Origin of the sequence: Streptomyces sp. H27-C3 (genome assembly GCF_030063415.1) — a bacterium.
Taxonomy (GTDB): Bacteria; Actinomycetota; Actinomycetes; order Streptomycetales; family Streptomycetaceae; genus Streptomyces.
On sequence record NZ_JASITA010000015.1, the window covers coordinates 1 to 41281 of the forward strand.

A 41281-nucleotide genomic window follows, 5' to 3' on the forward strand; every position below is an offset into this window, starting at 1 on the left:
GTTTTCTCACGCTCCCGGGAGACGCCCCGACACGGCCCCACCCGGGCACCGTCGGCAAGGCCCCCGGGGGCGCAGGGCGCCGGGGAAAGGCCCCGCGGGCCCGGGGCCGTATCGCGTCGGGGCGTCTCCCGGGAGCGTGAGAAAACCCCGCGGGCCCGGGGCCCGGGGTCCGTACCGCGTCGGGGCGTCTCCGGGAGGGCCCGGGGGGCTGGGGGGCCTGCGGCCGAAGCCCCCGGGCGCCTGCTGGGCGGTGGGGGCTTCTGCGCAGCGGGCGGGGTTACTTTTCCGTCACGCCTGCCGAGTCGAACGTCGCCACCTCGTGCATCGCGCGGGCCGCGCTCTGGACCACCGGGAGCGCCAGCAGAGCGCCCGTGCCTTCTCCGAGGCGGAGGTCCAGGTCGACCAGCGGGCGCAGGCCCAGCTTGTTCAGGGCCGCCACATGGCCCGGCTCCGCGCTGCGGTGCCCGGCGATGCAGGCCGCCAGTGCCTCGGGGGCGATGGCGCGGGCGACCAGGGCCGCCGCTCCCGCGCTGACGCCGTCCAGGATCACCGGCGTACGCAGAGACGCTCCGCCGAGCACGAAGCCGACCAGCGCCGCGTGTTCCAGGCCGCCGACCGCTGCGAGAACGCCGATCGGGTCGGCCGGGTCGGGCTGGTGGAGTTCCAGCGCACGACGTACTACATCGATCTTGCGGGCGTGCATCTCGTCGTTGATGCCCGTGCCGCGGCCGGTGACCTCCGCCGGGTCCAGGCCCGTGTAGACGGAGATCAGAGCCGCCGAGACCGTGGTGTTGGCGATGCCCATCTCGCCCGTGATCAGCGCCTTATTGCCGGCAGCGACCAGATCGCGGGCCGTTTCGATGCCCACCTCGATCGCGGCGAGCACCTCTACGTGGGTGAGGGCCGGTCCCGTGGTGAAGTCGGCCGTTCCCGCGCGCACCTTGCGGGGCAGCAGGCCCGGCGTGGCCGGGAGTTCACCCGCGACGCCGACGTCGACGACACAGACCTCCGCCCCGACCTGGTTCGCGAAGGCGTTGACGACCGCACCGCCGCCGAGGAAGTTGGCGACCATCTGCGAGGTCACCTCCTGCGGCCAGGCGGTGACACCCTGCGCGTGCACCCCGTGGTCACCCGCGAAGATCGCGACGGCCGCGGGCTCCGGGATCGGCGGCGGGCACATCCGGGACAGACCGCTCAGCTGCGCGGAGATGATCTCCAGCATGCCGAGCGCCCCGGCGGGCTTGGTCATCCGCTTCTGGCGCTCCCATGCCTCGCCGAGCGCCTTCGCGTCCAGCGGGCGGATGTGCGCGACGGTCTCCTGGAGCAGATCGTGCGGCTCCTCGCCGGGCAGTGCGCGACGACCGTACGTCTCCTCGTGGACGACCCAGGACAGCGGGCGCTTCTTGGACCACCCGGCCTGCATGAGCTCGGGCTCCTCCGGGAACTCGTCGACGTAGCCCACGCAGAGGTACGCGACGACTTCAAGGTGCTCGGGCAGGCCCAGTGAGCGGACCATCTCGCGTTCGTCGAAGAAGCTGACCCAGCCGACGCCGAGGCCTTCGGCGCGGGCGGCGAGCCACAGGTTCTCGACGGCGAGCGCCGAGGAGTACGGGGCCATCTGCGGCTGGGTGTGCCGGCCTAGGGTGTGGCGGCCGCCGCGGGTGGGGTCGGCGGTGACGACGATGTTCACCGGGGTGTCGAGGATGGCCTCGATCTTCAGTTCCTTGAACTGCTTGGCGCGGCCCTTGGGCAGCGACTTGGCGTACGCGTCGCGCTGGCGCTGCGCCAGTTCGTGCATGGTGCGGCGCGTCTCGGCGGAGCGGATGACCACGAAGTCCCAGGGCTGGGAGTGACCGACGCTCGGCGCGGTGTGCGCGGCTTCGAGGACGCGCAGCAGGACCTCGTGCGGAATGGGGTCGCTGCGGAAGCCGTTGCGGATGTCGCGGCGCTCGCGCATCACGCGCAGCACCGCCTCACGCTCGGCGTCGTTGTAGCCGGGGGCGGGGCCGGGGCCGTCGGGGACAGCGGTGAGAGGGACAGCGGTGAGAGGGACGGCCGCCTCGGGCTCGGGCTCGGGTGCGGTCTCCGGCTCGGGTTCCGGTGCCGGCTCCGTCCCGGGCTCCGCGGGCAGCTGGGCGGCGGGGCCGCCGTCGCGGGGAGCGGGGACGATCGATGCCGCGAGGGGGTCGGCCTGTACCGCCGGTACGGGCTCGGGCAACGGCTCGGCCTCGGGCTGCGCGGCCGGAGCCTCTTCGAGCACCGCCGAAGCGGGCTCGGGCAACGGCTGCGGCTCGGCTTCGGGGATCACGGGATCGGCGGACGGGCTCTCAACCTCGGGTGCATCGAGTGCATCGGCTGGTGCGGCCGCTTCCGCTTCCGGCGCGGTCCACGGCGCCACCGGCTGCGGCTGCTCGGGCTCGGACAGCGGCTCCGGAGTGGATTCCGCCAGGGGCTGCTGCGCAAGTACGGGCTGCGCAAGCAGCGGCTGCTCGGGTGCCAGTTGTTCGGGTGCCAGTTGTTCGGGCATCGTCATGACCGGTGCTGCGGGTGCGTCCTGAGCGATGGGTTCGACCGGCGTCGGAGCGAGTCGGGCTGGAGTCGCAACAGTGCCCTCGGCGGGGGCGAACTGAACGGCGGCCTGGGGCTGGAGCTGTGGCTCCGGCACTGCGGCGACAGCCTCAGTCTCACCCGTGGCTGCAGCCGCAGCCTTGGCCGGTTCAACGGCGAGGTATTCGGGAGCTACCTGTTCAGGGGCGGCCTGCTCCGCAGTGACGGGCTCGGCGGCCATCGGCGCCGGGGCGATCGGCTCGCCCTCCGTCCGCTCGGCCTCGATGTCCAAGGGAACCGGGGGCTCCGCGAAGACCGGCTCGGGGGCGACCGGTGCAACAGGCGCGACGGGTGCGGCCTGTTCCGGCTCTGGCTCTGGCTCTGGCTCTGGCTCTGGCTCCGGCTCCGGCTCTGGCTGGATGCTCACGGCCTCCTCCGCCACCGGCTCGGGCGCGACCTCGGGCGCCGCTGCGGCTGCCGGGTCGGGCGTCGGGGCCACGGCCTGGATCTGGGGGTCCGGAGCCGGGAGATCCGCCGGCGCGGGTACCGGTACCGGCTCGGCCACGGGCTCCGCCGACGGCTCGGGCGCCGGTTCCGGAGCCACAGGCTCCGGAACGACCGTTTCTGCTGGAGCCTCCTGAGCGACCTGGGGCACCTGGGACTGCGGCTGTACTTGAGGCTGCGGCCACGGTGTGGCGACCTGCGACGGGATCACCCCGAGCTGCGGGCCGGGCAGTACGTCGATCTCCTCGCGCGGAATGTCGAGGTACTCGGGGCCGGTGATGGCAGGCCCCGGGTTGCGCAGCGGCACGGGGTGCGCCGGGCTGACACCGGCGGGGCCCCGGTCGGCCAGCGAACGTACGACTCCGGCGGAGGCGTCGGGCACCTGCGGTCCGAGGTGGAGCGGGCGGCGCGGGGGGGGCGGCGTCGCCATGGACGCCGGAGCAGCGGACCGCGCCGAGCTGGACATGGGCTGGGGCATCCGTACACCGCTGAGGTCGACGGAGCCGGAGTCGCGACCACCGGCCTCGTGCGCGCCCTGCGACACCGGGGCCGCCGATGACGATGACGACGTTGGGGTCGCGCCAAACGTGGTCGGCGACCTTGTCGGAGGTGAGGACGGTGATCTGCTCGCGGGTGGTCCCCAGCTCCTCGCAGATGACGAAGGTGCGGTGGACTCCTTCGAGGAGCAGGGCCAGTTCGGCGGGCCCCGCACCCGGCGAGGTGAGCACGGCGACCTTGGAGTACGCCCGGCACACATTGACGGCGCGGCGCAGCGTACGGCGGTGGGCGACGACCGTCTGCGCGTCGTCCCAGGGCATCCCGGCGCGGGCGAACGCGGTGGCCACCGACGAGACGGCGGACACCACTTCGACCTCCAGGCCGTGCTCGGCGGCGCGCAGTGTCCGTACGACGCCGAAGAATCCGGGGTCCCCGTCGGCGAGGACCACGGCGGTGCCCCGGTGCCCGGCGATCCGGCGGGCGGCGAGATCGACGCTGCCGAGGCGGATGCGCTCGGCGCCCGGCGGCACCTCGGGCAGTGCCAGGTGGTGCGCCGCCCCGGCGACGAGGGTCGCTGCGGCCAGGGCGGAGCGGGCCGCCGCGGTGAGGGGCGAACCGTCCCAGCCGATCACCGTGACCCGGTCGGCCATCGTCGTCAGTCTCCTGAACTTGTCGCAGGTCGGGGCAGCCCGGCGCGGCGCCGGGGGCAGGGTGAGAGTACCTGGTACGGACCTGGGCGGGGTCAGTTCCAGTCGGTGTAGGTGCCGTAGCCGCCGGCCTCGGCCATCTGGTCGGTGACGCCGTCCAAGTCCTCCGGGAGCAGGCTCCAGACGATCAGGTCGGTGCGGATGTCCGTCCAGCCGCCGTCCTGGGTCTGCGTTCGCGCTATCCAGGCGTTGCGCAGGACACCCTCGCTGATGCAGCCGATCTTCTGCGCGACCTGCTGCGAGGCCGTGTTGTCCGCGGCGGTGCGCAACTCCAGGCGCTCGAAACGCTGGTCGCGGAAGATCCATTGGGCCATGGCGAGCACCGACTCGGTGGCGTACCCCTCACCGCGCGCCCAGTGAGCCGTCACATAACCGATCTCGGTGGCGCGGGTGCGCCAGTCGGTGTGCTTGAGGTGGACGCTGCCGACGAGCCGCTGGGTGAGGAACTCGGTGACGGCGAGGGCGATGCCGCGGCCCTGGGTCCGCTCGGCAGGAGCGATCCTGCGGACCCAGCGTTCGGCGTCGCGTGTGGTGTACGGGTGGGGCGCCGACGTCCAGGCGGTGACCATCTCGTCGTTCATCATCTCGGTCAGCGCCGGGATGTCCGACTCGTCGAAGGGGCGCAGCACCAGCCGGTCCGTGCTGATGGAGATGTCCGGGAAGGTGGTAGTCATGCTCACTCCATGCCGTGGACCGTCGTAAAGGACGTAAAGGCACAGCATGCAGCATCGCGGCCGGGGCACGCAGGCGCGGGTCGACGCGGGAAGGCCCCGCGCACCCGGTGGGGTGGGCGGGGCCTTCGCTCACAAGGGCCGTACGGGTGTCAGGACTTGACGGCGCCGAAGGCCGGGACGACCTTGCCGTCGTACTTGTCCTCGATGAACTTCTTGACCTCGTCGGAGTTCAGGAGCTTTGCGAGCTTCTGCACGCGTGCGTCCGTCTCGTTGCCCTTCTTGACGGCGAGGAAGTTGGCGTACGGGTTGCCTTCGGCCTTCTCGATCGCCAGGGAGTCCTTGGCCGGGTCGAGGTCGGCCTCGATGGCGTAGTTGCCGTTGATGATCGCGGCGTCGACGTCGTCCAGGGCGCGGGGCAGAGTGGCGGCCTCCAGCTCCTTGAACTCCAGACCCTTCTTGTCCTTGATGTCGGAGAGCTTGGCGTCCGTGCCGGCGCCGTCCTTCAACGTGATCAGGCCGTTCTCGGCGAGCAGCTTGAGCGCGCGGCCCTCATTGGTGGTGTCGTTGGGCACCGCGACGGTCTGGCCGGGCTTGATCTCCTTGAGGTCCTTGGACTTCTTGGAGTAGAGGGCCAGCGGCTCCAGGTGAACGTTGACGACGGGCACGATGGTGGTGCCCTTCTTCTTGTTGAAGTCGTCGAGGTACGGCTTGTGCTGGAAGAAGTTGGCGTCGACCTCGCCGCTCTGGGTCGCGGTGTTCGGCAGGACGTAGTCCGTGAACTCCTTGACCGTGAGCTTCAGGCCGTTCTTCTCCGCCAGGTTGTCCCTGACGTAGTTGAGGATGTCGCCGTGCGGCGTCGGGGACGCGGCGACGACGAGTGCCTTGGACTCGTCCGCCTTGCCCGACTCGGACTTGGCACCCGGGTCGGAGGCGGTGCCGCAGGCGGTGAGGCCCAGGGCGAGGGCGGCGGAGGCGGCGGCAGCCGCAGTGATCTTGAGGTTCTTGCGCACGAAAAGTGCCTCTTTCTGGTCTTGCGGGTGGTAGCCCGGACAAGGAGTGCGGGCTTGTGTGGGGAAGAAAGCTCGGGAGGAAGGTCTAGGAGGCGATGTGGCTGCGGCGGGCGAGGAGCCGTATCGCGCCGTCGCCGATGAGCTGCACGACAGTCACCATCGCGATCAGGATGGCCACGGTGATGAGCATGAGCTGGGTCTCGAAGCGCTGATACCCGTAGGTGACCGCCGTGTTGCCGAGGCCTCCGCCGCCGACCGCGCCCGCCATCGCCGAGTAGCCGACGAGCACGATCACGGTGGTGGTGACGCCGGAGATCAGCGACGGCAGGGACTGCGGCAGCAACGCCTTGAAGACGACGGTCGGCACGGAGCCGCCCATCGACTGCACGGCCTCGACCAGTCCGTGGTCGACCTCTCGGATCGAGGTCTCGACGAGCCGGGCGAAGAACGGGATGGCGCCGATGGCGAGCGGCACGATCATCGCGGACGGACCGATGAAGGTGCCGACGAGAAGCTTCGTGAAGGGGATCAGGGCGATCAGCAGGATGATGAACGGCAGCGACCGGCCGATGTTGACGATCGTGCCGACGACCTTGTTGACCGTGAGGTTCTGGAGCAGCCCGCCCTTGTCCGTGAGGACGAGCAGGATACCCAGCGGGAGTCCGCCGAGGACCGAGACGGCCGTGGCCCACAGCACCATGTAAAGGGTGTCGATGGTGCCCTGCTCCAGCAGTGGCTGCATTTCCGACCAGGTCACTTGGCACCTTCCTTGACCAGCGTGGGGGGCTGCGCCGCTACCTGCGCGGGCGTTTCGGTTCCGGGCGCGTTCTCCTCGACGACCTCGACCTGCAGGCCCTGCTCGCGCAGGAAGCCGACGGGGACGACGTTCTCCTCGTACAGTCCCGGCAGCTCGATGCGCATGCGGCCGATCTGGTTGCCGCCGACGGTGTCCATCGCGGCGCCCAGGATCGAGATGTCGATGTTGTACGTACGGGAGAGCTGGGAGATCACCGGCTGCGTCGCGGCCTCACCGTGGAAGGTGACGTCGATGACGGTCCGGCCGGGGCCGGACGCCTGACCGCCCACCGGGAACAGCTCGTGCGCGAGCTCGGAGCCGGGAGTCGCCAGCAGTTCGCTGACCGTGCCGGACTCGACGATCCGCCCGCGCTTCATCAGCGCGGCCGAGTCGCAGACCGTCTTCACGACGTCCATCTCGTGCGTGATCAGCAGGACGGTCAGGCCGAGCTGCCGGTTGAGGTCGCGCAGGAGCCGCAGGATCGAGCGGGTGGTCTCGGGGTCGAGGGCCGAGGTGGCCTCGTCGGAGAGCAGCACCTTGGGGTCGCCGGCCAGGGCCCGTGCGATGCCGACGCGCTGCTTCTGACCGCCGGAGAGGTGCGCGGGGTAGGCCTTCGCCTTGTCTGCGAGGCCCACCAGGTCGAGCAGTTCCAGGGCCTTGCGGGAGCGCTCCTGGCCGGAGATCCCGATGATCTCCAGGGGCAGTTCGACGTTGTCCTTGACCGTGCGCGAGGACAGCAGGTTGAAGTGCTGGAAGACCATGCCGATGCGGCTGCGGGCGGCGCGCAGTTCCCTGCCCGCTCGCCGGCCGCGGCCGGCGAGTGCGGTGAGGTCCTGACCGTCGACCGTCACGATGCCGGCGGTGGGGCGCTCCAGCAGGTTGACGCAGCGGATGAGCGAGGACTTTCCGGCGCCGCTCTGGCCGATGACTCCGTACACCTCCCCCTCACGAACGTGCAGATCGACGCCGTCCAGGGCGGTGACCTCGCGGCCTCGCGAGGGATAGACCTTGGTGAGGCCCGTAGTGGTGATCACAGGGTTTCCGTCACTGTCGAGTGCGCGGCGAGGTGTCCGCCGGGCACGGGGCATTCGTCTTGGGGGGACGCGGCACGGCCGAGCCGGCGGTGAGTACCGGAGGGCAACACGTGCGCGGGGCAGGCCCGGCTCGGCCGACACATACGTGGCTGGTCGGGCGCGGGGCGGCTGTCGGGTCTCGCTTCGGGGCGCGAGGCTCGGGCAGGGGCCCTCAGAAGGCGCACATTCGACACATACAACGAGCACCGGGCGTCATCGTCGCCTCGGTCGCAAGGGTGCGGCTGCTCATCGTGGTCATGCAACGAGTAAACCAGACGGGAGTACGGACCGATCACTGCTGTCCGAATAGCGGATGCCCACGTCTCACTATCGGGACGGGCCCGGCCTCATCAGTCGGCCGTGACGATCTCCACGCCGTACTCCGTGGCCTGTGCCGACACCGCCGAGAGGTCGGTGACGACCACATCGGCCGTCAGCTCGGAGCGGATGTGCGTTGTGGCCAACGCCACGGTCGTCATGCCCGCCGCGCGGCCGGCCTGGAGCCCGGCCGGGGCGTCCTCGAACACCACGCAGCGGGCCGGGTCCACCCCCAGCCTGCGCGCCGCGAGCAGGAAGGGCTCCGGGTCGGGCTTGCCGCGCGTGACGTCGTCCGCGGCGATCAGCGTCTTGGGGGTGATGCCGACCCGCTCCAGCCGCGCCTCGGCGAGGCGGCGGGTGGCGGAGGTGACGACGGCCCAGCGGTCGGCGGGCAGGCTCGCGAGGAGCTGGGCGGTGCCGGGCAGCGGTACGACGCCGCCGGGGCCGCTCACGTCCTCGACCTCCAGCTGTTCGATACGGGCCACCGCGCCCGGCACGACGTCGGCGGGCAGCAGGTCGGCGGCGATCTCCGCGGCGGGTCGGCCGTGCAGCTCGACGCGGGCGAACTCCTCGGCCGTGATGCCGTACTCCTGCGCCCAGCGGGTCCAGCAGCGGATCACGGACTCCATGGAGGACAGGAGTGTTCCGTCGTTGTCGAACAGGAGGGCCTCGGCCTGGATCTTCATGCTGACCGACCCTACGTCCAGCGGCCTTCGCTTCCGTAATACGCTCGTGGTCATGCTCGACGCCCTGACGGTCACGGTTTCCGTGGCCGCGCTCGCACTCGCCGCGTGGTGCGGTTACGCCGCGTTTCGCGATCAGCCCACCAAGGACTGGCACTTCATCGGCATGGCCGTGGTGTCGGTGCTCGCGCTCGCCCAGCTGGTGATCGGCGTCGTGCTTCTCGCGCGCGGCGAGAAGCCGGACGAGGGCGCGGTGATCTTCGTCTCGTATCTGATCGGGGCGTTCGCGGCGGTGCCCGCCGCGGGCTTCCTCTCGCTGGGCGAGCGGACCCGCTGGGGCTCGGTGACGGTCTCGGCCGGCGCGGTCGTCCTGGCCGTGCTCGAAGTCCGGCTGCACGACATCTGGGGAGGCTGACGATGAGCGGGTCCGTCGCCGAGGAACAGGGCCGGGAGCCGGGTCGCACCAGGCTGGTCAAGGGTCCCGGGCTGCTGCTGGTGTGGCTGTACGGAGTGATGTCCGTCGGCGCAGTGTCCCGCTCGGCCTACCAGATCGCCACGGAATTCGACCGTGCGCCGCTCGCGTACGCGCTGTCCGCCGTGGCGGCGGTGGTCTACGCGTTCATTACGTACACCCTCGTCCGGGGCGGCGAAAGGGCCCGCAGGGCGGCGCTGGTGTGCTGCGCCGCCGAGCTGGTGGGCGTGCTCGTCGTCGGGACCTGGACAGTGGTGGAGCCGTCCGCGTTCCCGGACACCACCGTCTGGTCCATGTTCGGCAGGGGGTACCTCTTCATTCCGGTGCTGCTGCCGGTCACCGGAGTGCTCTGGCTGCGCAGGGCGCGTCGGGACACCTTCTAGGCACTCGCGACGTAGGCCTGGGCCTCGGTCTCCTTCTCCAGCGTGACGAGGGTGAGTCCCGGGCCGAGCCGCTCGGTGGCCACCGGGGCGTAACCGTGGCTGCGGTAGAGCCGCAGGTTGACCTCGCTGCGGTGGCCGGTGAAGAGCTGGAAGCGCTTGGCGGCCGGCTCCCCCGCGAAGTGCACCTCGATGGCGGCGAGCAACCTTCCGCCGAGACCGTGTCTCCGCATCCTGGGGTGGACGATCAGCTTGGCGATGCGCGCCGTGCCCGCTTCGTCGACGCTGCCGCGGACCGAGGCGACCACTTCGTCGCCGAGACGGGCCACCAGGGTGTGGCTGCGGCCGAGTTCGGCGCGCAGGTCGTCGAGTGACTGGGTCAGGGGCTCAATGCCGTAGTCGCCGTAGAGCTCGGCCTCGCTCTGGTAGCACAGGTACTGCAGCTTGAGGATGTGTTCGGCGTCCTGTTCCGTTGCCGCTGAGATGGTCACGCTCATGCCCATGTGTGCATGCCTCCCGCTCGCCTGCTCCGCCGGTTGCTTACCGCTCCTTTCCCCCTGGGCCAGGAGCTGCAACCTCCGCCGCCAGCATTCTGCGCAGGCATCCCAGGCAACGGGAACGCATGGGCCCCAAGCTGCCTTGTGACATTCCCAACTCCCCTGCAATTTCGCGGTAAGTGGGGTCCGCGGGGGACAACATCGCAGCCAACAGCCGCGGACAGCGCCCGGGCAGCCTGCCGACCGCGTCGCGCACGGCGCGGCGCCGCTCGGCGCTCAGCGCCGCGCGTTCCGGGCACGCGGCGTCCGGGGCGGCGGCCGGCGGGGCGGCGTGGGGAAGTTCGCGGCGTGCCCGGCTGCGGGCCAGGCGTGCCTCGGTGCGCACGGCGCGGCGCACCCAGAGCGCCGGGTCGGGCGGCGGGCCGGCCCCGTCGAGCAGTTCGAGCAGGCGCAGCCATACGTCCTGTTCGAGGTCGCCGGGTTCGATTCCGGTCCCGGCGGCCTCCGCCCCCGCCTCGGCGGCCAGCAGGGGGCGCAGGGCGCTGAAGAGGTCGGGCGCGGAGGCGGCCGGGGCGGGCTGTGCGTGGCGTACGGAGTGGGTCATGCCACGCGGGACGTGCCGCTGACGGCCCGCGGTTGCCGCCTGCCAGGACAATCACCCGTCCGTGGCGGCGGCTCCCGCGGCGGCGGTCAGCGTCCGGCGAAGTCGGCGGCCGCGAGCAGCGCGGTGTCCGGGTTGTCGGAGAAGATCCCGTCGATGCCCTGCTCGAAGTACAGCTGGAGGGCGCCGAACGCGTTCCCGTACGCGGCGGGGTCGGTGCCGCGCCTGAAGTCGGCGGGCAGGAAGGTGTTCTCGTTGCGCAGCGTGTACGGGTGCAGGATCAGCCCCTTCGCGTGCGCGTCCCGCACCAGCGTGGTCGGCTTGCCCAGCTTGCCCGCCGCGTCCCTGGGGATGATCAGGTTCAGGGTGGGGCCCAGTCCCTGGGCGAAGCTCGCGATCCACTTCAGGCCCTCGGGCTTGATCAGGTCGTCGACCTTGCGCGGGTCGCCCGCCACGACAAAGTCCCACGGGCGGGTGCCCAAGCCGTCGAGCAGGACGACGCGCGGCGCCGCGACCAGCTTGGCGAGGCGACGCATGCTGGTCGGCTCGAAGGACTGCAGGAAGTTGGGCGAGGACTTCTTGTCACGGCCGTACTTGCGCAGCAGCTTGGCGAGGGGCTCTTCGAGGGGGAGGCCCAGGCCGCGGAAGTAGGTGGGGTGCTTCGTCTCGATGTGCAGCCAGATCCGCCGGCCGCGCGACCGCCCCTCCTTCTCGGCCCAGCGCAGTACCTCCTCGAAGGTGGGAATGGCCCAGCGGCCGTCGTAGAGGGTGTTCTCCTGGCGGACGGCGGGGATCCGCTCCTTGGCGCGCAGCGTCTTGAGCTCGGCGAGCGTGAAGTCCTCGGTGAACCAGCCGGTCAGTGACACCCCGTCCACGGACTTGGTGGCCTTGCGGTCCGCGAACTCGGGGTGGGCGGCGACATCGGTCGTCGCGGTGATGTCGTTCTCGTGCCGGCAGACCAGGTGGCCGTCCTTGGTGGGCACCAGGTCCTGCTCGATGACGTGCGCGCCCATGTCGAGGGCGAGCTGGTACGAGCCGATGGTGTGCTCGGGGCGGTAGCCGCTGGCCCCGCGGTGCGCGACGACGGTCGGTACGGGAAGATCGTGGTACGACCCGTGGTCCTCGCGGCCCCTCTGCCCGGCCTGACGGCCGTCGGCTCTCGCCGTGCCCGCCAGGCCGAGTGTGACGCCGCCCGCGCCGAGCACGGCCGCCCCGAGCACGGTCCGCCGTCCGGGGTTGTTCTGTCCGGCCTGTGTCATGAACGCTCCTCGTGTGATGTCCCGCACCTGTGAAGTCCACGTACTGCCTGGAAACTGCCGAAAGCGAAGGCCTGATGGTAGGCGTCTACGTCTTACGCAGACGAGGATGTGGACGGAACGCAGTGGAAACAGACGTCAACACTGCGTATCCACTTGATGAACCCGATGTGCGATCAGGCGGAGCCCGCGAGTATCGTCCTCACCTGCACAGACTTCACTCACGACCAGCCCGCCCAGCCACGACACCGGAGGAAGCGTTGTCCCGTCACGCGCTCATCAAGGCAGTGCTCGGACCGATCATGCGCCTGATGTTCCGCCCACGCGTGGAAGGCGCACAGAACATTCCTGGGACAGGACCGGTCATCCTCGCCGGCAACCACCTGACGTTCATCGATTCGATGATCATGCCGATCTGCTGTGACCGGCAAGTTTTCTACATCGGCAAGGACGACTACGTCACCGGCAAGGGGTTCAAGGGCAGGCTGATGGCCTGGTTCTTCACCAGCTGCGGAATGATCCCGGTGGACCGTGACGGCGGCCGTGGCGGTGTCGCCGCGCTGATGACCGGCCGCCGGGTCCTCGAAGAGGGCAAGGTCTTCTCCATCTACCCGGAGGGCACCCGCTCCCCCGACGGCCGTCTCTACCGGGGCCGAACGGGCATCGCGCGTCTCACGCTGATGACCGGTGCGCCGGTGGTGCCGTTCGCGATGATCGGCACGGACAAGCTCCAGCCCGGCGGCGCCGGGCTGCCGCGTCCGGGCAAGGTCACGGTCCGCTTCGGTGAGCCGATGGAGTTCTCGCGCTACGAGGGCATGGACCGCGACCGCTATGTGCTGCGCGCGGTGACGGACTCGGTGATGGCCGAGGTCATGCGGCTTTCCGGCCAGGAGTACGTGGACATGTACGCGACGAAGGCGAAGGCCGCCTGACCGGCGCGAGAGTGTGGGTACGGCGGAGGGGCGGGCCACCAGTGGCCCGCCCCTCCGCCGTACCGCTGTGTGCCCGGTACGCCGTCAGTGCTCCACGCCGTCCTCCAGCTTCTGACCGCGGAGCATGAACCACGCGGCGACCGCCGTGGCGAAGAGCAGCGCCGAGCCCACCGCGGCGGCGGTCTGGAAGCCGTCGGTGAAGGCGCTCTGCGCCGACGAGAGCAGCCGCGCGCTCACCTCCGGCGACAGCTCCTTCGCGGACTGCACGGCGCCGCCGAGCGATTCGTGCGCCGCGTCGGCCACCGCGGCGGGGACCCCCGCGGGCACGGTGAAGCCGCGGTAGATGCCGGTCACGATCGAGCCGAGCAGGGCGATGCCGAGCGCCGCGCCCAGTTCGTACGCCGTCTCCGACACGGCCGAGGCGGCGCCCGCCTGCTCCTTGGGAACACTGGAAAGGATGACGTCGGCGGTCACGGTGAAGGCCATGCCCGCGCCCATGCCGCCGAGGAACAGGGCCAGGCCCAGCAGCACGACGCCGGTGTCCGCCGAGACCAGCGTGCACGCCGCCAGGGACAGCGCGAGGGCAAGCAGACCGCCGGATACCGCGCTGCGGACCGAGGCCCGGCGCGCCGTGTAGCCCGCCAGCAGGCCCGCTCCCACCGCGCCTACCGCGGCGGGCAGTTCGATGAGGCCGGCCTTCAGGGGCGAGTGCAGCTGGACGAGTTGCAGGAACTGCGAGAGGAAGAAGACCAGGCCGGACAGGCCGAGGATGGTCAGCAGGTCCGCCAGGACCGCCCCGGAGAACCCGCGGTGATGGAAAAGACGCATGTCGAGCAGGGGCGCGGGCAGCGTGAGCTGGCGTCGTACGAACCAGTAGAGGGCGCCCGCGCCGACACCCGCCGCCGCGAAGACGTACCAGTGGAAGCCGTGCGCCGCCGCCTCCTTGACGGCGTATACGACCCCGGCCATGCCGATGAGGGAGAGGCCGACGCTGGGCAGGTCCCACGGGCCCGGCGCCGGGTTCTTCGACTCGGGAAGCAGCTTGATGCCGACGACCACCAGGACGGCCATCACCGGCAGGTTGATCAGGAAGACCGAGCCCCACCAGAAGTGTTCGAGCAGGAAGCCGCCGACCACGGGGCCGACCGCGGCGCCCGCGGAGGCCGCGGCGCCCCAGATGCCGATGGCGAGGCTGCGCTCCTTGGCGTCGTGGAAGATGTTGCGGATCAGCGCGAGGGTGGACGGCATCAGCGTCGCACCGGCCACGCCGAGCAGCGCGCGGGCGACGATCATCATCTCGGGGCTGGTGGCGTAGGCGTTGAGCACCGAGACCCCGCCGAAGGCGACGGCGCCGACAAGCAGCAGCTTCTTGCGGCCGATCCGGTCGCCGAGGCTGCCCATGGAGACGAGCAGACCGGCGATGACGAACGAGTAGACGTCGCCGATCCACAGCAGCTGGGTGCCGGACGGCTTGAGATCCTCGCTCAGGAAGGGCGTCGCGAGGCCGAGCACGGTCGCGTCGACGGCCACGAGCAGTACCGCGAGAACAAGAACGGCGAGCGCGAGCCAGGGGCCGGGTCCGCGCGCCGCGTCCGGCCGCTTCGCGTGCTGATCAGTACTGGTCATTTCTCCACGCTCCGCCGCGCCCCGCCCAGCAGCAACTCGACGATCATGTACTGGAAGTCCTTGGCGGCGACCCGCCCGTCGTGGACGGACCACGCGCCGGCGCCCACCAGGCCGTACAGCGCCTCGGTCAGCCAGGCCGGGGTGAGGTCGATGCGGAACTCGCCCTGCTCCTGCCCGCGCCGGAAGAGTGCGGAGATTCGGGCGTCGAGCCTGGCCCATCCGTCGTTGACCTGCTCGCCCTCGAAGAGCTGGTTCTCGGTGACGAGGAAGGCGAGGAGGCCGGCGACCGGCTCCACCTCGGCGACGAGCCGTCGCAGCGCGCCCTCGGCCCGGTCATCGCCGAGCCTGGCGGCGTCCATCGCCGACTCCAGCTCCTGGAGTCCGAAGTCCTCCAGCGCCTTGACCAGGGCGTCACGCCCGGCGAAGTGGCGGTGGAGGGTGGCCCTGCCGATGCCCGAGGCCCGGGCGACCTCGTCCATCGTGGCGGTCGCCCTGCGCGAGAGAAGGGCGGCGGCGGTGCGCAGCACCTGTTGGCGGTCGACTGTCATGAGACAACCATAACCACGGTGAGACATGGACGTCTCACCGTGGTTATGGTGGAGGGATCTTTAACTTCAGGGTCGTCAGGGGTCGTCAGGGGTCGTCAGTTCTTGGCGGTGGCCCAGGCGTGCTGGACCGCCAGGTCCTGCTTGACCTCGGCGAGCTGGACGGCGACGGCGGAGGGAGCCGTGCCGCCGCGGCCGTCGCGGGAGGCGAGGGAGCCGGCGACATTGAGGACCGTGCGCACCTCGGGGGTCAGATGCGGGGAGATCTTCGCGAACTGCTCGTCGGTGAGCTCGTCCAGCTCGATGCCCTGCTGCTCGCACTCCTTGACGCACTCGCCCGCGACCTCGTGCGCGACCCGGAACGGGACGCCCTGCCTGACCAACCACTCGGCGATGTCGGTGGCGAGCGAGAAACCGGCTGGTGCCAGCTCCGCCATGCGCTCACGGTTGACGGTGAGCGTGGCCATCATGCCGGTGAAGGCGGGCAGCAGGACTTCGAGGGTGTCGCAGGAGTCGAAGACCGGCTCCTTGTCCTCCTGGAGATCGCGGTTGTACGCGAGCGGCAGCGCCTTCAGCGTCGCCAGCAGGCCGGTGAGGTTGCCGATGAGACGGCCGGACTTGCCGCGCGCCAGCTCCGCGATGTCCGGGTTCTTCTTCTGCGGCATGATCGACGAGCCGGTGGAGAAGGCGTCGTGCAGGGTGACGAAGGAGAACTCCTTCGTGTTCCAGATGATGATCTCTTCCGCGATCCGGGAGAGATTGATGCCGATCATGGCCGTGATGAAGGCGAACTCGGCGACGAAGTCGCGGGAGGCCGTTCCGTCGATCGAGTTGCCGCAGGAGCCGTTCTCGAAGCCCAGGTCGGCGGCGACCGCCTCCGGGTCGAGGCCGAGCGAGGATCCGGCCAGGGCGCCCGAGCCGTAGGGCGACACGGCCGTCCGGTCGTCCCACTGCCGCAGCCGCTCCGCGTCCCGGGACAGCGACTGGACGTGGGCCAGCACATGATGGGAGAAGAGCACCGGCTGGGCGTGCTGGAGGTGCGTACGGCCGGGCATGGCCACGTCGGGGTGCGCCTCGGCGAGGCCGACGAGCGCGTCCTGGAGCTCGGCGACCAGGCCGCCGACGATCCGGGCGTGGTCGCGCAGATACATCCGGAAGAGGGTCGCGACCTGGTCGTTGCGGGACCGGCCGGCGCGCAGCTTGCCGCCGAGGTCAGGGCCGAGGCGTTCGAGCAGCCCGCGCTCCAGGGCGGTGTGCACGTCCTCGTCGGCGATGGTGCCGGTGAAGGAGCCGTCGGCCACGTCGGCTTCGAGCGCGTCGAGCCCGGCCTGCATCCGGGTCAGCTCGTCCTCGGTGAGCAGCCCCGCCTTGTGGAGCACGCGCGCGTGGGCGCGGGAGCCGGCGATGTCGTACGGGGCGAGCCGCCAGTCGAAGTGGACCGAGGCGGACAGCTTCGCCAGGGCCTCGGCCGGTCCGTCGGCGAAACGGCCGCCCCAGAGCCGGACGTCACCACTGTTGCTGCTCACTTACTGCTCCTCAAAGGGGGATGTACGACCGCCTCCCCGTCGCGGAGGAACGGGGAGGCGGTACAGCCTGCTGGTCGGGCAAGTCGGCGTCAGGCTACGCCTGGAGGTCACGCTTGGCGGCGATCTTCGACGACAGGCCGAAGAGCTCGATGAAGCCCTGCGCCTTGGACTGGTCGAAGGTGTCGCCCGAGTCGTACGTCGCCAGGTTGAAGTCGTACAGCGACTCGTCGGAGCGCCGGCCCGTGACCACGGCACGGCCGCCCTGCAGGGTCATCCGGACGTCGCCGGTGACGTGCTGGTTGGCCTCGTTGATGAAGCCGTCCAGGGCCCGCTTGAGCGGCGAGAACCACAGGCCGTCGTAGACCAGCTCGCCCCAGCGCTGCTCGACCTGCTTCTTGTAGCGGGCCAGCTCACGCTCGACGGTGACGTTCTCCAGCTCCTGGTGGGCGGTGATCAGCGCGATCGCGCCCGGCGCCTCGTACACCTCACGGGACTTGATGCCCACGAGCCGGTCCTCGACCATGTCGATCCGGCCGACACCCTGCGCGCCGGCCCGCTCGTTGAGCTGCTGGATCGCTTGCAGGACAGTGACGGGCTTGCCATCGATGGCGACCGGGGCGCCCTCCTTGAAGGAGATGACGACCTCGTCGGCCTCGCGCTGCGTCGCCGGGTTCGACGTGTACTCGTAGATGTCCTCGATCGGACCGTTCCAGATGTCCTCCAGGAAGCCCGTCTCGACGGCCCGCCCGAAGACGTTCTGGTCGATGGAGTACGGGGACTTCTTGGTGGTCGCGATCGGGAGGTTCTTGTCCTCGCAGAAGGCGATCGCCTTGTCCCGGGTCATCGCGTAGTCGCGGACCGGGGCGATGCACTTCAGGTCGGGGCCCAGTGCGGAGATGCCGGCCTCGAACCGGACCTGGTCGTTGCCCTTGCCGGTGCAGCCGTGGGCGACGATGCCCGCGTTGTGCTTCTTCGCGGCGGCGACGAGGTGCTTGACGATCGTCGGCCGGGACAGCGCGGAGACCAGCGGGTACCGGTCCATGTACATGGCGTTGGCCTTGATCGCCGGGAGGCAGTACTCGTTGGCGAACTCGTCCTTGGCGTCGGCGACTTCCGCCTCCACCGCACCGCAGGCAAGGGCGCGCTTGCGGATGACGTCCAGGTCCTCGCCCCCCTGGCCGACGTCCACGGCAACGGCGATGACCTCGGCGCCCGTCTCCTCGGCGATCCAGCCGATGGCGACTGAGGTGTCCAGGCCGCCCGAGTAGGCGAGTACGACGCGCTCGGTCACTGTCTTCTCCTTACGATGCATGTGGTGATGGGCATAAGTATGCACTCCACCGTATGTTTCGTCAACGCGCTCCTCGATAGGGTCTTCCTCCATGGCGAAGTCAGCGGATTCACCGCGCTCAGAGGGCCCCGAAGGGCCGGCGACGGGAGCGGATTCGGCGCGCTCGTGGGCCGAGGCGGCGATGCGGGTCGGCAGCGATCTGCATCTGGAACTCGCGGGCCCCGGCAGCCGCCGCGCCACCCTCATCCGCGCCCTGCGCGATGCCGTACGGGACGGCCGGCTGACCCCGGGCACCCGGCTGCCGCCCTACCGGTCACTCGCCGCCGATCTCGGTCTGGCCCGAAACACCGTGGCCGATGCCTACGCCGAGCTGGTCGCCGAGGGCTGGCTGACCGCCCGGCAGGGCTCGGGCACCCGCGTCGCCGCGCGCGCCACCCCCGTCGGCCCGGCCCGCGTCACGACGAGGACGCCGACCCGCACCGCCCCTCCCGCGCACAATCTGCGGCAGGGCCAGCCCGACGCCGCGTCCTTCCCCCGCGCCGCCTGGCTGGCCGCCGCGCGACGGGCCCTGAACGCCGCCCCCACCGACGCCTTCGGCCCCGGCGATCCGCAGGGCCGCGTCGAGCTGCGCCGCGCCCTGGCCGAATATCTGACGCGGGCCCGCGGGGTACGCACCGACCCCGGGCGGATCGTGATCTGCGCCGGTGTCGGGCACGCCCTGCGCCTGCTGTTCGACGGCGGGGTGCTGCGCGGCCCGTTGGCCGTCGAGTCGTACGGTCTCGGCTTCCACCGCTCCGTCCTGGACGCCGCTTCGGTCCGTACGGTCCCGCTCACGCTCGACGAACACGGCGCCCGCACTGGCGAGTTGGCGGACCTGTCGGGCATCCGGGGGGTGCTGCTCACCCCTGCCCACCAGTTCCCCACCGGCGGCCCCCTGCATCCCGAGCGGCGCGCCGCCGCCGTCGACTGGGCCCGTAGCCGTGGCGGCGTGATCCTGGAGGACGACTACGACGGCGAATTCCGCTACGACCGCGAACCGGTCGGCGCCCTGCAGGGGCTGGACCCCGACCGCGTCGTCCACCTGGGCTCCGTCAGCAAGAGCCTGTCCCCCGCGCTCCGGCTGGGCTGGCTGGTCCTGCCCGAGCACCTCGTCGGTCCCGTCCTGGCCGCCAAGGGCGAGCGTGAGGCCTGGACGAGCGTTCTCGACCAGCTCACGCTCACCGATTTCATCGACGGGGGCCACTACGACCGGCACATCCGGCGCATGCGCCAGCGCTACCGGTCGCGCCGCGACCAGTTGGTCGCCGCCCTCGCGGAACACGCCCCGCACATCACCGCGACCGGCATCGCCGCGGGCCTGCACGCGGTGCTGCGGCTGCCGCCCGGCACCGAGCGCTCCACCACGATGGCCGCCGCAAAGCAGGGGCTCGCGCTCGACGGCCTGGCCGAATTCCGCCACCCGGCCGCCACCATGCCCACCGAGGACGGGCTGGTCGTCGGTTACGCCACCGCACCCGACCACGCGTACCGGGCGGCGGTGGAGGCACTGTGCCGGGCCCTGCCGCCCCCGTGACCGGCCGGGCCGGGCCGCCCTGCGGGGATGCCGGTTCGCACCGGCCGGCCGGATCTTCGCGATGCCCCCGAATGCACCCCGCCGACAGGCGGGCACCCGTTCGAACGCCGATGGTGAGAAGCGGAACAGCCACCGGTACCCGTGAGGAGCAGTGGAGACGATGACGCGACCGAGAATCCTCGTGGTCGGCGCGGGTTTCGCCGGAGTGGAGTGCCTGAACCGGCTGGAGCGGAAGCTGTCTCCCGGCGAAGCGGAACTGGTGCTGGTCTCGCCGTCCGACTACCAGCTCTATCTGCCGCTGCTGCCGCACGTCGCGGCGGGGGTTCTCACACCGCAGTCCGTCGCGGTGTCACTGCGCCGCCGGCTGCGCCACACCCGCATCATCCCGGGCGGCGCCATCGGCATCGACGCCAAGGCCAAGGTCTGTGTCATCCGCAAGGTCACCGGTGAGGTGGTCGCGGAGCCGTACGACCAGCTGGTCCTCTCGGCCGGCTCCACCACCCGCACCTTCGACATCCCTGGTCTGACCACCCATGCGCGCGGCATGAAGTCGCTGGCCGAGGCAGCGTATCTGCGCGACCACGTCATCGCCCAGCTCGACATCGCGGCGGCCACCACCGATGACGCGGAGCGCGCCGCGCGGCTGCAATTCGTCGTGGTCGGCGGCGGGTACGCCGGCACCGAGACCGCCGCCTGTCTGCAGCGCCTCACCTCGGCCGCCGCCAAGCGCTATCCCCGGCTCGACCACGCCCTGATCAAGTGGCACCTGGTGGACGTCGCGCCACGGCTGCTGCCCGAGCTGGGCGAGAAGCTCGGCGAGAAGGCCATGGCCATGCTGCGCCAGCGGGGCGTCGAGTTCTCGCTGGGCACCTCGGTCGCCTCGGTCGACGCGACCTCGGTCAAGCTCACCGACGGCCGTATGCTGCCGTCGCACACCCTGATCTGGACGGCGGGCGTCGCGGCGAGCCCCCTGGTGGCGACGCTGGGGGCGAAGACCGTGCGCGGCCGACTCGCCGCGACGGCCCAACTGACCGTGCCGGGCTGTGACGGGCTGTTCGCGGCGGGCGACGCCGCGGCCGTCCCCGACCTCGCCAAAGGCGGCGACGCCATCTGCCCGCCGACCGCGCAGCACTCGCAGCGCCAGGGCAGGGCGATGGCCGACAACATCGTGGCGCGACTGCGGGGCACCCCGCTCAGGCCGTACCTCCACAAGGACCTGGGCCTGGTGGTGGACCTGGGCGGCAAGGACGCCGTGTCCAAACCCCTCGGCATCGAACTGCACGGCCTGCCGGCCCAGGCCGTGGCCCGCGGCTACCACCTCATGGCGCTGCCCACGTTCACCGCCAGGACCCGGGTGGTGACCAACTGGGCGCTGAACGCGGTGGCGGGCGACGACTTCGTCCGTACGGACTTCCAGGCCCGGCGGGAGGGCACTCTGTACGACTTCGAGAGCGCCGCCGCGTATCTCACACCGGACCAGGTGCGCGAGCACAGCAAGGCGCTGATCTCCAAAGCGTAGGGCGCCGCCGGGACCCCGTCGCGCATAATCTGTGCCATGGGAAAGCTCTTCAAACGGATAGACGGCAGGATCCGCGACTTCATCGAGGACCAGCCCCTCTTCTTCACGGCCACCGCGCCACTGGCCGACGACGGACACATCAACATCTCGCCCAAGGGCCGGGCCGGGACCCTCGTCGTCCTGGACGAAATGACCCTCGCCTACCTGGACTTCGGCGGGAGCGGCGCCGAGACTGTCGCGCATGTGCGGGAGAACGGGCGCATCACGCTGATGTGGTGCGCCTTCACCGGACCGCCCAAGGTGCTGCGGGTGCACGGACAGGGCGAGGCCCTGTTCCGGGACGACCCCCGGTGGGCCGACCTCATCACCCGGTTCAAGGACGTCGACGGACCGAGCGCCCGCGCCATCGTGGTCGTCCACGCCCGGCGGATCAGCGACAGCTGCGGTTTCGCCGTTCCCTTCATGGAGTACCAGGAGGAACGGACGCAGCACGCCGAGTACTTCGGCCGCAAGACGGACGAGGAGTTCGCCGCGTACTGCGACAAGAAAGACTACATCGGGGTCAGCCTGGACGGGCTGCCGGCGCTGCCGCTGCCTCTCCCCCTTCGTGCCGATTGATCCCGCCCCCGTGCCGGAGGAATGCGCGTACGGGGCAGTGGGGCCCTCCCTGAGAGGCCGTCAGTACCGGTTCGGCGTACGGTCCCGAACATGCGTACAGCTCTCGTCGTCGGCGCCGCGCTCCTGTCCCTCGCCTCCCTCGGCGCCGCGCCCGAGCCCCCGGCGCCGCTCCCCGAGCGGATGGCGGACACCGGCGGCGGCACCCAGCTGATCACCGCCGAGGCTCCGCACACCGGTTCCACCACGGGTCGGCTGACCTGGTGGGACCGGCGCGGCGGGCGTTGGTCGCCGACCGGTTCGGCCGAGGCCAGGTTCGGGGCGAACGGGCTGGTGGACGACGGGCGGCGGGCCCAGGGCACGAACACCACGCCCACCGGCCTGTACGACCTGCCGTACGCCTTCGGCATCGCGGCGGCGCCGGCCGGGACCGAGGTGCGATCCGGCCGCCTCCTGAAAGACGCGCGCGCTAGCGGTCGTTCTGGGCCAGCCGCAGCAGATGGTCCGCGAGCGCCTGGCCGCCCGCCGGGTCCCTGCTGATCAGGAGCAGCGTGTCGTCGCCCGCGATGGTGCCGAGGATGACGTGCAGTTCGGCCTGGTCGATGGCCGAGGCGAGGAACTGGGCGGCGCCCGGGGGCGTACGCAGGACCACGAGGTTGGCCGAGGCCTCCGCCGAGATCAGCAGTTCGCTGGAGAGGCGCCGCATGCGCTCCTCCTTCGCGGACTCGCCCAGCGGTGCCTGCGGGGTGCGGAAGCCGCCCTCGCTCGGTACCGCGTAGATCAGCTCGCCGCCGGTGTTGCGGATCTTCACCGCGCCCAGCTCGTCGAGGTCGCGGGAGAGCGTCGCCTGGGTGACGTGCAGCCCGTCGTCGGCGAGGAGCTTGGCGAGCTGGCTCTGCGAACGCACCGGCACCCGGTTCAGGATGTCCACGATCCGGCGGTGCCTGGCCGTACGGGTCTGCGGTACGGCAGGGCCGCTGTGCTCGTTGTCCTTCGCCTGCGCCTCGGTCATCGTCGTCAGTCTCCGGATCATCGGTCCCCGTGTGCGGTGTCGAGAACCCCGGGCAGGACCCGGAGGAACGCTTCCACCTCGTCGTCGTCGATGACGAGCGCCGGCATGAGCCGTACGACATCGGGGGCGGGCGCGTTCACCAGGAGACCGGCGTCCTGAGCCGCCTGCTGCGCCTGGGCGGCGAGTGGCTCGGTGAGCACGATACCCAGGAGTAGTCCCGCGCCACGGACGTGGGAGACCAGAGGGTGTCCCAGTGACTCGATTCCATCGCGGAGCTTTTCCCCGATCCGCTTGACCCGGTCGAGGAGACCGTCGGCCGCGATGGTGTCGAGTACGGCGAGTCCGGCCGCACATGCGACGGGGTTTCCGCCGAAGGTCGTGCCGTGCTGGCCGGGCTCCAGGAGGTCGGCTGCGGGGCCGAAGGCGATGGTCGCGCCGATGGGCAGTCCGCCGCCGAGGCCCTTGGCGAGCGTGACCAGGTCGGGCTCGACGCCTTCGTGTGCCTGGTACTCGAACCAGTGGCCGGTGCGGCCGATGCCCGTCTGGACCTCGTCGAGGACGAGCAGGGTGCCGGTGGCCCGGGTGATCTCACGGGCCGCCGCGAGGTAGCCCTTGGGCGGTACGACTACACCGTTCTCGCCCTGGATCGGCTCGATGACCAGCAGCGCGGTGTCGGTGGTGACGGCGGCGCGCAGCGCTTCGACGTCGCCGTACGGGACGTGCGTGACGTCGCCGGGCAGCGGCAGGAAGGGCTCGCGCTTCTTGGGCTGGCCGGTGAGCGCGAGGGCCCCCATGGTCCGCCCGTGGAAGCCGCCTTCGGTGGCGACCATGTGCGTACGGCCGGTCAGTCGCCCGATCTTGAAGGCCGCCTCGGCGGCCTCCGCGCCGGAGTTGCAGAAGTACACGCGGCCGGGGCGGCCGAAGAGCTGGATCAGCCGCTCGGCGAGCGCGACGGGCGGCTCCGCGAGGAAAAGGTTCGAGACATGGCCGAGGGACGCGATCTGCCGGGACACCGCTTCGACGACGGCGGGGTGGGCGTGGCCGAGAGCGTTCACGGCGATGCCTCCGACGAAGTCGGCGTATTCGTTGCCGTCGGCGTCCCAGACCTTGGCGCCCTCGCCGCGGACGAGCGACAGCCTCGGGGTGCCGTAGTTGTCCGCCATGACGCCCTGCCAGCGCCCGATCAGCTCCTCGTTCGCGGTCACTTCGTTTCCCCTTCGTACTCGTCGGGCACGACCATCGTGCCGATGCCTTCGTCGGTGAAGATTTCCAGCAGGATCGAGTGCTGCACCCGGCCGTCGATCACGCGGGCGGTGTTGACCCCATTGCGTACGGCGTGCAGGCAGCCCTCCATCTTGGGGACCATGCCGCTGGAGAGCTCGGGCAGCAGCGTCTCCAGCTCCTTCGCCGTCAGCCTGCTGATCACTTCGTCGCTGTTCGGCCAGTCCTCGTAGAGACCCTCTACGTCGGTGAGGACCATCAGGGTCTCGGCGCCCAGGGCGGCGGCGAGCGCGGCCGCCGCGGTGTCGGCGTTGACGTTGAACACATGGTGGTCGTCGGCGCTGCGGGCGATGGACGAGACGACCGGGATTCGGCCGTCGTCGAGCAGTGCCTGGATGGCGCCGGTGTTGACCTCGACGATCTCGCCGACCCGCCCGATGTCGACGGACTCGCCGTCGATCAGCGGGTAGTGCTGGGTGGCGGTGATGGTGTGCGCGTCCTCACCCGTCATGCCGACGGCGAGCGGCCCGTGCTGGTTGAGCAGCCCGACCAGTTCACGCTGCACCTGGCCCGCCAGGACCATGCGTACGACATCCATGGCCTCGGGCGTGGTGACCCGCAGGCCCGCCTTGAACTCGCTGACCAGGCCGTGCCGGTCCAGCTGGGCGCTGATCTGCGGGCCGCCGCCGTGCACGACGACGGGCTTGAGCCCGGCGTGGCGCAGGAAGACCACGTCCTGGGCGAAGGCTGCCTTGAGTTCCTCGTCGATCATGGCGTTGCCGCCGAACTTGATGACGACGGTGCGGCCGTGGTGACGGGTCAGCCACGGCAGCGCCTCGACGAGGATCTGCGCCTTGGGCAACGCGGTGTGCTTGCGTGCGCTCATGAGCTGTACGCGCTGTTCTCGTGGACGTAGTCGGCGGTGAGGTCGTTGGCCCAGATGACGGCCGTCTCGGAGCCCGCGGCGAGGTCCGCGGTGATCTTCACCTCGCGGTAGCGCATGTCGACGAGGTCGCGGTCCTCGCCGACCGAGCCGCGCTTGCAGACCCAGATGTCGTTGATGGCGACGTTGAGCTGGTCGGGGTCGAAGGCGGCCCGCGTGGTCCCGATCGCGGAGAGCACCCGGCCCCAGTTGGGGTCCTCGCCGTGGATGGCGCACTTGAGGAGGTTGTTACGGGCGATGGAGCGGCCCACCTCCACGGCGTCGTCCTCGGTCAGCGCGTTGATGACCTCGATGCGGATGTCCTTGCTGGAGCCCTCGGCGTCGCCGATGAGCTGCCGGGCGAGGTCGCCGCAGACCGTGCGTACGGCCTCGGCGAACTCGTCGTATCCGGGCGCCACTTCGGACGCGCCGGAGGCAAGCAGCAGCACGGTGTCGTTGGTCGACATGCAGCCGTCGGAGTCGATGCGGTCGAAGGTCGTGCGGGTGGCGTCGCGCAGCGCCCTGTCGAGGGCGTCGGCGGGCAGATCGGCGTCGGTGGTCAGCACGACGAGCATGGTGGCGAGGCCGGGGGCGAGCATGCCCGCGCCCTTGGCCATGCCGCCGACGGTCCAGCACTCGCCGCCCGCGACGGCCGTCTTGTGGACGGTGTCGGTGGTCTTGATGGCGATGGCGGCCTTCTCGCCGCCGTGCGCGGAGAGTTCGGTGGCGGCCCGCTCGATGCCCGCCAGGAGCTTGTCCATCGGCAGGTTGATGCCGATGAGCCCGGTGGAGGCGACGGCGATCTCACCGGCGCCGTGCTCCGCGAGGACCTCGGCGGCCTTCTCCGCCGTCGCGTGCGTGTCCTGGAAGCCCTGGGGTCCCGTACAGGCGTTGGCGCCACCGGAGTTGAGGACGACGGCGGAGACCCGACCGCCCTTGAGTACCTGCTCGGACCAGAGGACCGGCGCGGCCTTCACACGGTTGGAGGTGAAGACGCCCGCGGCGGCCAGGCGGGGCCCGTTGTTGACCACGAGGGCCAGGTCGGGTCCGCCACTGTCCTTGATTCCGGCCGCGATGCCCGCCGCCGTGAATCCCTGTGCTGCCGTGACGCTCACGGTGCTACTCCGATCGTGGAAAGCCCTGTGTCCTCGGGGATTCCGAGGGCGATGTTCATGCTCTGGACGGCGCCGCCGGCGGTGCCCTTGGTGAGGTTGTCGATGGCGCTGATCGCGATGATCCTGCCGACGGCCCCGTCGTACGCGACCTGGATCTGGACGGCGTTGGAGCCGTACACGGAGGCGGTGGCGGGCCACTGCCCCTCGGGGAGGAGGTGCACGAACGGCTCGTCGGCGTAGGCCTTCTCGTACGCGGCGCGCACGCCCTCGGCGCTCACTCCCGGCTTCGCCCTGACACTGCAGGTGGCGAGGATGCCGCGGGGCATGGGAGCCAGCGTCGGTGTGAACGAGACCGTCACCCGCTCCCCCGCGGCCGCGCTGAGGTTCTGGATCATCTCGGGGGTGTGCCGGTGACCGCCCCCGACGCCGTACGGCGACATCGAGCCCATCACCTCGCTGCCGAGCAGGTGCGGCTTGAGCGCCTTGCCCGCGCCCGAGGTGCCGGTCGCGGCCACGATCACGGCCTCGGGCTCGGCGAGCTTCGCGACGTAGGCGGGGAAAAGGGCGAGCGACACGGCGGTCGGGTAGCAGCCGGGCACCGCGATGCGCTTGGAGCCGGCGAGCGCGGCGCGGGCGCCGGGCAGCTCGGGGAGGCCGTAGGGCCAGGTGCCTGCGTGCGGCGCGCCGTAGAACTTCTCCCAGTCGGCGGTGTCCGCGAGCCGGAAGTCGGCGCCCATGTCGACCACGAGCACCTCGTCGCCGAGCTGCTCGGCGACGGCGGCGGACTGCCCGTGCGGGAGCGCCAGAAATACGACGTCGTGGCCTGCGAGCACCTCGGCGGTGGTGGGCTCGAGCACCCGGCCGGCGAGCGGCACCAGATGCGGCTGCAGCACGCCCAGGCGCTGTCCGGCGTTGGAGTGGCCGGTCAGGGCCCCGATCTCGACCCCTGGGTGGGCGACGAGCAGGCGGAGCAGCTCTCCGCCCGCGTATCCACTTGCCCCTGCCACTGCTGCACGTACGGCCATCGAGCCCTCCTCGTCGATGGCATGACTATACGCAGTGCCGCACTTTTATGCAACGAATTTCCGATCGCCCTGCACCCCCGACAGCGGCCGGGATCGAGAAGTCGCCCCTCAGCGGATCAGACGGCGGACCCTCAGCGCAACGCGACAGATCCGGACCAGAGCAAAGGGGAGAGCCAGCAGGTGGGCGGCCCACACATGACCGTCGTGCAGCCAGTACCAGAACGCCGCTGCGCCGAGTACGGCGCCGATCGCCACGACGAGGATCTCCGCCGCCTCGGTGCGCCACCAGGGCGGGCGCCGTAGTAGTGGCGATTGCCATCTAGTCACGGGTAGGACTAGTCCTATCTCAGACTAGCTGGCGCCCGCGAGCTTCTTCCGCCGCACCCGCGACGGCTAGCTAGAGGTGGGACGGGGTGCCGGTCAGCGGCAGTTTGTGCACGAACGCGCGGCGCAGTGCGTGGTACGGCGCGTCCGGATCGTTGAAAGTGCGGGCCATCCGCGCCAGCTCGTCCTCCCGGTACGCGGCCAGCGGCCTGACCGCCTCCTCGCGGTCCAGTTCCGCCTTCTTGGCCGCGGCCCGCGACTGCGCACCGGAGGACGACGCGAGGAGCGTCGCCAGCCGGGCGACCGCGGCCGGGAAGTCCTGCGGCCCGCACTCGACGATCCGGTCCACCAGACCGATGCGCTGCCCGGCAGCCGCGCTGACCGGCAGGGCCCGCCGCATCAGCTCCCCGGCGGCATCCGCACCTGCTCGGCGCGGCAGCGTGCGGGTCCAGTACTCGGATCCGTACAGCCCCATCAGCCGGTAGTGCGGATTCAGCACCGAGCCCGCCCTGCACCAGACCTCGTCGGCGGCCAGCGCCAGCATCGCTCCTCCCGCGGCGGCGTTGCCGCCCACGGCGGAGACCACCAGCCGGTCGGCAGTCGTCAGCACCGCCTCCACCAGGTCGTCCATGGCGCTGATATTGGCCCAGGACTCCGCCGCCGGATCCGCGGCCGCCTCGATCACATGGAGATGGATGCCATTGCTGAAGAAGTCCCGGCCGCCGCCCAGCACCAGGACCGAGGTGGGCCGGGCGAGGGCCTTCCGGTACGCGGCCAGCAGCCGCCCGCACTGGGCTGTGCTCATCGCGCCGCCCGGGAAGGAGAACGTCAGGAACCCCGCCTGCCCCACCTCCCGGTAGCGGATGTCGGTCCAGGTACGGCGTTCCCCGTCCGGCTCCAGGGGCGCGTACAGCTCGGGCAGTTCCGGGAGCCGGACGCCGAGTGCGCTGACCGCGGGCAGTTTGTACGTGGGCGGCTCCCCGGGTCTGCGCCGGGGCCGCAGCTCCGGGATCCACACGGCCCCGTCGGCCGTCGCCCGGCAGACGGCGCCGGCCCGGGTGGCCAGCAGCTCTCCCGGCCAGCCGCGCAGCTCGTCCTCCGGATGGCCGCCGTGCAGGAACCACTCGCCGCCGAGCAGTTCGTCCAGCACCCCGGGGTTCGAATCGGCGGCGCGGAGCTTACGGACCACTGTCCCGGTGGAGTCCGCCCGCCAGTCGATGCGCCGCTGCTCCTGTCGGAGATACGGCCGGGTGCGGAAGCGCCCCTGCTGTGGTTGCTGAGCCTGTGGTTGCTGTGGTTGCTGTGGTTCGGGGGAGTACGTTCCTGACGCGAAGCGCTCGACGGCCAGCAGCACCGCCCGCAGCGCGGCGTCGGAGATCTCGTTGCGGTACAGGTCGCTCTTGCCGACCGGAGGTACCGGGCAGTCGGCGGTGGCCCAGACAGCGCCGGCGTCCATGACCGCGTCGGCCTGCAGGACGGTGACTCCCCAAGACGACACACCCTCGTGGATCGCCCAGTCCAGCGAGGAAGGGCCCCGGTCGCCGACGGGTCCCGGATGCACGATGAGGCAGGTGTGTGCCGTCCAGATGTCCTGGGGGACGGCGGTCTTCAGCAGAGGGGCCACGATCAGCTCGGGCTCGTGGCGGCGGACGGCCTCCCGGAGAGCCGCGTCGTGCAGGGCGGGGTCGGGCAGCGCGAGTGCGACGGCCACCGTGTGACCGTGATCTCTCAGCTCCGCGTGCACACGCTGCGTCAGGCTGTTGAAGGCACTCGCGACGAGCAGGATGTGCACGGCGGTCTCCCAGTGGTCAGGCGGTCCACGGCCGGGGTGGGGCCAGCCGCCTGTGATCGTGGGGCATACGGACGGCGCAAGGTGGACGCCGGGCTGCGGCGTCGCCCGAAAGCGGAGCGCTCTGGGCCGTCTGCGGTGCGCCGGACAGCCGTTGCGCCGCCGGGAATGGCCCGGTCCGCGCGCATGTTGACCAGGTGCGCAGGGGGCCTCCTGCGCCGTACGACCCCTGGAGAGATGAAGAACATGCGCGTCGAGATCTGGAGCGACATCGCCTGGCCTTGAACCAAGGGAACCCTAGTACTACAGGGCTAGATCTGTGTCATGGAGTCGCATGCTCACGGCAGACCATCATGCCGCACGCATCGATCAAGATCTATCCCTGTAGTACTAGGTCGGCGCAGTTGATCAGGAGGGAGATCGACTCGTCGAAGGTGAATTCGGGACCTCCGTCGATCGCCGTGTACTCCTGGCCGTCGAGCACGAAGTCGACGGTCAGGACCGTGCCGGCCGGCCGCGGGCCGGCCTCGCCGTAGTACGAGATGTTCTTGATCTCCGAGTTCGGGAAGACCGAGACATAGAACTCGGCGGCCTCCCTGCTCTCGGTGTCGAACCAGAGGTTGGGCGTGATCCTGGGCATGACAGCCTCCTCGGCCGCTCGTCCGGTACCTGTACGTGTATCGACCGTCGCAGGAGCGGAAAATCATCGCCACTCCGGCAGATTCCCCGCCCGGGCTCCACCGGCCATGTCCCACCGACCGTCGCGGACACCATCCGACCTACATGGGTTCTAACTTCGAACGAACAGCCCCGGATCGTTGGAGGACCCCATGAGCCTTGTCAGCAGCAACCAGCCGTACGGCACCCCGACCTGGATCGAACTCGACGTCCCCGCAACCGGCCTCGACCGCGCGAGGGAGTTCTACGGCGCACTCTTCGGCTGGGACTTCACCACGGCGGACGCGGCGAACGGGTTCTACACGACCTGTCTGCTGCGGGACCTGCCGGTCGCGGGGCTCAGGCAGGCGGCCACGCCCGCGGCCCCGGGCCTGTGGTGCGTGTACTTCGCCACGGAGGACTGCGACAGCACCGCCAAGCGCGTCGCCGACGCGGGCGGCACAGTGCGGCTCAGCCCGCTCGACGTGCCCGGTCTGGGCCGCAGGGCCCTCGCCGAGGACCCCGTCGGCGCCCATTTCGGGCTCTGGCAGGGCGGCACGCACCCCGGCTGCCGGCTGGTGAACGAGCCCGGCACCCTGGTCCGCAACGACCTGATCACCGCGAACCCCGAACCGGCCCGGCTCTTCTACGCCGATGTCTTCGACTTCACCCTGGACGGCAACCAGGATCTGCCCGAGTCCGACTTCACCTTCCTCCGCCGGCCGGACGGCCATGAGATCGGCGGAGTCTTCGGCGACCCGACCGCCACATCCACCCGCTGGCAGACCACGTTCGAGGTCGCGGACACCGACGCCACGGTGGCGAGCGCCCTCGCCGCGGGCGGCTCGGCCGGCCCCGTATCGGACACCCCGTACGGCCGGATGGCAGAGATCACCGACCCTCTCGGCAATGTCTTCGACCTCATCGCCAGGCCGGCCGGCACGATCCTGGCATGATCATGCGGTGAGCTGGGCGAAGGCTCGGTTAGCCTGGTGCACGATGAACGATGTGACGACGTGGGGCGAGCTCGATCTGGCCCGCTTCCCCGAAGACCCCCGCGACAGGCTCCGTGCCTGGGACGCTGCCGACGAGTACCTACTACGGCACTTGGAGGGGATCGACGACGACGGGCCGACGGACCTGTCGGGCAACGTCGTCGTGGTCGGCGACAGATGGGGGACACTGGCCACCGCGCTGGCCGGTTCCCGGCCCACGCAGATCAGCGACTCGTTCCTCACCCAGCAGGCGACCCTGGCCAACCTGGAGCGCAACGGCATCGCCACCGCCGCCGTGCGGCTCCTGTCGACCAGGGACGCCCCGACGGACCGGATCGACGTCCTGCTGATCCGCGTGCCCAAGAGCCTCGCGCTCCTGGAGGACCAGCTGCACCGGCTCGCGCCCCAGGTCCACGCGGGCACCGTCGTCATCGGCACCGGCATGGTCAAGGAGATCCACACCTCGACGCTGAGGCTGTTCGAACGGATCCTCGGTACGACGCGGACCTCGCTGGCGGCCAAAAAGGCCCGGCTCATCTTCTGCACGCCGGAACCCGCGCTCGCCCGCGGCCCCCTCCCCTGGCCGCGCTCCTACACGCTGCCCGCCGGCACCGGCGCCGCCTCCGGGCTGACCGTCACCAATCACGCCGGGATCTTCTGCGCCGACCGCCTCGACATCGGCACCCGGTTCTTCCTCCAGCAGCTTCCGCGGCGCCACGGCCCCGAGCGCGTGGTGGATCTGGGCTGCGGCAACGGAGTGGTCGGCACGGCAGCCGCGGTGATCAACCCCGAGGCCCAGATCCTGTTCGCCGACGAGTCGTTCCAGGCGGTGGCGTCGGCCGAGGCCACCTTCCGGGCGAACGCCGGGCCCGACGCCAAGGCCGAGTTCCTGGTGGGCGACGGCCTGACGGGCGTAGCTGAGGGGACGGTGGATCTCGTACTGAACAATCCGCCGTTCCACAGCCACCAGGCGACGACCGACGCCACGGCCCGGCGGATGTTCACCGAGTCGCGCGACGCGCTGCGCTCCGGCGGTGAGCTGTGGGTCGTCGGCAACCGGCACCTGCGCTACCACGTGGCGCTGCGCCGGATCTTCGGCAACAGCGAGGTCATGGCGAGCGACCCGAAGTTCGTCGTCCTGCGCGCCGTCAAGCGCTGACGCCCCGCGCCTGCTCTCACTGGGCAGTGAGGGCCATCCAGTGCTCCGGGACGTCCAGGGGCCTGAAGCCGATCTTCTCGTAGACGCCGTGCGCGTCCGCGGTGGCGAGCAGGACGCGGCGCAGCCCGCACGGGGCGAGCTCGTCGCGGATCGCGGCGACGAGCGCGGTGCCGAGGGTCTTGCCGCGCGCGGGCCGGTCCACGTAGACGTCGCAGAGCCAGGCGAAGGTGGCGCGGTCGGTGATGACCCGGGCGTAGGCGCGCTGGGCGCCCGAAGCCTGTTCGTACACACCGAAGTTGAGCGATCCGGCGATGGCCAGGTCCTGCTTCTCACGGCTGCGGCCGATGGCCCAGTACGCGTCGGTGGACAGCCAGTGGTGGACGCGGGCGCGGTCCAGGCGCCCGGGGTCGGTGGAGATCTCGTATCCGGCGGGGAGCAGCGGAGTCGTCTCGGGCATCTCGTTCATGGCAGGAAACTCGCAGGCCGAGTGCCTGCCTGTCGAGCCGATTTCCGATCCGGGTCACCCGAACAGTTCGTCGCAGGCGGTACGCAGCCTCCGCACCCCCTCCGTGATCTCGGCCGCTCCCGCCACGCCCGCGAAGCTAAGCCTGATGTGCCCGGCGGGCGGTTCGGCGCTGAAGTACGGGCGGCCGGGGGCGATGGCCACCCCCGCCCGCAGCGCCGCCGAGACCATCGCGCTCTCGTCGGCGCCGTCGGGCAGCCGCAGCCACAGGTGGTAGCCGCCCGCCGGGATGTGCGGCAGGGCCAGCTCGGGCAGCCGCAGCCGCAGGGCCGCGGCCAGCGTGTCGCGACGCACCCTCAACTCCCTGGACACCGCGCCCAGATGGCGGGGCCAGGCCGGGGACCCGACCAGCTCGACGGCGGCCTCCTGGAGGGGGCGCGGCACGAAGAAGCTCTCGACGACCTGGATGGCGCGCAGCCGGTCGAGCACGGGCCCGCGCGCGGCCAGCGCGCTCACCCGGAAGCTGGGCGAGGTGGCCTTGGTCAGCGAACAGACATGGACGACCACGCCGTCGTGGTCGTCGGTGGCCAGCGGCCGGGGCAGCGGCCCGGCGTCCTCGTGGACGAGGCGCCGAACGAAGTCGTCCTCGACGACGAAGGCCCCGGCCTCGCGGGCGACGCGCAGCACCTCGGGGCGGCGCTCGGCCGAGAGCACGGCGCCGGTCGGGTTCTGGAAGAGCGGCTGGCAGACGAAGACGCGGGCGCCGGTGGCCCTGAAGGCCGCGGCGAGGAGGTCGGTACGCACTCCGTCGGCGTCCACCGGTACGGGAACCGGGCGCAGCCCCGCCGCGCGGGCGATGGCGAGCATTCCCGGGTACGTGGGTGATTCGACCAGGACCGGGGCGCCGGGCGGGGCGAGCGCGCGCAGCGCTGTGGTCAGCGCGCTCTGGCCGCCCGCCGCGATCAGCACCTCGGCGGCGGTGATCGCGCCGCCGATACCGCGGGCGAACCACTCGCGCAGCTCGGCGACGCCTTCGACGGGCGGTCTGCCCCAGGCGCCGGGGCGGCGGCCCGCCCTGGCCAGGGCGGCGGCCATGGCCCGCTCGGGTTGCAGCGAGGCGTGCAGATAGCCGCTGTTGAACTCGATGACGCCCGGTGGCGGGGCGGCAAGGGTGGCCAGGACCCCCGACGCGTCGACGGAGCGCGGCACGGACTCGGTGGCCCCGTCGGCGCTGAGCGACACCTGCTGCCAGGACGTGTCACCGGGCGCGGCTGCCGCCGCACGGGGCTGGGCCCGGAAGGCGCCCGCGCCCGGCCGGGTGACGACCAGGCCCTCTGCGGCAAGCTGGGCAAGTGCCCGCGAGACGGTCACCGGGCTCACCCGATGGCGCTCGACCAGGACCCGACTGGACGGCAGCTTTCCACCTGGCGAGTAGCGGTCGAGATCCCGCCGGAGGGAGTTGGCCAGTTCACTGACGCTGCTACGCTCTTGCATGACAGCACAGAATAGCGCTACTCCCGGCACCGCAGTAGCGGTGAGCAGTGACAGCGACGCCGGGGACGCCCCCGGCACAGGCCGGGGAATCGGCAACGGCACCGTGCTCGCCGCCCTGGGAGTCACCGCCTTCTCGCTCACCTTCCCCGCGACCGCCTGGGGCCTCGAAGGGTTCGGCCCCTGGTCGCTGGTGTCCGTACGCAGCGCGCTGGCCGCCCTCGTAGCCGGGACGGCCCTGTTCGCCCTGCGCGTGCCGCTGCCCGCCCGCCGGCACCGGGTGGGGCTCGCGGTGGTCGCCGCCGGTGTGGTGCTCGGTTTCCCGATGCTGACCACGCTCGCCCTCCAGACGTCGAGCACCTCGCACGCCGCCGTGGTGGTCGGCCTGCTGCCCCTGACCACCGCCGCCTTCTCGGCACTGCGCACCGGCTCCCGGCCGTCCCGCACCTTCTGGCTGGCCGCGCTCGGCGGCGCCGGCATCGTGATCGCCTTCACCCTCCAGCAGAGCGGCGGCGCACTGTCCAAGGCCGACCTGTATCTCTTCGGCGCCCTGCTCGTGTGCGCCGCGGGCTACACCGAAGGGGGCAGGCTGGCGCGCGAGATGCCTGGCTGGCACGTCATCGGCTGGGCGCTGGTGCTGTGCCTGCCGCTGACCCTCCCGGCGGCGGCCGTCTCCCTCGCCGTGGAGCCGGTGCACCTGACGGCGCACAGCGTCGCGGGGCTGATCTGGGTCGCGGTCGGCTCGCAGTTCCTTGGGCTGGTCGTCTGGTACCGGGGGATGGCCCGGATCGGAGTGGCCAAGGCCAGCCAGCTCCAGTTGGCCCAGCCGCTGCTGACCCTGCTCTGGTCGGTCCTGCTGCTCGGCGAGCACCTCTACCCCCCGGTCCCACTGGCCGCCGTCGGTGTACTCCTGTCGATCGCGGTCACCCAGCGCGCGCGGACCTGAGGAGGCATTCAGGGGGTTGTCACGGGGTTCACGTACGGGCGCAACCCCCGCCCCCGGTCGTAGACTGGCAGTCACCTACCGCCAGCCTCAAGGAGGTCAACCCCGATGCGAGCGAGTATGGGCGACCAGCTTCTGTTGCACGGCAGGATCGTCGGTCAGCAGGACCGGGTCGCGGAGATCGTCGAGGTGCTGGGGGCCGACGGCACACCGCCCTACCGGGTCCGTTTCCCGGACGGGCACGAGGCCCTGGTGTCGCCGGGTCCGGACTCCGTCGTACGGCATGTGAACCCGCCGGACGCCCCTTAGCCGTCCAGTCGTCCGCGCGAAGGGGTCAGCCGCGTGGCCGGACCGGGGTCGGATAGTGGTCGGTGACCACCTTCGCCATGGCCCCGATCCGGTCCGCGGCGACCTCTTTCGCCGAGAAGAAGATATGGCCGCGCACTTCGGGGGACTTCTTGGCGAGGGTGAGATGGCGGGAGAGCTCGGCAGGGTCCTGCCAGGGCGCGCCCTGGGCCGGATCGCCCGCCTTGTAGAGGGCCTCACCGGCGTACAGCTCGACGCCCGTGCCGCGTACGACGTCGGCCCACCAGGGCAGCAGCTTCGCGTAGTCCGCCGCCGTGAAGCCGATGTTCCAGTACAGCTGGGGCGCGATGTAGTCGATCCAGCCCTCCTTCACCCACTTCCTGGTGTCGGCGTGCAGATCGTCGTACGTCTGCACACCGGCCCGGGTCGGCGAGCCCAGCGGGTCGGTCGTGGCATTGCGCCACACCCCGAAGGGGCTGATCCCGAAGCGCACCTTCGGCTTGATCTCCTTGATGCGGGCGGCCGTCTCGCTGACCAGCCGGTCGGTGTTGTCGCGCCGCCAGGCGGCCCGGTCGGGGAAGGCGCCGCCGTGGCGCGCGTACGCGTCGCCGTCCGCGAACGTCTGGCCCGCCACCGGGTACGGGTAGAAGTAGTCGTCCCAGTGCACGGCGTCGATGTCGTAGCGCCGCACCGCGTCGAGCATCGCGTCCTGGACGAACTTCCTGACCTCAGGCAGCCCCGGGTTGTAGTAGAGCTTCCCGCCGTACGGCAGGACCCAGTCCGGGTGCACCCGCGCGGGATGGCTCGCCACCAGCCGGGACGGGTCCGTGTGATTGGCCACTCGGTACGGGTTGAACCAGGCGTGCAGTTCAAGTCCGCGCTCGTGCGCCTCGCGTACCGCGGTACCCAGCGGGTCCCAGCCGGGGTCCTTGCCCTGGACGCCGGTGAGACACGCGGACCACGGCTCGTACGGCGACGGCCACAGGGCGTCGGCGGTCGGCCGCACCTGGAGGACCACGGCGTTCAGCCTGCGGCGCACCGCCGTGTCCAGGTGGGCCAGCAGCTCGGCCTTCTGCTCGGCGGCGGTGAGGCCCGGCGCCGACGGCCAGTCCCGGTTGGCCACGGTGGCCAGCCACATCCCCCGCAGCTCGTTCTTCGGTGCCCGGCGGCCCACCGCCGCGGCGTCTCCGGCGACGGACAGCGCGGACAGCGCCCCGACCGCTCCCAACAAGAATCCCCTACGCCCGATTTGCACTATTTATTGCCCCTGGTTCGGTGAGTTCGTCCCGCCTTATCCGCACAGCATGCCCGCCCCGGCCCCTCGTGTACCCATAAGGCCGGAGTAACGTCGGGGGCCGACGGGCGCCGGAATCACCGGTGAACCTTTCCCCTAGCCTTCGGTTGGGGGACCCCATGCACTGTTGTTCAGCGAAAGGCACGATGTGACCGACATCGAACGCGTCGGAGTAGTGGGCTGTGGCCAGATGGGTGCGGGCATCGCCGAGGTGTGCGCACGCAGCGGCCTCGAAGTCATGGTTGCCGAGACCTCGGGCGAAGCCCTGGAGATCGGCCGCACCCGGCTCCACAACTCCCTCTCGAAAGCTGCCGAGCGCGGCAAGATCACCGAGGAGGAGCGCGACGCGACACTCGGCCGCCTCAGCTTCACGACCGACCTCGGGGAGTTCGCGGACCGCGACCTCGTCATCGAGGCCGTCGTCGAGAACGAGTCGATCAAGACGGAGATCTTCCAGGTCCTCGACCAGGTGGTGACCCGCCCGGACGCGATCCTCGCATCGAACACCTCCTCCATCCCACTGGTGAAGCTGGCCGTCGCGACCTCGCGTCCCGACCAGGTCATCGGCATCCATTTCTTCAACCCGGCCCCGGTGCAGAAGCTCGTCGAGCTGATCCCGGCGCTGACCACGTCCGAGGAGACGATCAAGCGCTCCGAGGCCGTCGTGCAGGACATGCTCGGCAAGCACGCCATCCGCGCCCAGGACCGGTCCGGCTTCGTCGTCAACGCGCTGCTGATTCCGTATCTGCTCTCGGCGATCCGGATGTTCGAGTCGGGCATCGCGAGCCGTGAGGACATCGACAACGGTATGGAGATGGGCTGCGCCCACCCGATGGGTCCGCTCAAGCTCGCGGACCTCATCGGTCTGGACACGGTCGCCTCGGTCGCCGACTCGATGTACAACGAGTTCAAGGAGCCGCTGTACGCCGCTCCCCCGCTGCTCCAGCGCATGGTGGACGCCGGCAGGCTCGGCCGGAAGACGAGCTCCGGGTTCTACCCGTACTCCTGATTCGCACGGAGTGTGCGAGGCGTACCCGCATATGCCTCGCACACACGCTCCCGCCATGGGCACAAGGCGAGTTGACTCTGCGTCACCCAGACAAGGACGTTGGACGCCTTGCCGAAAAGGAGCAGATCAGTGAGCCTCGACCCCGACCAGCCCGTGGTCGTAGAAGAATTCGCCGAGTTACGCCGCTGCCTGGACGTCGGTGCCGCCACCATCGACGGACGACTGGCCCTGCTGGCTCAGCGTATTGACCAGGCCGACAACGACGTGAGCGGCCTGACCGCGCGCGTCGCGGCCCTTGAACACAACCGATGGCCGATCCCCGCGGTGGCCGCGGTCGCCGCGGCCGGATCTCTCGGTGTAACCCTCTGGCAGGCACTCGGCCGCTAGTAGGACGCACGGGGTGGACGCCGCGCGGGAGCGGAGCCGTCCCCGGTGAAGAGCCGTCGGGACGCGGAGTCAGCCGAGGCACAGATGGTGCAGCATCAGCAGCCCGGCCGCCATATTGGCGGCCGGGACCTCACCCCGGGCCACCATGTCGGGCACCAGCTTGAGCGGTACCCATTCGCGCCGCGAGGACTCGAAGTCGTCCTCGGGATGGCCGATGTACGTCGCGGAGTCCGCCCAGTAGAGGTGGTGACGGGCGTCGGTGAGGCCGTTGGACGGCTCGACGGTCAGCAGATGGCGTAGAGGTCCCGGCCGCCAGCCGGTCTCCTCCTCCATCTCGCGGGCCGCGGCCTCCGCGATGTCCTCGCCGTCCTCCACCACCCCCGCCGCGAGCTCCCAGCCCCAGCTGTCGGTGATGAAGCGATGCCGCCAGAGCAGCAGGACCTCGTTCGCCTCGTTGACCGCCGTTGCCACGGCAACCGCGCGGAGCCGTATGACGAAGTGGTCCAGGTGTCGTCCGTCGGGAAGCTCGACATCCGCCAGGTTGATCCGGAACCATCGGTTTTCGTACACAGTTTGTTCGCTTAGATTCGTCCACTGCACTGTTCTGCCACCTTTCGACAAGTAGGTGGCAACATCGCAGCAGGACTATGGTCACAGCGGAACGCGCAGTGCCCCGTCGATCAGTTCGGCCGCCTCCTCGGCGCCGGCGCAGCCACTCCCCACCAGATGCTCACGCACCGCCCGCAACCGGTCCCGCATCCGCTGGGACTCCATTCCTCTGGCCCGCTCGGCCATTTCCGTGGCAATCTCCACGGCACGATCCGCCTTGCCCTGGCGCAGTTCGATATGGGTGAGCATGGCAAGCCGGTGTACGCGCCCCCTGTCGTGCGCCGGCGTGCCCACCGCCGCGGCGGCGTGCTCCCGCGCGGCCGGCAGGTCACCGAGGCTCAGCAGCGCCTCGGCCACCTGCACATTGACCAGACCCGGCTGGACGTACCCCGTCTCGTCCGGTTCGTGGCCGCGCCTGATGCGCTCCGCCTCAGCCTCCGCACGCCGGATGCAGGACAACGCGCCCTTCCCGTCGCCGAGATGGGCGTACGCCTTGGCCTGCATCGCGTGCAGATCGGCGGCCAGCGCCGGGGTGATCTGCTTGCCCGCCGTCCGCAGGGCCGCCTCCGCGAAGGCCACCGCCTGCCGGTATTCGGCCATGAACAGCGACTGGTTGACGAGCAGCGCGATGATGTAGGCGCCAAGTCCCCTGTCGCCACTGGACTTCGCGAGCCTCAGCGCCTGATGGAAGTATCGCTGAGCGAGCCCCTGGGCGTCCGAGTCGTACGCGCAGATGCCGGCCATCGCGACCAGCCCGCCCGTCGCCCGGTGCAGATGACGCCCCATGGCATTGGAGTAACTGCCGCGCAACAGTGGCGCGGTCTCGGCGTTGAGGAAGCCCACGATCCGTGAGCGCGTCGCGATTCCGCCCGCCTTGCGATACATCAGCTCGTAGTGGGCCCTGGCCGCGCGCAGCATCTGGATGTCGGCGACGCTGACCCGCGTCTGGCCCTTGCGGGAGACGTCCGAGTCCTCCGGAGGGTTCTCCCACTCCCAGACGGGCATCACGGCCGGTGTGCCGGTGACCGCGGGCGCGACCAGGACATGGGGGCGTTGCTGCTCGTCGGAGCGCCACAGCGCGGTGGCGCGCTCCACGAAACCCGTCAGCGGGGAGCCGTGCGGCATGACCGTCTCGCCCGGCACGCCGAAGCCGATGTCGTCCAGAGTTATCGGCCGGTGCAGCCGGGCCGCGAGCACGTCGCAGATCATGTCGGGCACCTGGCCGCGTGGCCGCTGCCCCTTCAACCAGCGGGCTACCGCGGTGTGTTCGTATCTCAGCGCCAATCCTCTGGCACTGCCCGCCTGATTGACGTGCGCGGCCAGACCGGCGTTGGAGATGCCCGCCTCGTCGAGCAGAGCGTCGAGCAGAGTATTGGGCTGCATGGGCCTCTCCGGTGACTCGGTGAACTCAGCGTAGTGGAGCCGCTTTCACACGGGGTGTGAACGGAACGCTCACGTTCCTGCCCCGCGTACTCTCCCGCGCCACAGGCCGCACGCGTTTTACTGCAAGCGCCTCACCAAGAGGTGGCCGGGCCGCCGGCTCCCCCCTCGTACAGTGCGGCGGCCCGTTCTCGCACCGTCCGCCCTGCTCGTCTGCCCGGCACTCCACGGCAGGGCGGACGGACGGTCGGCAGCCCGGTCCGCGACCACTCAGCGATGGGAGGGTTCGGCGCAGGACCGGCGCAGGCCGGGCTCACCGGGCCGCGCTTCGATCCGACGACGATCGTTGCGCAGCACGAGCAGAGCCGCGTCATCGGTGAGCCGTCCGTGCGTGTGGCGCAGCAGCGCCTTGCGAACGCGCTGCACCACCACGGCCGGTGAGTCCGGCCCGCCGGGAGTGGCCGCCTCGGCGAGGGGCTGCTGCAGACAGAAGAACCTCCCGTCGGGGTTCCTGGCGTCCTCGGCCCCGTCGGTGTGCAGCACCAGCGCCTCGCCGCGCGGCAGGCGGGTGCACCGACGCGCGGACAGGTTCTCGGGCAGCGGGAACGGGCCGAGCGGCGGCAGCGGGTCGCCGCCCGCGATCAGCTCCGCGGTCCGGCCCAGCCGGTACGGCCACGGGTGGCCGCAATTCAGTGCGAGCACTTCGTCGTCCTCGTGGATTTCGAGCAGCAGTACGGTGACGAACTCCTCGGCCGTCGGGCTGTTCGGACCGCTGCCGCCCGCCGCCGGGTGCTCGGCCATCGCTCTCTCTCGCAGATGCCGGAGCAGGGACCGCTCCAACCTGCGCAGCACGCCCGCGAGTTCGGCCTCGTCGTGCGCCGTCTCCCGGAAGCTGCCGAGCAGCGCGGCCACCACCCCGATGGCGGGCAGGCCGTGGCCTCTCGCATCGCCGATGACCACCCGCACCCCGTGCAGGGTGGCCACCGCCTCGTACAGATCACCGCCGACCGTCGCGCCGCGGCTCGCGGAGAGCTGCCAGGCGGTGAGCGCGAGGCCGTCGAGCCGCGGTGGCAGCGGTCTCAGAAGCACCTGCTGGGCCGCGTGGGCCACTTCGCGGGCCCGGCGCAGCTCTCGCACCGGGCCAAGTGCCACGACCGTGAGCAGATACGCGACCAGGGAGAGGAAAGCCCCGCAGGTGACGAGGCGGGGGCCGAGCCCCTCCCGCAGCGCCAGTGGGCAGGCCAGCTCCCAGGCGACCGCGGCGGCGAGCCAGACGGCGGGGAGGCCGAAGTGAAGGACGCGCCGTGCGCACAGCAGGTCCGCGCACACGTCCCAGCAGGATCTCACCGCTCTCACTGTGATCATCCCGACGGCCCCTGGACCTTCGCCCGTACGACGTGCGGCACCGTGGCCGGAATGATTCTGCGAATCTCCCGTATGTGCGGGCGGACACCGCCCGTACTTCTCACCCGAATGAGTGAGGGGCGCGTCCGGGGTCCGCCCGCACATACGGGAGATTCGCAGAATCATTCCGGCC

38 protein-coding genes and 3 pseudogenes are annotated in these 41281 nt (G+C 70.8%); 13 read left to right on the forward strand and 28 right to left on the reverse strand.

Annotated elements, in window-relative coordinates; genetic code table 11:
* Positions 1 to 277: 277 nt before the first annotated feature.
* The 7 genes and pseudogenes from cobT to QMK30_RS16840 form a co-directional block, all read right to left on the reverse strand.
* The gene (gene cobT / locus QMK30_RS16810; protein ID WP_349362077.1) at positions 278 to 3481 is read right to left on the reverse strand and encodes a nicotinate-nucleotide--dimethylbenzimidazole phosphoribosyltransferase; all 3204 of its coding nucleotides are present in this window, start codon (positions 3479 to 3481) and stop codon (positions 278 to 280) included.
* Positions 3411 to 4199, reverse strand: a pseudogene (gene cbiE, locus QMK30_RS16815) (precorrin-6y C5,15-methyltransferase (decarboxylating) subunit CbiE); the annotation flags it as partial. The pseudogene cbiE and the gene cobT, both read right to left, overlap by 71 nt.
* A gap of 92 nt (positions 4200 to 4291) precedes the next feature.
* On the reverse strand, positions 4292 to 4978 hold the full coding sequence (locus QMK30_RS16820) for a GNAT family N-acetyltransferase (protein WP_283518903.1): 687 nt from the start codon (positions 4976 to 4978) through the stop codon (positions 4292 to 4294).
* 101 nt (positions 4979 to 5079) lie between these two features.
* Positions 5080 to 5940: a MetQ/NlpA family ABC transporter substrate-binding protein gene (locus QMK30_RS16825; RefSeq protein WP_283518905.1), complete on the reverse strand. Its 861-nt coding sequence runs from the start codon at positions 5938 to 5940 to the stop codon at positions 5080 to 5082.
* Between the two features lie 85 nt (positions 5941 to 6025).
* Positions 6026 to 6697, reverse strand: coding sequence for a methionine ABC transporter permease (locus QMK30_RS16830; RefSeq protein WP_283518906.1), 672 nt, complete (start codon positions 6695 to 6697; stop codon positions 6026 to 6028).
* A complete protein-coding gene (locus QMK30_RS16835; protein ID WP_283518908.1) occupies positions 6694 to 7770 on the reverse strand; it encodes a methionine ABC transporter ATP-binding protein in 1077 nt (358 codons plus the stop codon). The genes QMK30_RS16830 and QMK30_RS16835 overlap by 4 nt, the downstream gene beginning before the upstream one ends.
* 389 nt (positions 7771 to 8159) lie before the next feature.
* On the reverse strand, positions 8160 to 8813 hold the full coding sequence (locus QMK30_RS16840; RefSeq protein ID WP_283518910.1) for an HAD family hydrolase: 654 nt from the start codon (positions 8811 to 8813) through the stop codon (positions 8160 to 8162).
* A gap of 52 nt (positions 8814 to 8865) precedes the next feature.
* On the opposite strand from QMK30_RS16840, the gene QMK30_RS16845 reads away from it, so the two are divergent.
* Both QMK30_RS16845 and QMK30_RS16850 read left to right on the forward strand, forming a co-directional pair.
* On the forward strand, positions 8866 to 9225 hold the full coding sequence (locus QMK30_RS16845) for a hypothetical protein (protein WP_283518912.1): 360 nt from the start codon (positions 8866 to 8868) through the stop codon (positions 9223 to 9225).
* A 2-nt stretch (positions 9226 to 9227) separates the two neighbouring features.
* Entirely contained in the window at positions 9228 to 9665 is a 438-nt protein-coding gene (locus QMK30_RS16850; protein ID WP_283518914.1) for a hypothetical protein, read from the forward strand.
* Here the strand turns inward: QMK30_RS16850 and QMK30_RS16855 are convergent.
* The 3 genes from QMK30_RS16855 to QMK30_RS16865 all read right to left on the reverse strand — a co-directional run bounded on the left by QMK30_RS16855 (position 9662) and on the right by QMK30_RS16865 (position 12019).
* Positions 9662 to 10165: a GNAT family N-acetyltransferase gene (locus QMK30_RS16855; protein WP_283518915.1), complete on the reverse strand. Its 504-nt coding sequence runs from the start codon at positions 10163 to 10165 to the stop codon at positions 9662 to 9664. The two genes, QMK30_RS16850 and QMK30_RS16855, sit on opposite strands and share 4 nt — an antisense overlap.
* A 37-nt stretch (positions 10166 to 10202) precedes the next feature.
* Positions 10203 to 10763, reverse strand: coding sequence for a sigma-70 family RNA polymerase sigma factor (locus tag QMK30_RS16860; protein ID WP_283518917.1), 561 nt, complete (start codon positions 10761 to 10763; stop codon positions 10203 to 10205).
* 86 nt (positions 10764 to 10849) lie between these two features.
* Positions 10850 to 12019: a glycerophosphodiester phosphodiesterase gene (locus tag QMK30_RS16865; protein ID WP_283518919.1), complete on the reverse strand. Its 1170-nt coding sequence runs from the start codon at positions 12017 to 12019 to the stop codon at positions 10850 to 10852.
* Positions 12020 to 12276: 257 nt separating this feature from the next.
* Here QMK30_RS16865 and QMK30_RS16870 point away from each other — a divergent pair, with 257 nt between their 5' ends.
* The gene (locus QMK30_RS16870) at positions 12277 to 12948 is read left to right on the forward strand and encodes a lysophospholipid acyltransferase family protein (RefSeq protein ID WP_283518921.1); all 672 of its coding nucleotides are present in this window, start codon (positions 12277 to 12279) and stop codon (positions 12946 to 12948) included.
* 84 nt (positions 12949 to 13032) lie between these two features.
* Here QMK30_RS16870 and QMK30_RS16875 read toward each other — a convergent pair whose 3' ends face one another.
* From QMK30_RS16875 to QMK30_RS16890, 4 genes are all read right to left on the reverse strand, one after another.
* Complete coding sequence (locus tag QMK30_RS16875; protein WP_283518922.1) at positions 13033 to 14574, reverse strand: MFS transporter; 1542 nt, start codon at positions 14572 to 14574, stop codon at positions 13033 to 13035.
* On the reverse strand, positions 14571 to 15122 hold the full coding sequence (locus tag QMK30_RS16880; protein WP_283518924.1) for a TetR/AcrR family transcriptional regulator: 552 nt from the start codon (positions 15120 to 15122) through the stop codon (positions 14571 to 14573). The genes QMK30_RS16875 and QMK30_RS16880 overlap by 4 nt, the downstream gene beginning before the upstream one ends.
* A gap of 95 nt (positions 15123 to 15217) precedes the next feature.
* Positions 15218 to 16645 (reverse strand): argininosuccinate lyase, encoded by a 1428-nt coding sequence (argH, locus tag QMK30_RS16885; RefSeq protein ID WP_283518925.1) that lies wholly within the window; start codon positions 16643 to 16645, stop codon positions 15218 to 15220.
* Between the two features lie 94 nt (positions 16646 to 16739).
* The gene (locus tag QMK30_RS16890; RefSeq protein WP_283518927.1) at positions 16740 to 17936 is read right to left on the reverse strand and encodes an argininosuccinate synthase; all 1197 of its coding nucleotides are present in this window, start codon (positions 17934 to 17936) and stop codon (positions 16740 to 16742) included.
* A 181-nt stretch (positions 17937 to 18117) separates the two neighbouring features.
* On the opposite strand from QMK30_RS16890, the gene pdxR reads away from it, so the two are divergent.
* The 4 genes and pseudogenes from pdxR to QMK30_RS16910 form a co-directional block, all read left to right on the forward strand.
* The gene (gene pdxR, locus QMK30_RS16895; protein WP_283519123.1) at positions 18118 to 19509 is read left to right on the forward strand and encodes a MocR-like pyridoxine biosynthesis transcription factor PdxR; all 1392 of its coding nucleotides are present in this window, start codon (positions 18118 to 18120) and stop codon (positions 19507 to 19509) included.
* 160 nt (positions 19510 to 19669) lie between these two features.
* Complete coding sequence (locus tag QMK30_RS16900; protein ID WP_283518928.1) at positions 19670 to 21028, forward strand: NAD(P)/FAD-dependent oxidoreductase; 1359 nt, start codon at positions 19670 to 19672, stop codon at positions 21026 to 21028.
* Positions 21029 to 21064: 36 nt separating this feature from the next.
* Positions 21065 to 21646: a pyridoxamine 5'-phosphate oxidase family protein gene (locus QMK30_RS16905; RefSeq protein ID WP_283518930.1), complete on the forward strand. Its 582-nt coding sequence runs from the start codon at positions 21065 to 21067 to the stop codon at positions 21644 to 21646.
* Positions 21647 to 21736: 90 nt separating this feature from the next.
* Positions 21737 to 22075: pseudogene (locus QMK30_RS16910) on the forward strand (hypothetical protein); the annotation flags it as partial.
* A 37-nt stretch (positions 22076 to 22112) separates the two neighbouring features.
* On the opposite strand, the gene QMK30_RS16915 reads toward QMK30_RS16910, so the two are convergent.
* The 8 genes and pseudogenes from QMK30_RS16915 to QMK30_RS16950 all read right to left on the reverse strand — a co-directional run.
* Complete coding sequence (locus QMK30_RS16915; RefSeq protein ID WP_283518932.1) at positions 22113 to 22655, reverse strand: arginine repressor; 543 nt, start codon at positions 22653 to 22655, stop codon at positions 22113 to 22115.
* A gap of 17 nt (positions 22656 to 22672) precedes the next feature.
* Complete coding sequence (locus QMK30_RS16920) at positions 22673 to 23818, reverse strand: acetylornithine transaminase (RefSeq protein WP_283519125.1); 1146 nt, start codon at positions 23816 to 23818, stop codon at positions 22673 to 22675.
* A 38-nt stretch (positions 23819 to 23856) separates the two neighbouring features.
* Positions 23857 to 24762 (reverse strand): acetylglutamate kinase, encoded by a 906-nt coding sequence (argB, locus tag QMK30_RS16925; protein ID WP_283518934.1) that lies wholly within the window; start codon positions 24760 to 24762, stop codon positions 23857 to 23859.
* Entirely contained in the window at positions 24759 to 25913 is a 1155-nt protein-coding gene (argJ, locus tag QMK30_RS16930) for a bifunctional glutamate N-acetyltransferase/amino-acid acetyltransferase ArgJ (protein ID WP_283518936.1), read from the reverse strand. Before argJ ends, argB begins: the two co-directional genes overlap by 4 nt.
* Positions 25910 to 26938, reverse strand: coding sequence for an N-acetyl-gamma-glutamyl-phosphate reductase (gene argC / locus QMK30_RS16935; RefSeq protein WP_283518937.1), 1029 nt, complete (start codon positions 26936 to 26938; stop codon positions 25910 to 25912). The genes argJ and argC overlap by 4 nt, the downstream gene beginning before the upstream one ends.
* Positions 26939 to 27046: 108 nt before the next feature.
* The gene (locus QMK30_RS16940) at positions 27047 to 27265 is read right to left on the reverse strand and encodes a hypothetical protein (protein WP_283518939.1); all 219 of its coding nucleotides are present in this window, start codon (positions 27263 to 27265) and stop codon (positions 27047 to 27049) included.
* A 70-nt stretch (positions 27266 to 27335) separates the two neighbouring features.
* Entirely contained in the window at positions 27336 to 29054 is a 1719-nt protein-coding gene (locus QMK30_RS16945; RefSeq protein WP_283518941.1) for an enoyl-CoA hydratase-related protein, read from the reverse strand.
* Positions 29055 to 29445: 391 nt separating this feature from the next.
* Positions 29446 to 29691 (reverse strand): annotated as a pseudogene (locus QMK30_RS16950) (VOC family protein); the annotation flags it as partial.
* A gap of 190 nt (positions 29692 to 29881) precedes the next feature.
* On the opposite strand from QMK30_RS16950, the gene QMK30_RS16955 reads away from it, so the two are divergent.
* Positions 29882 to 30664 (forward strand): VOC family protein, encoded by a 783-nt coding sequence (locus tag QMK30_RS16955; protein ID WP_283518943.1) that lies wholly within the window; start codon positions 29882 to 29884, stop codon positions 30662 to 30664.
* A 43-nt stretch (positions 30665 to 30707) separates the two neighbouring features.
* Entirely contained in the window at positions 30708 to 31862 is a 1155-nt protein-coding gene (locus QMK30_RS16960; RefSeq protein WP_283518945.1) for a methyltransferase, read from the forward strand.
* A 16-nt stretch (positions 31863 to 31878) separates the two neighbouring features.
* On the opposite strand, the gene QMK30_RS16965 is transcribed toward QMK30_RS16960, so the two are convergent.
* The gene (locus QMK30_RS16965) at positions 31879 to 32319 is read right to left on the reverse strand and encodes a GNAT family N-acetyltransferase (RefSeq protein ID WP_283519126.1); all 441 of its coding nucleotides are present in this window, start codon (positions 32317 to 32319) and stop codon (positions 31879 to 31881) included.
* Between the two features lie 63 nt (positions 32320 to 32382).
* Positions 32383 to 33819 carry an aminotransferase-like domain-containing protein gene (locus QMK30_RS16970; protein WP_283518947.1) on the reverse strand — a complete coding sequence of 479 codons (1437 nt, stop codon included), beginning with the start codon at positions 33817 to 33819 and terminating at the stop codon, positions 32383 to 32385.
* On the opposite strand from QMK30_RS16970, the gene QMK30_RS16975 reads away from it, so the two are divergent.
* Positions 33818 to 34762, forward strand: a complete 945-nt coding sequence (locus QMK30_RS16975; protein WP_283518948.1) for a DMT family transporter — start codon at positions 33818 to 33820, stop codon at positions 34760 to 34762. The genes QMK30_RS16970 and QMK30_RS16975 overlap by 2 nt on opposite strands.
* A gap of 105 nt (positions 34763 to 34867) precedes the next feature.
* Positions 34868 to 35068, forward strand: coding sequence for a DUF1918 domain-containing protein (locus QMK30_RS16980; protein ID WP_283518949.1), 201 nt, complete (start codon positions 34868 to 34870; stop codon positions 35066 to 35068).
* Positions 35069 to 35093: 25 nt separating this feature from the next.
* Here the strand turns inward: QMK30_RS16980 and QMK30_RS16985 are convergent, their stop codons facing one another.
* On the reverse strand, positions 35094 to 36323 hold the full coding sequence (locus tag QMK30_RS16985) for a glycoside hydrolase family 10-like protein (RefSeq protein ID WP_283519127.1): 1230 nt from the start codon (positions 36321 to 36323) through the stop codon (positions 35094 to 35096).
* 184 nt (positions 36324 to 36507) lie between these two features.
* Here QMK30_RS16985 and QMK30_RS16990 point away from each other — a divergent pair, with 184 nt between their 5' ends.
* Positions 36508 to 37368: a 3-hydroxybutyryl-CoA dehydrogenase gene (locus QMK30_RS16990; RefSeq protein ID WP_283519128.1), complete on the forward strand. Its 861-nt coding sequence runs from the start codon at positions 36508 to 36510 to the stop codon at positions 37366 to 37368.
* Between the two features lie 129 nt (positions 37369 to 37497).
* Positions 37498 to 37755 (forward strand): hypothetical protein, encoded by a 258-nt coding sequence (locus QMK30_RS16995; RefSeq protein ID WP_283518951.1) that lies wholly within the window; start codon positions 37498 to 37500, stop codon positions 37753 to 37755.
* 69 nt (positions 37756 to 37824) lie between these two features.
* On the opposite strand, the gene QMK30_RS17000 is transcribed toward QMK30_RS16995, so the two are convergent.
* From QMK30_RS17000 to QMK30_RS17010, 3 genes are all read right to left on the reverse strand, one after another.
* A complete protein-coding gene (locus tag QMK30_RS17000) occupies positions 37825 to 38355 on the reverse strand; it encodes an NUDIX hydrolase (protein ID WP_283518953.1) in 531 nt (176 codons plus the stop codon).
* Positions 38356 to 38406: 51 nt separating this feature from the next.
* Positions 38407 to 39747: an NsdA family TPR-like regulatory protein gene (locus QMK30_RS17005; RefSeq protein ID WP_283518954.1), complete on the reverse strand. Its 1341-nt coding sequence runs from the start codon at positions 39745 to 39747 to the stop codon at positions 38407 to 38409.
* A 267-nt stretch (positions 39748 to 40014) separates the two neighbouring features.
* On the reverse strand, positions 40015 to 41091 hold the full coding sequence (locus tag QMK30_RS17010) for a PP2C family protein-serine/threonine phosphatase (RefSeq protein WP_502963151.1): 1077 nt from the start codon (positions 41089 to 41091) through the stop codon (positions 40015 to 40017).
* Positions 41092 to 41281 lie beyond the last annotated feature (190 nt).

Bases quoted from the DNA above. Each gene is read 5' to 3' on its own strand.
- cobT (WP_349362077.1), bottom strand. From the start codon at position 3,481: ATGGCGACGCCGCCCCCCCCGCGCCGCCCGCTCCACCTCGGACCGCAG.
- QMK30_RS16820 (WP_283518903.1), bottom strand. From the start codon at position 4,978: ATGCTGTGCCTTTACGTCCTTTACGACGGTCCACGGCATGGAGTGAGC.
- QMK30_RS16840 (WP_283518910.1), bottom strand. From the start codon at position 8,813: ATGAAGATCCAGGCCGAGGCCCTCCTGTTCGACAACGACGGAACACTC.
- QMK30_RS16845 (WP_283518912.1), top strand. From the start codon at position 8,866: ATGCTCGACGCCCTGACGGTCACGGTTTCCGTGGCCGCGCTCGCACTC.
- QMK30_RS16850 (WP_283518914.1), top strand. From the start codon at position 9,228: ATGAGCGGGTCCGTCGCCGAGGAACAGGGCCGGGAGCCGGGTCGCACC.
- QMK30_RS16855 (WP_283518915.1), bottom strand. From the start codon at position 10,165: ATGGGCATGAGCGTGACCATCTCAGCGGCAACGGAACAGGACGCCGAA.
- QMK30_RS16860 (WP_283518917.1), bottom strand. From the start codon at position 10,763: ATGACCCACTCCGTACGCCACGCACAGCCCGCCCCGGCCGCCTCCGCG.
- QMK30_RS16865 (WP_283518919.1), bottom strand. From the start codon at position 12,019: ATGACACAGGCCGGACAGAACAACCCCGGACGGCGGACCGTGCTCGGG.
- QMK30_RS16875 (WP_283518922.1), bottom strand. From the start codon at position 14,574: ATGACCAGTACTGATCAGCACGCGAAGCGGCCGGACGCGGCGCGCGGA.
- QMK30_RS16880 (WP_283518924.1), bottom strand. From the start codon at position 15,122: ATGACAGTCGACCGCCAACAGGTGCTGCGCACCGCCGCCGCCCTTCTC.
- pdxR (WP_283519123.1), top strand. From the start codon at position 18,118: ATGCGGGTCGGCAGCGATCTGCATCTGGAACTCGCGGGCCCCGGCAGC.
- QMK30_RS16900 (WP_283518928.1), top strand. From the start codon at position 19,670: ATGACGCGACCGAGAATCCTCGTGGTCGGCGCGGGTTTCGCCGGAGTG.
- QMK30_RS16905 (WP_283518930.1), top strand. From the start codon at position 21,065: ATGGGAAAGCTCTTCAAACGGATAGACGGCAGGATCCGCGACTTCATC.
- QMK30_RS16915 (WP_283518932.1), bottom strand. From the start codon at position 22,655: ATGACCGAGGCGCAGGCGAAGGACAACGAGCACAGCGGCCCTGCCGTA.
- QMK30_RS16920 (WP_283519125.1), bottom strand. From the start codon at position 23,818: ATGGCGGACAACTACGGCACCCCGAGGCTGTCGCTCGTCCGCGGCGAG.
- argB (WP_283518934.1), bottom strand. From the start codon at position 24,762: ATGAGCGCACGCAAGCACACCGCGTTGCCCAAGGCGCAGATCCTCGTC.
- argC (WP_283518937.1), bottom strand. From the start codon at position 26,938: ATGGCCGTACGTGCAGCAGTGGCAGGGGCAAGTGGATACGCGGGCGGA.
- QMK30_RS16955 (WP_283518943.1), top strand. From the start codon at position 29,882: ATGAGCCTTGTCAGCAGCAACCAGCCGTACGGCACCCCGACCTGGATC.
- QMK30_RS16960 (WP_283518945.1), top strand. From the start codon at position 30,708: ATGAACGATGTGACGACGTGGGGCGAGCTCGATCTGGCCCGCTTCCCC.
- QMK30_RS16965 (WP_283519126.1), bottom strand. From the start codon at position 32,319: ATGCCCGAGACGACTCCGCTGCTCCCCGCCGGATACGAGATCTCCACC.
- QMK30_RS16975 (WP_283518948.1), top strand. From the start codon at position 33,818: ATGACAGCACAGAATAGCGCTACTCCCGGCACCGCAGTAGCGGTGAGC.
- QMK30_RS16970 (WP_283518947.1), bottom strand. From the start codon at position 33,819: ATGCAAGAGCGTAGCAGCGTCAGTGAACTGGCCAACTCCCTCCGGCGG.
- QMK30_RS16980 (WP_283518949.1), top strand. From the start codon at position 34,868: ATGCGAGCGAGTATGGGCGACCAGCTTCTGTTGCACGGCAGGATCGTC.
- QMK30_RS17005 (WP_283518954.1), bottom strand. From the start codon at position 39,747: ATGCAGCCCAATACTCTGCTCGACGCTCTGCTCGACGAGGCGGGCATC.